Source organism: Mesorhizobium sp. Root695 (genome assembly GCF_001428185.1).
Taxonomy (GTDB): Bacteria; Pseudomonadota; Alphaproteobacteria; order Rhizobiales; family Rhizobiaceae; genus Mesorhizobium.
In genome coordinates this window covers 1-56,964 of record NZ_LMHO01000043.1, presented here as the reverse complement: position 1 = coordinate 56,964, position 56,964 = coordinate 1, and the positions used below count along the sequence as shown (strand labels likewise).

At 63.2% G+C, this 56,964-nt stretch carries 53 protein-coding genes (1 of these 53 only partly in view); 28 read left to right on the top strand and 25 right to left on the bottom strand.

The annotated features are described in order from the left end of the window. Positions 1-566 carry the 5' portion of a hypothetical protein gene (locus tag ASD99_RS26950; protein WP_057145437.1) on the bottom strand. The gene continues 472 nt to the left of window position 1, outside the view, so the window shows 566 of its 1,038 coding nt (coding positions 1-566); its start codon is at positions 564-566; its stop codon lies beyond the left edge, outside the window. A 188-nt stretch (positions 567-754) separates the two neighbouring features. Between ASD99_RS26950 and ASD99_RS26945 the strand changes: the two genes are divergently transcribed. After that, positions 755-943, top strand: a complete 189-nt coding sequence (locus ASD99_RS26945) for a hypothetical protein (protein ID WP_082525175.1) — start codon at positions 755-757, stop codon at positions 941-943. Here ASD99_RS26945 and ASD99_RS26940 read toward each other — a convergent pair. From ASD99_RS26940 to ASD99_RS26875, 14 genes are all read right to left on the bottom strand, one after another. Then, a complete protein-coding gene (locus ASD99_RS26940) occupies positions 940-1,509 on the bottom strand; it encodes a DUF1254 domain-containing protein (RefSeq protein ID WP_056580667.1) in 570 nt (189 codons plus the stop codon). The genes ASD99_RS26945 and ASD99_RS26940 overlap by 4 nt on opposite strands. Further along, entirely contained in the window at positions 1,502-2,086 is a 585-nt protein-coding gene (locus tag ASD99_RS26935; RefSeq protein ID WP_056580664.1) for a DUF1214 domain-containing protein, read from the bottom strand. Before ASD99_RS26935 ends, ASD99_RS26940 begins: the two co-directional genes overlap by 8 nt. A gap of 120 nt (positions 2,087-2,206) precedes the next feature. Further along, positions 2,207-4,360, bottom strand: coding sequence for a transglycosylase domain-containing protein (locus ASD99_RS26930; protein ID WP_057145436.1), 2,154 nt, complete (start codon positions 4,358-4,360; stop codon positions 2,207-2,209). A 251-nt stretch (positions 4,361-4,611) separates the two neighbouring features. Then, positions 4,612-5,856, bottom strand: a complete 1,245-nt coding sequence (locus ASD99_RS26925) for a Zn-dependent hydrolase (protein WP_082525174.1) — start codon at positions 5,854-5,856, stop codon at positions 4,612-4,614. Continuing rightward, positions 5,853-6,701, bottom strand: coding sequence for a BtpA/SgcQ family protein (locus tag ASD99_RS26920; RefSeq protein ID WP_057145435.1), 849 nt, complete (start codon positions 6,699-6,701; stop codon positions 5,853-5,855). The genes ASD99_RS26925 and ASD99_RS26920 overlap by 4 nt, the downstream gene beginning before the upstream one ends. Next, entirely contained in the window at positions 6,698-7,609 is a 912-nt protein-coding gene (locus tag ASD99_RS26915) for a ribokinase (RefSeq protein ID WP_057145434.1), read from the bottom strand. Before ASD99_RS26915 ends, ASD99_RS26920 begins: the two co-directional genes overlap by 4 nt. 2 nt (positions 7,610-7,611) lie before the next feature. Further along, positions 7,612-8,382 carry a glutamine amidotransferase gene (locus ASD99_RS26910; RefSeq protein WP_056580650.1) on the bottom strand — a complete coding sequence of 257 codons (771 nt, stop codon included), beginning with the start codon at positions 8,380-8,382 and terminating at the stop codon, positions 7,612-7,614. A gap of 30 nt (positions 8,383-8,412) precedes the next feature. After that, the gene (locus ASD99_RS26905) at positions 8,413-9,501 is read right to left on the bottom strand and encodes a phosphotriesterase (protein WP_056580647.1); all 1,089 of its coding nucleotides are present in this window, start codon (positions 9,499-9,501) and stop codon (positions 8,413-8,415) included. Between the two features lies 1 nt (position 9,502). Next, positions 9,503-10,516, bottom strand: a complete 1,014-nt coding sequence (locus ASD99_RS26900) for an ABC transporter permease (protein WP_056580644.1) — start codon at positions 10,514-10,516, stop codon at positions 9,503-9,505. After that, entirely contained in the window at positions 10,513-11,313 is an 801-nt protein-coding gene (locus tag ASD99_RS26895; RefSeq protein ID WP_413813955.1) for an ATP-binding cassette domain-containing protein, read from the bottom strand. The genes ASD99_RS26900 and ASD99_RS26895 overlap by 4 nt, the downstream gene beginning before the upstream one ends. A 95-nt stretch (positions 11,314-11,408) precedes the next feature. Continuing rightward, entirely contained in the window at positions 11,409-12,350 is a 942-nt protein-coding gene (locus tag ASD99_RS26890) for a substrate-binding domain-containing protein (protein WP_056580642.1), read from the bottom strand. A 141-nt stretch (positions 12,351-12,491) separates the two neighbouring features. After that, positions 12,492-13,109 carry a cupin domain-containing protein gene (locus ASD99_RS26885; protein ID WP_056580640.1) on the bottom strand — a complete coding sequence of 206 codons (618 nt, stop codon included), beginning with the start codon at positions 13,107-13,109 and terminating at the stop codon, positions 12,492-12,494. Between the two features lie 162 nt (positions 13,110-13,271). Further along, positions 13,272-14,204 (bottom strand): dimethylarginine dimethylaminohydrolase family protein, encoded by a 933-nt coding sequence (locus tag ASD99_RS26880; protein ID WP_056580637.1) that lies wholly within the window; start codon positions 14,202-14,204, stop codon positions 13,272-13,274. Further along, entirely contained in the window at positions 14,191-15,819 is a 1,629-nt protein-coding gene (locus ASD99_RS26875) for a hypothetical protein (protein ID WP_057145433.1), read from the bottom strand. The genes ASD99_RS26880 and ASD99_RS26875 overlap by 14 nt, the downstream gene beginning before the upstream one ends. A gap of 84 nt (positions 15,820-15,903) precedes the next feature. Here ASD99_RS26875 and ASD99_RS26870 point away from each other — a divergent pair, with 84 nt between their 5' ends. The 6 genes from ASD99_RS26870 (at position 15,904) to ASD99_RS26845 (ending at position 21,556) form a co-directional block, all read left to right on the top strand. Beyond that, the gene (locus tag ASD99_RS26870; RefSeq protein ID WP_056580632.1) at positions 15,904-16,800 is read left to right on the top strand and encodes a LysR substrate-binding domain-containing protein; all 897 of its coding nucleotides are present in this window, start codon (positions 15,904-15,906) and stop codon (positions 16,798-16,800) included. A gap of 119 nt (positions 16,801-16,919) precedes the next feature. Beyond that, the gene (locus ASD99_RS26865; RefSeq protein WP_056580629.1) at positions 16,920-18,014 is read left to right on the top strand and encodes an ABC transporter ATP-binding protein; all 1,095 of its coding nucleotides are present in this window, start codon (positions 16,920-16,922) and stop codon (positions 18,012-18,014) included. Between the two features lie 69 nt (positions 18,015-18,083). Beyond that, positions 18,084-19,199: an ABC transporter substrate-binding protein gene (locus tag ASD99_RS26860; RefSeq protein ID WP_056580626.1), complete on the top strand. Its 1,116-nt coding sequence runs from the start codon at positions 18,084-18,086 to the stop codon at positions 19,197-19,199. A gap of 24 nt (positions 19,200-19,223) precedes the next feature. Next, positions 19,224-20,057, top strand: a complete 834-nt coding sequence (locus tag ASD99_RS26855) for an ABC transporter permease (RefSeq protein WP_013532644.1) — start codon at positions 19,224-19,226, stop codon at positions 20,055-20,057. Beyond that, positions 20,057-20,866 (top strand): ABC transporter permease, encoded by an 810-nt coding sequence (locus ASD99_RS26850; RefSeq protein ID WP_056580620.1) that lies wholly within the window; start codon positions 20,057-20,059, stop codon positions 20,864-20,866. Before ASD99_RS26855 ends, ASD99_RS26850 begins: the two co-directional genes overlap by 1 nt. 90 nt (positions 20,867-20,956) lie before the next feature. Then, positions 20,957-21,556, top strand: coding sequence for a LysE family translocator (locus tag ASD99_RS26845; RefSeq protein WP_057145432.1), 600 nt, complete (start codon positions 20,957-20,959; stop codon positions 21,554-21,556). Positions 21,557-21,572: 16 nt separating this feature from the next. Here the strand turns inward: ASD99_RS26845 and ASD99_RS26840 are convergent, their stop codons facing one another. Next, positions 21,573-22,361: a 2-keto-4-pentenoate hydratase gene (locus tag ASD99_RS26840; RefSeq protein WP_056580614.1), complete on the bottom strand. Its 789-nt coding sequence runs from the start codon at positions 22,359-22,361 to the stop codon at positions 21,573-21,575. A 404-nt stretch (positions 22,362-22,765) separates the two neighbouring features. On the opposite strand from ASD99_RS26840, the gene ASD99_RS26835 reads away from it, so the two are divergent. The 14 genes from ASD99_RS26835 (at position 22,766) to ASD99_RS26770 (ending at position 38,424) form a co-directional block, all read left to right on the top strand. Next, on the top strand, positions 22,766-23,173 hold the full coding sequence (locus tag ASD99_RS26835) for a DUF3168 domain-containing protein (RefSeq protein ID WP_056580611.1): 408 nt from the start codon (positions 22,766-22,768) through the stop codon (positions 23,171-23,173). A gap of 173 nt (positions 23,174-23,346) precedes the next feature. Further along, on the top strand, positions 23,347-23,646 hold the full coding sequence (locus ASD99_RS26830) for a hypothetical protein (RefSeq protein WP_056580608.1): 300 nt from the start codon (positions 23,347-23,349) through the stop codon (positions 23,644-23,646). A gap of 91 nt (positions 23,647-23,737) precedes the next feature. Next, positions 23,738-24,403 carry a response regulator transcription factor gene (locus tag ASD99_RS26825; RefSeq protein WP_023812809.1) on the top strand — a complete coding sequence of 222 codons (666 nt, stop codon included), beginning with the start codon at positions 23,738-23,740 and terminating at the stop codon, positions 24,401-24,403. Further along, positions 24,387-25,820: an ATP-binding protein gene (locus tag ASD99_RS26820; protein WP_056580605.1), complete on the top strand. Its 1,434-nt coding sequence runs from the start codon at positions 24,387-24,389 to the stop codon at positions 25,818-25,820. The genes ASD99_RS26825 and ASD99_RS26820 overlap by 17 nt, the downstream gene beginning before the upstream one ends. Before the next feature lie 188 nt (positions 25,821-26,008). Beyond that, entirely contained in the window at positions 26,009-26,446 is a 438-nt protein-coding gene (locus tag ASD99_RS26815) for a hypothetical protein (protein ID WP_057145539.1), read from the top strand. A gap of 127 nt (positions 26,447-26,573) precedes the next feature. Beyond that, positions 26,574-27,713 (top strand): c-type cytochrome biogenesis protein CcmI, encoded by a 1,140-nt coding sequence (ccmI, locus tag ASD99_RS26810; protein ID WP_056580603.1) that lies wholly within the window; start codon positions 26,574-26,576, stop codon positions 27,711-27,713. Positions 27,714-27,721: 8 nt separating this feature from the next. After that, positions 27,722-28,165 carry a cytochrome c maturation protein CcmE gene (gene ccmE / locus ASD99_RS26805; protein ID WP_056580601.1) on the top strand — a complete coding sequence of 148 codons (444 nt, stop codon included), beginning with the start codon at positions 27,722-27,724 and terminating at the stop codon, positions 28,163-28,165. Between the two features lie 23 nt (positions 28,166-28,188). Beyond that, the gene (locus ASD99_RS26800) at positions 28,189-30,180 is read left to right on the top strand and encodes a heme lyase CcmF/NrfE family subunit (RefSeq protein ID WP_056580598.1); all 1,992 of its coding nucleotides are present in this window, start codon (positions 28,189-28,191) and stop codon (positions 30,178-30,180) included. Next, complete coding sequence (locus ASD99_RS26795; protein WP_056580595.1) at positions 30,177-30,644, top strand: cytochrome c-type biogenesis protein; 468 nt, start codon at positions 30,177-30,179, stop codon at positions 30,642-30,644. The genes ASD99_RS26800 and ASD99_RS26795 overlap by 4 nt, the downstream gene beginning before the upstream one ends. A 131-nt stretch (positions 30,645-30,775) precedes the next feature. Continuing rightward, on the top strand, positions 30,776-32,317 hold the full coding sequence (locus ASD99_RS26790) for a Do family serine endopeptidase (protein ID WP_057145431.1): 1,542 nt from the start codon (positions 30,776-30,778) through the stop codon (positions 32,315-32,317). A 416-nt stretch (positions 32,318-32,733) separates the two neighbouring features. After that, on the top strand, positions 32,734-33,408 hold the full coding sequence (locus ASD99_RS26785; RefSeq protein ID WP_027046649.1) for a response regulator transcription factor: 675 nt from the start codon (positions 32,734-32,736) through the stop codon (positions 33,406-33,408). A 7-nt stretch (positions 33,409-33,415) separates the two neighbouring features. Beyond that, complete coding sequence (locus ASD99_RS26780) at positions 33,416-34,891, top strand: sensor histidine kinase (RefSeq protein WP_056580588.1); 1,476 nt, start codon at positions 33,416-33,418, stop codon at positions 34,889-34,891. Further along, a complete protein-coding gene (locus ASD99_RS26775; RefSeq protein ID WP_057145430.1) occupies positions 34,891-37,893 on the top strand; it encodes a bifunctional [glutamine synthetase] adenylyltransferase/[glutamine synthetase]-adenylyl-L-tyrosine phosphorylase in 3,003 nt (1,000 codons plus the stop codon). The genes ASD99_RS26780 and ASD99_RS26775 overlap by 1 nt, the downstream gene beginning before the upstream one ends. Positions 37,894-37,944: 51 nt before the next feature. Next, complete coding sequence (locus tag ASD99_RS26770; RefSeq protein ID WP_056580581.1) at positions 37,945-38,424, top strand: hypothetical protein; 480 nt, start codon at positions 37,945-37,947, stop codon at positions 38,422-38,424. Between the two features lie 45 nt (positions 38,425-38,469). Here the strand turns inward: ASD99_RS26770 and ASD99_RS26765 are convergent, their stop codons facing one another. Beyond that, complete coding sequence (locus ASD99_RS26765) at positions 38,470-40,791, bottom strand: PAS domain-containing sensor histidine kinase (protein ID WP_056580578.1); 2,322 nt, start codon at positions 40,789-40,791, stop codon at positions 38,470-38,472. A gap of 237 nt (positions 40,792-41,028) precedes the next feature. Between ASD99_RS26765 and ASD99_RS26760 the strand changes: the two genes are divergently transcribed. Then, positions 41,029-41,334 (top strand): addiction module antidote protein, encoded by a 306-nt coding sequence (locus ASD99_RS26760; protein WP_057145537.1) that lies wholly within the window; start codon positions 41,029-41,031, stop codon positions 41,332-41,334. A 45-nt stretch (positions 41,335-41,379) separates the two neighbouring features. After that, positions 41,380-42,333 carry a hypothetical protein gene (locus ASD99_RS26755; protein WP_057145429.1) on the top strand — a complete coding sequence of 318 codons (954 nt, stop codon included), beginning with the start codon at positions 41,380-41,382 and terminating at the stop codon, positions 42,331-42,333. Between the two features lie 50 nt (positions 42,334-42,383). Here the strand turns inward: ASD99_RS26755 and pepN are convergent, their stop codons facing one another. After that, on the bottom strand, positions 42,384-45,029 hold the full coding sequence (pepN, locus tag ASD99_RS26750; protein WP_057145428.1) for an aminopeptidase N: 2,646 nt from the start codon (positions 45,027-45,029) through the stop codon (positions 42,384-42,386). Positions 45,030-45,185: 156 nt separating this feature from the next. Between pepN and ASD99_RS26745 the strand changes: the two genes are divergently transcribed. After that, positions 45,186-47,492, top strand: a complete 2,307-nt coding sequence (locus ASD99_RS26745) for a xanthine dehydrogenase family protein molybdopterin-binding subunit (protein WP_057145427.1) — start codon at positions 45,186-45,188, stop codon at positions 47,490-47,492. A gap of 65 nt (positions 47,493-47,557) precedes the next feature. Then, on the top strand, positions 47,558-48,460 hold the full coding sequence (locus tag ASD99_RS26740) for a DMT family transporter (protein ID WP_244482724.1): 903 nt from the start codon (positions 47,558-47,560) through the stop codon (positions 48,458-48,460). Here ASD99_RS26740 and ASD99_RS26735 read toward each other — a convergent pair whose 3' ends face one another. The 3 genes from ASD99_RS26735 to ASD99_RS26725 form a co-directional block, all read right to left on the bottom strand. Continuing rightward, positions 48,461-49,273, bottom strand: a complete 813-nt coding sequence (locus ASD99_RS26735) for a helix-turn-helix domain-containing protein (RefSeq protein WP_057145425.1) — start codon at positions 49,271-49,273, stop codon at positions 48,461-48,463. It lies immediately after the preceding gene. Between the two features lie 93 nt (positions 49,274-49,366). Beyond that, the gene (locus ASD99_RS26730; RefSeq protein WP_056580563.1) at positions 49,367-50,248 is read right to left on the bottom strand and encodes a uracil-DNA glycosylase; all 882 of its coding nucleotides are present in this window, start codon (positions 50,246-50,248) and stop codon (positions 49,367-49,369) included. A gap of 49 nt (positions 50,249-50,297) precedes the next feature. Beyond that, positions 50,298-50,942 carry a hypothetical protein gene (locus ASD99_RS26725; protein WP_082525171.1) on the bottom strand — a complete coding sequence of 215 codons (645 nt, stop codon included), beginning with the start codon at positions 50,940-50,942 and terminating at the stop codon, positions 50,298-50,300. 10 nt (positions 50,943-50,952) lie between these two features. On the opposite strand from ASD99_RS26725, the gene ASD99_RS33690 reads away from it, so the two are divergent. The 3 genes from ASD99_RS33690 to ASD99_RS26715 all read left to right on the top strand — a co-directional run bounded on the left by ASD99_RS33690 (position 50,953) and on the right by ASD99_RS26715 (position 53,584). Then, complete coding sequence (locus ASD99_RS33690; RefSeq protein ID WP_156389089.1) at positions 50,953-51,099, top strand: hypothetical protein; 147 nt, start codon at positions 50,953-50,955, stop codon at positions 51,097-51,099. Positions 51,100-51,162: 63 nt separating this feature from the next. After that, the gene (locus tag ASD99_RS26720; RefSeq protein ID WP_056580560.1) at positions 51,163-52,842 is read left to right on the top strand and encodes an electron transfer flavoprotein-ubiquinone oxidoreductase; all 1,680 of its coding nucleotides are present in this window, start codon (positions 51,163-51,165) and stop codon (positions 52,840-52,842) included. A gap of 142 nt (positions 52,843-52,984) precedes the next feature. Then, on the top strand, positions 52,985-53,584 hold the full coding sequence (locus ASD99_RS26715; RefSeq protein WP_057145424.1) for a DUF922 domain-containing Zn-dependent protease: 600 nt from the start codon (positions 52,985-52,987) through the stop codon (positions 53,582-53,584). Positions 53,585-53,588: 4 nt separating this feature from the next. Here the strand turns inward: ASD99_RS26715 and ASD99_RS26710 are convergent, their stop codons facing one another. The 4 genes from ASD99_RS26710 to ASD99_RS34185 all read right to left on the bottom strand — a co-directional run bounded on the left by ASD99_RS26710 (position 53,589) and on the right by ASD99_RS34185 (position 56,674). Further along, on the bottom strand, positions 53,589-54,599 hold the full coding sequence (locus tag ASD99_RS26710) for an endonuclease/exonuclease/phosphatase family protein (RefSeq protein ID WP_244482700.1): 1,011 nt from the start codon (positions 54,597-54,599) through the stop codon (positions 53,589-53,591). 101 nt (positions 54,600-54,700) lie between these two features. Continuing rightward, a complete protein-coding gene (locus ASD99_RS26705; protein ID WP_244497920.1) occupies positions 54,701-56,164 on the bottom strand; it encodes an AMP nucleosidase in 1,464 nt (487 codons plus the stop codon). A 116-nt stretch (positions 56,165-56,280) separates the two neighbouring features. After that, positions 56,281-56,475: a hypothetical protein gene (locus ASD99_RS26700; RefSeq protein WP_056580548.1), complete on the bottom strand. Its 195-nt coding sequence runs from the start codon at positions 56,473-56,475 to the stop codon at positions 56,281-56,283. A gap of 40 nt (positions 56,476-56,515) precedes the next feature. After that, positions 56,516-56,674, bottom strand: a complete 159-nt coding sequence (locus ASD99_RS34185) for a hypothetical protein (protein WP_164482324.1) — start codon at positions 56,672-56,674, stop codon at positions 56,516-56,518. Positions 56,675-56,964 lie beyond the last annotated feature (290 nt).

Genomic DNA, 56,964 nt, shown 5'->3' with positions numbered 1-56,964 from the left:
ATCATCGAGCGCAGCCTGCGCCGTGCATTCTCGGCTGCGATGCCGAGCGCCTGTTCTCGGGCGGGCTCGTCGGAGGCCGTTTCCGTGCTCACCGACACCATCTCGTCTGCTGCGATGGCTTTCGCCTCCGGCTCCCGCACGCGCACCAGAGTTGGCCTTTCCAGCGCCCGGATCAGATCGGCGATGGTCGGGTTCAGGCCCTTGCGGCGCCCAATGGCGCGGGCATGCGGCAGGCCATGTCGCCCGATAAGCGCGATGAGATCGATGTCGTTGACGGCGCGTGAGCGGATGAGCAACGGCGCGGCAATGTCGACCGGTTCCTCGCAGAGACGGCGCACCAGTGCCGCAGGGGCATATTCGCATTCGGAAAGGGCGGCCGCCACGTAACGGCGGGATTCGACGGACACATTGTCGAACAGCGGCAGCGTCAGGTCTTCGAGTTGGCCGATCTCACGGCGTGAAGGGCGGGTGAGCGAGCAGAACGCCGACACTGCGGCGCGGAACAGCCTTTCGGCCTTTCCCGAGTCTTTTCGTACCGCGATTTGCCTGAAGTCCGAAGATGACACGAAGGATACGCCCGTACTCGACACAAGCTTGGGCACGCTCGACCGGGACTGTGTCGGTTTCGCGAGCGCCAAGAACAAAGATCAAGTTAGCGACGATCCGTTAGCGCTCCGTTAACCCTCTGCCGGCCTTAATGATATTTGGAGGCGTTGCGTTGTGCTCCGGGGAAACCGAGAGGAATGCGCGAACCATGGGCATGGTACTGTCTTTCGTGCCGCGTACGGCACCAAACAATCGAGCAAAGCAAGCCGCCGAAATTCCGGCGGCGGTGATCATCTTTCCCGGCATCCGCTACGAGCGGTCTCATGCCGGCGAAGTGCGGCCGGTCGATCCTGACAAGCCGGGGTCGCCAGGGACGAAGCCGGTCCCGCATCACTAGAAGTCCTGCAGCTCGCAGGAACTCTGCTCGAAGAAGCGTGATACGATCGGCTTCCAGCTGTCATCGGGCACGAAGGCGCGGATGACGAAGATGCCTTCCTCGATCGGTGCTTCGACAAAGATCGCTCCCTGAAGGTCCTCGGGAAGGTCCTTGCGCACGTCGATCATCTGCGCCGGCGTCAGCACGACGGCATCCAGCACGCCGCCGGTCGCGGTGTGGTCGTTGAAGGAATAGATGTTGTGGCCGCTGCGGTCATAGACCGACACTGACCAGAACGGGACATGTCCTGGCGCCTTGATGCGGACCATGCCTTCGCCCAGGTCGAACCGGCACGCTGTCGCGTAAAACAGCGGGTCGACGGATTTCACCACGGGCGCGCCACCGGCCTCGGCATCGAGCCGCGTCATCCTGTAGAGATCCGACGCCATGGACAGCCGCGACCAGGCATCGCGTTCGGAAAATTCAGGCACCAGAAGCAGCACGGCGATGTGCACGATGCCGGCGCCGAGCAGGCCGAGCAGGACGGCATGCAGAAGCCTGCGCATCGCCGCATAGAAACTACGCATCGCAGCCGACCTTTACGATCCGCGGCAGCGAGACGTCGGACAGGCCGGTGCTGCTGGCGATCGGCGTGTCGTAGAAGGTCAGCACGAAATACATCCTGCCGAAGCCGTCCGTCAGCAGCCAGTTGCCCGGCATCGGGTGATGGCCGGCGGAAATGACGACCGAGTTATCGGGTTGTCGTACAACACCATAGGATTGCAGTGCCGCCAGCCGGGGTTTGCCGGTTTCGACCACGCCGAGCGACTGGTCGGCGGCATAGAGCGTCCAGAACCGCGCCGTCGGAAATCCACCCTCGATGGTGTAGGTGCATTCGCGCTTGAGCTCGGCGCCGCCCGTGTCGCGCTCGGCGACAAAGGACAGGCCTTCGGCGCGGCCGAGCGCAAGCACGCCCTCGCGTGCCACGCGGGCCTTGGAATAGGGATCGGCGGACGGCGTGCCGATATCGGGAAAGGCTGTCCATTGGCCGATCCGGATCGCGCCGACACCACCCTGGAATTTCAGCGCATACCAGACGCTGCCGCCACCGCCGACGATGGCTATGGCAAGCGAAAGCAGCGTCAGGAAAGCATTTTTGAGCATGAAGGGCCGGGGACACCGAAGAGTTGCCGCTCGGGGATATCGCGGCGCAGGGCCTTGTGGCAAGCGGGCCGATGGATTTGCCCGCCCAGACCAGTCGGAAAGACTCACCCAATCAGAAAATCACAGCGCCGACAGCGTCTCCGGCGGTTGAGGCGTACTGAGGGCGGGCGCCGACTGGAACAGCCTTGTCATGTCCCGCAGCGTCTGCGTGGTCCGGCTGGACAGCACCGGCGGCCGTTCGGCGGCTGCATCGGCCGCCGCCTGCGCGTCGCTCTTCTTCTGCGCTTCCTCTGCCTTGGCCGCGATCTCCTCGTCGACGAAGGGCTTGTCGATACCCGGAATCGGCTTGAGGTCGATGTTCTGGTGCGCGTAGACCATCAGTCGCTGCCACACCATCGCCGGTAGCGAGCCGCCCGTCATGTTCTTGGTCGGCGTGAAGTCGTCGTTGCCCATCCACACCGCCGCCGTGTAGTTCCCGGTGAAGCCGACAAACCAGGCGTCGCGGTAGGATTGCGTCGTGCCGGTCTTGCCGGCGACGACGATGTTGGGAAGTTGAGCCCGCCGCGCCGTGCCCATCACCGGCACCGCGGCCAGCATGGTGTTCATCGATTTGAGCGCCTGCTCCGACAGCACACGGTGTGGCGGCGGCGCGTCCTTGGCGAAATCATAAACCACCTCGCCGGTGCGGGTCACCAGTTGGGTGATGCCGTGCCGGGAGCCGACGAAGCCGTTGTCGGCGAACACGCTGTAGCCCGTCGCTTGGTCCATCACCGTCATGCCCGAGGTGCCGAGCACCATGGTCTTGTGCGCTTCGAGCGGCGATTCCACGCCCATCGCCTCGGCCATGGCCTTGATCGGCGGAATACCGAGATAGTCCTTGGCCAGCCGCACCGGCACGGTGTTGATCGATTTGGCCATTGCCATGATCAGCGTGACGTTGCCCGCCGATCCACCGCTGTAATTGTGCGGCGACCAGCTGCCCCAGCTGATCGGGCCGCCGGAAATGATGGAGTTGGGGGTGAAGCCGTGTTCCATCGCCGTTGCGTAGACATAGGGTTTGAATGACGAGCCGGTCTGGCGCAGCGCCTTGGTGGCACGGTTGAACTGGCTGGCGCCATAGTCGCGGCCACCGACGATGGCGCGCACGGCGCCGTTGGTCTCGATGACGACGACCGCGCCTTCGGTGACATTATATTCCTTGCCGAACTGGCGCAGGTGGAACTCCACCGATTCTTCCGCTGCCTTCTGGATGTTGGCGTCGAAGGTGGTGTGGGCAACAAGCGAGTGCTGGCCCGGCTTGGCGATCTTCTTGACCTCGTCGAACGCCCAGTCGAGGTAATAGTCCGGGCTTTTCTGTTCGCCGCGATCGACGACATCGGCCGGATGCAACCTTGCCTGCAGGACTTGGCCCTCGGTCATGAAACCGGCGTCGACAAGATTGGACAGCACCACATTGGCACGCGCACGCGCCGCCGGCAGGTTGATGTGGGGAGCATATTTGGTCGGCGCCTTGAACAGCCCGGCCAGCATCGCCGCCTCGGCGAGGTTCAGGTCCTTGACGCTCTTGCCGAAATAGAAGTCGGCGGCCGCCTCGATGCCGAACGTACCGCCGCCCATATAGGCGCGATCGAGATAGAGCTGCAGGATTTCCTTCTTCGACAGATTGGCCTCGAGCCACAGCGACAGGAAGGCTTCCTTGATCTTGCGCTCCAGCGTGCGCTCATTGGTGAGGAACAGGTTCTTGGCCAGCTGCTGGGTGATGCTCGAGCCACCCTGGACGACGGAGTTTGCCCGCACATTCTCGAAGATGGCGCGCGAAAGGCCCAGTACATCGATGCCGTAGTGATCGAAGAAGCGGCGATCCTCGGTGGCGAGCACCGCCTTGATGACGTGATCGGGCATCTCGTCGACCGGCACGGAATCGCGCTGGATGATGCCGCGCTGGCCGATCTCGTTACCATAGCGGTCAAGGAAGGTGACGGCGAAGTCGCCCTGGGCGCGCCAGTCCCCGGTTGTATCCTGGAAAGCCGGGATGGCCAGCGCCAGCATCACCACGATGCCGCCGGCGCCGAGCGTAAAGCCTTCGCTCAACAGTTCGATGATGCCACGGCGCCAGCCGTTGACGCGGAAGCGCCGCGAGAAGATCGTCGCGCCTTCCCAGAACTGGCGCGCCTTGAAACCGATCTCGTAGAGCGAGGAATCGATCCACGCGTCGAGCGCCAGCAGCCTTGTGGCGATCGGACCTCTTCTCTTGCGCGGTTCAGGACTGGCCATTCGGAAATCCGGCGATTGTGGCGCGATCTGAAAACCGCAAGCCGGCAATTTCAGGGCGGACACCGTCCCGACTATTCATCCATTTTGCGGACACTCACAAGGGCAGGGAGGACACAGCTGCACGGTTTGTTGGTGCAAAGGGCAGGGGGCAGGCATGAATGGCGACCGGCGCCACCTCGAAACCGCGCTCGTTAAGCTGGCCGGCTCGAGGTCGGCGCGATCAGCCTGTCAGAGACAATGTTCTTAAATGGTCATCGCGGCGAGGCTGCCGCTATGGTCGCATGCAGCAGAACCCGTGCGCCGGTGACTGCGTAGGCAGGTTCCACATATTCCGCCTCGTTGTGGCTAAGCCCGTCGCGGCACGGCACGAAGATCATCGCGGCAGGCGCCACTCGGGCGAGGAACAGCGCGTCATGGAATGCGCCCGATATCATCTGCTTGTGCGGGAGCCGCAGGGAACTGACAGCCGCCTCGACGATTTTGACCATATCGGGAGAGAATGCCGCCCCGGGCATGTCGAACGATCGTTTGATCGTTGCCGCGCAATGCTGGGCCTCTGCCTCCGCCGCGCAGACCTGGCGCAACTCGGCATCGATGGCATCGAGCCGCTCTACCCGTGGATGCCTGATGTCGACGGTGAAGGCCACGGATTGCGGTATGGCGTTGATCGATCCTGGCTTGGCGGCGATCCGGCCCACAGTCAGCCGCGCGCTGCTGTCGGGCGGCATGATCGTCGTCTGCAGCCTGTGCATTGCAGCAACGGCGGCGACCATCGGATCCCTGCGGTAGGCAAGGCCGGTGGTACCGGCGTGACCGGCAGTGCCCTCAATGGAGACTTCCAGCCAGCGCGTGCCCTGCACGGCGGTGACGACACCGATCGGCAACCGCTCCTTTTCCAGCGACGGTCCCTGTTCGATATGCAGCTCGATATAGCCTGATATCGGCTTGCCGATCGGACGAAGGGCTGCCTCCGGCAAGGCGGCGATCGTCGCCTCGATCTCCGTTGCGAGGGACGCGCCGTCGGCGCCGACAATTGATTTCCATGCGGCGGGATCCGCACCGGTGAAGGCCATGGAACCCATCACGCCCGGCGCGAAGCGGCTGCCTTCTTCATTGGCCCAGGCGACGACCTCGATCGGCATTCCGGTTTCAGTCTTCGCGTCCTCCAGCGCTTCTAGCACCTCGAAAGCGGCAAGCGTGCCGAGCGCGCCGTCGAAGCGCCCGCCGGTCGGCTGGCTGTCGAGGTGGCTGCCGATCAGCAGCGGCGGCAGCGTGGCATCCGTGCCCTCGCGGCGGACGAAGAGGTTCGCGATGCCGTCCTGAAACACCGCGAAGCCGCGCTCCATCGCCAGCTTCGCCAGCAGGCGCCGGGCGTTGCGATCCTCGACGCTGAACGCCTGCCGGTTGACGCCGCCTGCCGGTGTCGCGCCGATCCGGGCGAAAGCATCGAGCCGTCCGAGCAGTCGCTCGCCATCGATTTCGGGCACCAAAGTCACCGCTTGAGGTCGCGGATGAAGGCCTTCACCCGCTGCGGGTCGACCTGGTTCCACCAGACGCCGTCATATTTCAGCGAGCTGGCGACAATGACGCCGTCGACGATGTCGAGGATGTCGTTGGCATTGTCGGGCGTCACCCCGCTGCCGACAAGCGTCGGCAGTCCAGCGGCCTCCTTGATCATCCTGATATAGTCGAGGTCGGCGGCGTGGCCGGTGCGCTGGCCGGTCGCGATCACCGCATCGGCATCGAAGAAGACCAGGTCCTTGACTTGTTCCTCGACCGGCCGGTCCCCAACGATCGCATGGGCGCCATGTTTGACATGGGCATCGGCAAAGATCCGGATGCCGTTGGCCCGAAGCCTGGCACGGAAGCGCATGGCGCGTGCTGCCTCTCCCTCGATAAGGCCCTCATTGGCGACATAGGCGTTGGCCCATTGATTGACGCGGACGAAGGAAGCACCGGAGGCGCTGGCGATCGACAGTGCCGGGATGGAGGCATTGGCAAGCACGTTGATGCCGATCGGCCGGCCGAGTTCTCGGCGGATGCGGTCGGAGACGACGGACATATAGGCGGAGGTTTCAGGCCCGATATCATCTGGCTTGGCGAACGGCACGTCGCCATGGTTCTCGACGATCACGCCGTCGCAGCCGCCGTTGAGATAGGCTTTGGCGTCGTCAATGCCACGCTGATAGATGGCCTCGACCGCCTCGCCATCGTAGCGCGGCGCGCCCGGCAGCGGTGCCAGATGAACGACGCCGATCACCACCTTGCTTTTGCCGAAGATCGACTGCAGCGCGTCATTGGCGACCTGTTTGGAGCCGATGGATTTGGGGGATTTTGTCATGCGGTTTCCGCTTCCGTCGTTTCCATGAGTATTTTCATCTCCCGCCTGTCGGGGCAGGAGCCGAGCGTGCCGGCGCGGCCGACGGAAATAGCCGCGGCGCGCACCGCGATACGCGCTGCCATGGCGAGGTCGATACCGGCCGCAAGGCAGCCGGCGAGGCATCCGCAAAAGACATCGCCCGCGCCGCTGGTGTCTACCACAGTCACCTTGGGCGCCGCGATCCGGTCGATCCGTCCTTCGCCATCGGCCACCAGGCAGCCCTGCGCGCCAAGCGTCACGATGGCGGCTCCGGCGCCTTGCCGGATCAACTCGCGGGCTGCCGCGGCAGGTTCGGCGGCTCCGGTGAGAAGCGCCGCCTCGCCTGCATTGGCGATAGCGAGGCTGACGTCGCTCAAAATCGGTGCGTAGCCAGCCGTGAGCGGGCTCGGATTGAAGATCGTAACGGCTCCCGCGTCGCGCGTCGCGCTGAGGCAGGCCGTCGTTGTCTCGGGAGAAAGATTACCCTGCATCACCACGATGTCACCGTGCTCGATCGACGGCGCGAAACCACTGTCCGCCAGCGGATTGAAGGCGGCGGCGCAACTGGCACCGGTGACGATGAGGTTTTCGCCTCGCGCATCGACCATGATCGTTGACCGGTCGCTCTGCAGCGGCAGCATCGTCAGATGACTGGCATCGAGATCGCGGCTCAGATGTTCCCTTATCCAGGTTCCGGCGGCATCGTTGCCGATCGCGGTGTGGAGGCGGACATCGGCTCCGGTGCGGGCGGCGGCCACCGCCTGGTTCGCACCCTTGCCGCCAAGCCCGTCGGCATGTTCCGATGCGTTCAGCGTCTCGCCCGCTGCCGGAAACCGGTCCAGCCGAAACGTCGTATCGACGCAGACATTGCCGACGACATGGACGCGCATCGCTAATCCCTGGCCGTTGCCCAGCCCAGCATCTGTTCGAACAGTGTCTTGTAGCCATTCCAGGCGATGAAGCCTGGCGGCAGCCAATGCGGGCCGACATCTGAGGTCCAGGCGACGGTGCGGCCCTGGCCATATTTGCCGGTCACCAGCAGCGGCAGCGAACGGTAATCGGAAGACACGGTGGCGAGAACTTCCGCACCGTCCTTGACCACGACCTCGTTGAAGCCGAGCAGGATCGGCCAATCCTTGCCGAGGCCCTTGAGGATCGGATGGCTCTGCGGGCCGACAACGACCGGCGCATAGCCTTCCGGAACCTCGACGCGGTCGTCCACCGGCAGGCAGGAGACGGGCAGAACCTCCTCGACCGGTGTCTTGTGATAGCGCGCGCCGCCATTGATGCCCTGGAAGCTGTAGTAGCCGCCGAACATCAGCAGGCCGCCGCCGTTGCCGACATAGTCGCGCAGCAAGCGCAGCCGGTTCGGCGTTGGTTTGGAATGAATCCAGGTGTCGGGGTGAAGCAGCAGCGTGTTGGCGCCGAGATCGGAAAGCACGACAGCGTCATAGGCTGAAAGCGCTTCCATGGTCTGCGGGAAATTCCGCTGTGCCTCGTGCGCCGGCATGAAGGTGACGTCGAACTGACTGTCCTTCAGCGCGGCCAGCAGTTCGTCGGCTCCGGTGTGATAGGTCACGGTCGGAAACTGGTCGAAGCCCTTGATGTGGGTCGCGGTCGAGACCCAGGACTCGCCTGCGAGAAGAACCTTCTTCCTGGACATGTATACTCCCTTACTGCTTGGAGCCGCGACTCAAAGGCCCTCGGCGAACACGGTCGTTGGATTGTCGACGAGCATGCGGTCGATCGCCGACTGCTCGACCCCATGGCGTCTCAGCCGCGGCACGAAATGCTTGAGGATGAAGCCGTAGCCGAAGCCGCCGAAGCGCGTCAGCATGATCTTCAGAAAGACGTCCTGCGAAAGCAGGATCCGGTCGACCAGCCCCATCTCGATCAGCGAGCGGATCGCCTGGGCATTCTGCTCGTCGGACGGCGATTGCGCATCCTGGTCGGCGTAATAGAAATCCATGCCGATCATATCGTATTCCAGGAAGGCGCCGCGCGCGGCAAGGCTTCTCTGGTAGGCAAGATCGTTGTGGCTCGGGTTCATGTGGCAAAGCACCGTGTGCCTGAGATCGGCGCCTTCCGCCTCGACCACGTCGAGCACGTCATGCGCCAGCCGTTCCCAGCCGGGCAGATGGATGGTCAGCGGCACGCCGGTGATTTTCGCGGCGCGGGCCGAAGCCCGCAGCGACTTGCGCTCCTCGTCGGTGAAATCCTTGCTGACGCCGACCTCGCCGATGATGCCGGCCATGATTTCGGGCTGCGTCGCCCCGCCGCCGACATCATTGACCAGGAATTCAGTGACGTCGTCGACGTCCATAGCCTTCAACCAGTCGGGATGGGTGTGCTGCAGGTAGAAGCCTGTGCCCATGACGATCCGCAGTCCGGAGGCGCGGGCAATGCGCGCCAGCTTCTCCGGATCGCGGCCGATGCCGATATTGGTCGCATCGACCACGGTATGGCCGCCGAGCTCCCGGTACTTCGCCAGTTCCGAAAGCGCCAGGTCGCTGTCGTCGAGCGAGACGTTGTCGCGGTTCATGTAGGGGTTCATCCGCAGTTCGCCGATGATCTCCATGCTGACCGGCTGTTCGGCGATCTTCTTCTCATCGGGATGACAGGGGCATTTCCACGATGTCGCGCCATCGAGCAGGATATGCTCGTGCATCAGCGTCACGCCCATGTCGGCGATCGCGACCGGGCCGGCAACGGTCATCACGGTGCCGGAGCGAACACCTATCGGCATCCTTTGCCTTGGCGTGTTGTCGAACAGATGATCCATGTCAGCGGCTCCGCGTTGCGCCCTTGAACAGGCGGAAATTCAGCCAGATGGCAACGAGGATGATTGTGCCGGTAACGATCGGCGTCAGGAAGGGCGACATGTGCGCGAGGATCAGGCCGTTGCCGATGACCGCGACGGTCAACGCGCCGAGCACGGTGCCGATGATCGTGCCGCGCCCGCCGAACAGGCTGGTGCCGCCAAGCACCACGGCGGCGATGACATCGAGCTCGAAACCCTGGCCGGAATTCGACGAGCCGGAACCGAGCCGGGCGGCAAGAACAATGCCAGCCACTGCCGCCGCCATGCCCGACAGGACATAGACAAAGAGCGTCATGAAGCGTGTATCGACGCCGGCGCGGCGCACGGCCTCAGTGTTGGCCCCGATGCCGGTCACATAGCGGCCGAACGGCGTCTGGTTAAAGGCGAGATAGGCGACGATCAGGACGACAAGGGCGAGCAGTGCGGGTACCGGCACACCGAGAAACCAGGCCCTGCCGATGTTGACGAAGAAGCTGGTAGGCTCGACCGGGATCGAATAGCCGCCGGTGATCAGCAGCGCCACGCCGCGGATGACGGAGAGACCGGCAAGCGTAACGATGAAGGCCGGTATCCGTTCATAGGCGATGAAGAAGCCCTGCAGGGCTCCGATCACCGCGCCGAGCGCCAGCATGGCGAGGACGACGAGCGGCCACGGCAGCCCGGCTTGGAGCAAGACGGCCGATAGCGTCGCCGTCAGCGCCAGCACGGAACCGACCGAGAGATCGATGCCGCCGGTGGTGATGACGAAGGTCATCGCAGCCGCAACGATCAGCAGCGGCGCCGACTGGCGCACGATGTTGAGCAGATTGGGTGTCGTCAGGAAGGAACCGGTGACCAGAGAGAAGACCACGCAAACGACGATGAAGAACAGCGCGATGGAGACGGCGCTGCCATTGGCTATCGCCACATCCTTCCATGTGCTGTTGTGGGCGCGTTTAGGCGGCGAGGCGCCCAATCCGGCGGAGGTGACGTTCATGGCTGGACCCCCTCGTCGCGGCTGGCGCGCGCCGAACGCGCGGTGAATTTCCGGCCGACGATCAGGTTGACGACCTCCTCGATACTGGTGTCGCCGATGTTGCGCTCGGCGACATTGCGGCCCTCATACATGACCTGGATGCGGTCGCAGACCAGGAACAGATCCTGCAACCGGTGGGTGATGAGGATGACGCTGACACCACGGGCGCTGACTGCGCGGATGAGCTCCAGGACCGCCTCGACTTCCGCCACCGCAAGGGCGGCCGTCGGCTCGTCCATGATCAGCACTGACGGATCGAAGGAGGCGGCGCGGCCGATGGCAATCGACTGGCGCTGCCCCCCGGAGAGGTTTTCGACCTTGAGCCTGGTGTCGGCAATGACGATGCCGAGCCGGTCGAGCATCTCACGCGTCTGGTCATGCATGCGTCTGTTGTCGAGAAAGGGGACACCGAGCACGTGGCGTCGCGGCTCGCGACCGAGGAAGAGATTGCCCGCCACATCCACCGTGTCGCAGAGCGAAAGGTCCTGGTAGACCATCTCCACCCGTGCGGCACGGGCATCGGCCGGTGAGGAAAACGAAACGGCTTTGCCGTCGATCTCGATGGTGCCGGAATCCGGAATGACGGCACCGGACAGAACCTTGCTCAGGGTGGATTTGCCGGCACCATTGTCGCCGACCAGACCGAGCACCTCCCCGGGCTTCAGGTTCAACGAAACATCGTCCAGCGTCTGGATAGGGCCGTACCGTTTGGAAATACCGGTCATCCTGACGCGGTAGGTCTCGCCATCGCTCATCATGGTTCCAATTCTCTGGGCGCGACATGTTCACTCGGTCGCCGGGCCGCGCAGGCGACCATCAGGTCATTGCGCAGCCCGGCGGCCTGGGGAGGATACTACTTGAACATGTCCTTGAACTGGCCGACATTTTCCTTGGTCACGATGGTGATCGGAACATTGATGATCGGATCGATCTTCTCGCCCTTCTTGAGCTTGCCGAAGGCTTCGATAGCGGCCTTGCCTTCACCAGCCGGATCCTGCTGGACGACGGCGATCACCCAACCCTCTTCGAGACCTTGCACAGCCGACTTGGTCAGGTCCCAGCCGAACACCTTGACGTCGCCGGTGCGACCCTGGCTGGTCACGGCGGAAACCGCGCCGAGCAGAGCCGGCTCCCCGGTCGCATAAAGCGTCGTCATGTCGGCATTGGCGGTCATCAGGTTTTCGGAGGCGGACAGGGCTACGTCCTGGACGTTTTGACCATCGACCGTGTCGAGGAAGGTGACCTTCTGGCCGCTGTCGATGACGGCCTTCTTGAAGCCGTCGAGGCGCTGGTTCTGGATGAACGAATTGAGCGCGCCGACGACGCCGATCTTGGCGGTGCCGTTCAATTTGGTCTTGACGTATTCGGCGTAGAACTTGCCGATATCCTCGCCGGCCTTGGTGTTGTCGACGCCGACGAAGGCGACGTTGTCGCCATTCGGGATCTGCGCGTCGATCGCAATGACCGGAATGCCCGCTGCTTTGGCGGCGGTGATCGCCGGCTTCACACCGTTAACATCGATGGCGACGAGAATGATGCCGTCGACCTTCTGGGTGATGTAGTTCTCGATCGCGTCGTTCTGCGCGCTCGGCACGTTGTTGGCGTTGAAGATGACGAGGTCGACGCCGGCAGCCTTTGCAGCGGCGGTGGCACCGTCATTGATCTGGTTGAAGAACAGCGCCTGCTGGTTGATGGTGACGAGTGCATAGGTCTCGGCCATGGCGGAGGCGGAGCCAAGCGCGAGAGTCATGGCGATGGCTGCGGCGCAGCCTGAAAGGATCTTGGTAAGACGCATTCCGGTTCCCCTTGGTTTTGCGGAAAGGCCCTTGATCGGGCTCACCTGGCGCCTGAGCGCACAAGCATAATTCAAGATACTTGATTTCTTGTCAAGTGACTTGAATTGGCGTCGACGAAGAGAATCCAGGGGCTCGCAAGATCAAAATGTCGCCGGCGTGTTCACCCAGAAAATGCTGGCGCGTTCGTCGCCGACATTGCGGTACCAGTGCGGCAGTTCGGAGTTGAACACGAAGGAATCGCCCACGGACAGGCGAAACGTCTTTTCACCGACCATCAGTTCAATGGCGCCTTCCAGGAGATAGCCGACTTCCTCGCCGGCATGCCGGATCGGGCCAGCGCTTTCGCCGCCTGCCTCGATATGATGGATGTTGCACTGCAGGAGATGGCCTGGCGAATAGGGAATGACGCGCTCCAGCGAAATGCCTTCGCCGCGCCGAAGCGGATCGAGCGCGATCAACGGCCGCGCTCCCGCCCGAAAGACGATGCCTTCCTCGCCATCGGACTCCTCGAACATCCAGCCGATGTTGGTGCCGAGCACCTCGACAAGCCGGTGAAGCATGGGAAGCGAGGGCGAGACCTTGCCGTTCTCGACCTTGGACAGCAGGCTTTCAGAGCAGTTGGCGGCGGCGGCCAGCGCCTTCAAGGTCAGGCCACGCGTCTGCCGGGAGAGCTTCAACCTTGTGCCGAGCCGCAAGATGCTGGTGGCGGTCGAGCGCTCGTCGCCACCCTTGCTGTTGTGGGTATCGATCTTGTTCATTGGGGGACGTGAACATCTCCGCTGGTTGGGCTGACTCGTAAAACCGATCCCGGGCGTTGTCCATCCTCATGAAAATCGGACAACGCGCTGGATCGGAACCACGGACCCGTCCAGGGCAGGCGCCGCGCCCGCCGTTTCGATACCGGCGAGAGTCGCAGTCCCTTACGCCGGCTCGCGCTTCAGCGCCTGCGCCATGCAGTGGATGCCGCCGCCGGTCTTGGAAATCTCGCTCATGTCGACGGCCGCGACTTCGAAACCGCGGGCCTTGAGCTGGCCGATCAGCGTCTGGCTGGAGGTTGGTGCGATCACCCGGTCCTTGCCCAGCGACATGAAGTTGCAGCCGAGCGCCATCGTGTCCTGGAACGGCACGTCGATGATCTCGTGGCCCTTGCCCTTCAACCAGTCGACAATGCCGGGTTCGGTGCAGGCGAGGCAGACCGCGGTGAGTTTTTCGGCGATCGGCACCACCATCAGGTCGATATGGACATAGTACTCGTCGATGAAGGCGATGCGGGTTTCCCAGCCTTCCTTGTCGAACCAGGCCTGGACCTGGCGCGCACCTTCTTCCTGCGTGCGCGCGCCGCCGCAGCCGATCAGCACCACGCCATCCTCGATGACGTTGAAGTCGCCGCCCTCGAACGTACCTGCCGTGACCATGTCGTAGATCGGGATGCCGAGCTTTTCGTAGGTGCGGATGGCGGCGTAGTTCTCGCCGCGCCGCCACCAGTTGGCCATCGCGGTGATGACAGCGCCGTAGGGCGTCATGACGCTGGAATCACGGGAATAGACCTGCATCGGCAACTCAGGCGTCGGCTCGTGCCAGTGGATGTTGACGCCGAAATGTTCGTAAGCGGCGACCAGGTCCTTGTGCTGTGCCTGCGCGATCTGGACGTTGCAGGGCGCCTCGCGCAGATGCTTTCGCGACAGCGAACTGGTCGACAGATGGCGCAGGAAATTGGGTGAGCCGAGCAGGACGTCGGTCAGGATGTCGGTCTCGTTGGCGAAGCCCCAGACGGTCAGCGGCTTGGTGCCGCCGGCCGGGTTGCGGCGCTGCAGCGAAAACGGCTCGGCGACAATGCGGTCATGAACGGTCATGGGATGCTCCTCGTGAGGTGGCTTGGGGTGTTTGACTGCTCGGTATCCACCAGTCGCGCCCGCGCGGGGTGGTGACATATTCGGGCCAGCGAAATCCAATCGGCGGATCGTAGTCGCAGAGCGGCGCGATCCAGGTCGAACCGCCGACGCCGCCGCCGGTGCGGGTGACGAACTCGTCCATCGCCGCATCGCGGGCGCCTTTGTCCTCCAGCAGGCGAAGGGCTGCCAGCGCAACCGTCTTCGCCGCGCAGATGACCATCGGGTCGATCGTCGCCGAAATGCCGCCCAGCGCATTCATCACCCAGGCCGGATAGACGTGGCCATTTGCGGAGCGTAGTGCCGGACGGGCGACGTAGAAACGCGCCGTCGGCGCATGCCAGCTCATGTCGGTGTAGTCGTCGGAGGTCGAATTGAGCTGCGACGGCGGCAGGTCGCGGCGCAGCAGCGCTTCGGCGTCCTGTGGCGCAATCAGTTGCTCCATCTCGGCAATGAACGGTTCGTCGGTCGCCACCCCGCCGGCATTGACCTGGATTTCGCGGGCGATTGCCTTCGCCGTCTCGTCCCAGCGCGGCGGCCCGACGCTTGACAATGCGTCATAGGCGATTTCGGCCATGGCGTGGTTGGCCAGCCCCGGCCGTGACTTCGACACCCAGTGCCGCTCGGTGCGGCAACCGCTCATCGCTGCCGCAGCCTGCGCGTTGCGGTCGAGCATGGCGGTGACCTGCTCGGCCATGGCAAGCGTCGGCACGCGGATCATGTACTGAATCTCGGCGAGCCCCGCCGGTAGATTGTCGGCGGTCGCCTGGCCGGCGGTCAGGATCGCCTCGCTGATCGACCAGCCGCCCTGATGCGGCAGCATGGAATCGCGCAGCGCCTTGGAGGCCATGTACATCATGACAAGCGCGTCATTGGCCCCGGGCGCGCGCACCGCCGAATGCGACTGCGGAATCGGTGCGCCATCGCCTGCGCGAATCCAATTTTCGGGTTCGTCGCACACAAAGCGGTAGATCATCGCATAGGCCGCGCCGCAATGTGTGTCCCAGCGTGCCGTGTTGCAGAGCGGCAGCATGTAGAAGGGATGGAAGGAGATCATGCCGGCAAGCCCGTCATAGTAGCCCTTGGCGGCATGGATCGGCTTTGATCCGCGCACCTTTTCGGCCGGCTCGCCGGTGAATCGCAGCGTGCCCGGGATGCCGTGCCGCTGCATCGCCGCCTTGGTCGCCAGCAACCCGCCAAGGCTTGAGATGCCGAGCCCGGAATGCGGATCGGTGTGGCCGCCGGCCTGGTCGCCAAGGCCCGGGCGAGGGCGCTTGACGGTCGCCGCATCCTGGCAATTGCCGGGCACGGCGTCATATTCGGCATACAGGCCGATGGTCGGCCCGGCGCCGTTCGTCCAATGCGCACAGAAGGCAGTCGGCATGCCGCCGGACCCTTCCTCGACGGAAAAGCCCTCGCGCTTCAGTCGCTCGACATACCAGGCGGCGGATTGATACTCGCGCCACGCGGTCTCGCCGAAATCGAAGATGGTGCGTGTCCACGCGGACAGCAACGGCAGGATGCCGTCGAGACAGGCAAGGGCGGTTGTTTGCGCCGAGGTGGCCACCGGGTTCTCCATGGCATGAGAAGAAAGCAGTGAAACGGTTCGCTAAAAAGTGATATGTTTTCCCGGCTCATGCAAATTCGGTTCACCTGAGGCTCCTTGCGCATACCATCGACACAAGCGCTGCGCGCGCTCGACAGCTTCGCCCGCCACGGCAGCGTCTGGCGCGCCGCCGACGAGTTGCACCTGACCCGCAGCGCCGTCAGCCACCAGCTTCGCCTGCTGGAGCGCGACCTCGGCTTCGACCTGCTCGAACGCATCGGCAAGGGCGTGGCGCTGACGCCGCGCGGCCAGCGCTACGCCGGCGATGTGCGCAAGGCGCTGACCGTGCTGGGCGACGCGGTGACGCGCCATGCCGGCACCGGCGTTGGCGGCTCGTTCAGCGTCAGCTGCACGCCGGGCTTCGCCTCGTTGTTCCTGTGCACCCATATCGGCGAGTTCCGGCAGATGTACCCCGATGTCGCGCTGCGTATCCTGACGCCGCGGCGGCTGGATGATGTCAGCAATGCCGAGGCCGATGCCTTCATCGCCTTTGGTGTCGGCAATTGGCCGAACCGGGCGGTCGAGCTTCTGTGCGAGATTTCCTTCACGCCGTTGTGCAGCCCGACGCTGCTCAACAAGGTCGGTGGATTCTCGAAGCCAGCCGATGTCTTGCGCGCCAATCTCCTCCATCTCGGCGATACCGAGGACTGGGCACGCTGGCTGGCCCTGTCCAAGGTGGAAAACCCCGACACAGAGGGCGGCATCTTCTTTTCCGACATGAACCTGGTCTTTTCGGCGGCGATTGCCGGCCAGGGCATCGCCATGGGCGACGAGCTGACCAGTCGCCGGGCGCTGAGCGAAGGCCGGCTGGTACGCCCCTTCGACATCGCGATCAAATCGCCACGCTCCTATTTCCTGGTGTCCGAGCATGCAAAGACGGCGCACCCCGTGCTCGACGCCTTCGCGGGATGGCTGAGGTCGAAACTTTCGGAGAACCCGGTCAGGCCGTATTGAGGGCATGGCGGGCCAGCCCGCCATAGATGAATCAAATTTGCCGATCACGCGCAAACTATTCGGTTGCGGTGAGCCGGCACCCTGCCTACGATTTCGACAAGCGTTAGGGAAAGGGCAGTATGCAGCAACCCGGCCGTGCCGCAGAGATCAAGGCAATCGGGATCGGCAAGAGCTTCGGCTCGTTCCGAGCGCTGGACAATCTGTCGCTCGATATCGGCCGTGGCGAGTTCCTGACCCTGCTCGGGCCGTCCGGTTCGGGCAAGACCACTTTCCTGATGATCCTTGCCGGCTTCGTGCAGCCGACCGAGGGTCGGCTGTTCAGCGATGGCGTCGACATCACCGACCGGCCGGCCGAGCAACGCGCCGCCGGCATGGTGTTCCAGGGTTATGCGCTGTTCCCGCATATGAGCGTCGAAGCCAACATCGCCTTCCCTCTCAAGGTGCGCAAGAAATCGGCGGCCGACATCAAGCGCCGGGTCGGTGAGATGATCGAACGCGTCGGCCTCAAGGGCCACGAGAAAAAACTGCCGGCGCAGCTTTCCGGCGGTCAGCAGCAGCGCGTGGCGCTGGCGCGCGCTCTGGTGTTCGAGCCGGGCGTTCTGTTGCTCGATGAGCCGTTTTCCGCGCTTGACAAGGGCTTGCGCGGCCAGATGCAGGCCGAGATGAAGCGGCTGCACCAGGAGACCGGCACCACCTTCGTCTTCGTCACTCATGACCAGAGCGAGGCGCTGGCGCTGTCGTCGCGCGTTGCCATCTTCAACCATGGCAAACTGCTGCAGGTCGGAGCGCCCGACGAGGTGTACGACCGGCCGGACAACCGCTTCGTCGCCGAATTCCTCGGCGAGATCAACATGCTGCCGCTGAAGGGCGTGCGTCCGTCCGACTATGGCTCGACCGGCCTCTGCGAAGACCGCGCGGTCAGCATGCGCTGCAAGGCCGAGGCGGTGCGCGGCGATGCAATCCTGGCGATCCGGCCCGAATACATGTCGATATCGGGTGAGGCGGCAGCCGGCGAGAACGGCATCGCCGCGACAGCCACCAACTCGACCTATCTCGGCGCTGCGACGCGGCTCGACCTGACGACGCGGCAAGGCGCCAAGGTCACGGTCTCGGTGCCCAACGAGGTCGCGGCCGCCGCACTCAGCAAGGGCAACTCAGTCTGGCTCACCTGGCCGGCGGAAAAGGGTTTCCTCCTCCCGCATGGAGGACAATGACGAACGGTGTGGCGAGATATCGGCACCACTGCTTTCCGGTATTATCAACGACAAAAAAGGGGAACTGATATGACACATGACACCAAAAAACAAGCCATTGAGGGCCTGTCCGCCAGGGCAGGTCGCGGCGAGATCTCGCGCCGGCAGTTCACGCAGCTGGCGGCACTCGTGCTGGCCGGCACGCCAATGCTGCTGCGCTCGACCGGTGCCTTTGCGCAGGCCAAGGAACTGGTGCTGGTCAACTGGGGCGGCGACGCCATCACCGCCTATGACGCGGCCTACGGCCAGGCCTTCACCAAGGACACCGGCATCACCGTCAAGATGGACGGTTCGGGTCCGACCGAAGGCGCCATCGCCGCGCAGTTCAAGAGCGGCGCGCCGACCTGGGACCTCGTCGACGTCGACCCGTTCTCGGCCATCACGCTCGGTGCCCAGGGCGCGCTCGAGCCGATCGACTATGCAATCGTCGACAAGAAGAAGATGCGGCCGGGCTTTGGCTGGGAATACGCCGCCTCGACCTACTTCTTCTCCTATGTCATCGCCTATGATTCCGAGAAATACGGCAAGGACGCGCCGACCGGCATGGCCGATTTCTTCGACGTGAAGAAATTCCCCGGCAAGCGCTCGCTCTACAAATGGGGCGTGTCGAGCTGGGAAGCGGCGCTGCTCGCCGACGGCGTCGCGCCGGCGTCGCTCTATCCGCTCGATCTCAAGCGCGCGCATGACAAGATCGCCGCCTTCAAGGAAAACGTCGTCGCTTATTGGGGTGGCGGCGCCGAGAGCCAGAGCGTGCTGCTCAATGGCGAGGCCTCGATGGCGATCGTCTGGTCGACGCGTGCTTCGCTGATCGAGCAGGACTCGGGCGGCAAAATCAAGTTCATCTGGGATCAGGGGCTGATCTCGCCCGGCGCACTCGCTGTGCTCAAGAACAACCCCGGCGGCAAGGACGCTGCGATGAAGTTCATCGCCAGCGCCCAGGACCCGCAAAAGCAGTTGGTCATGTTCGACAAGCTCGGCCAGGGTCCCGCCAATCCGGCAGCCGACGCGCTGATCCCCGCCGACAAGAAGCGCATCAACCCGGTCGACCCCGAGAACATGAAGAAGCAGATCGCTCTCGACATGGATTGGTACGCCAAGAACTACGGGCCGGCGCTCGACGAATACACCAAGATCATCTCGGCCTGACCAGGGCCGGATGACCGGGTCGAAATGAGATCCTATCTCTCCGACAGGATGGGCGCGGCGCTGTTGATGGCGCCGCTGCTCCTGTTTCTAGTCCTGGCCTATGCCTGGCCGTTCCTCGGCGTCGTCAAATGGAGCTTTACGCTGCCGACGCCCGGGCTCGGCCAGTATGAGGCGCTGCTCACCGACGATCTGGTGCAGTCGGTGTTCATCCGCACGCTGCGCATCGCGGCGGTCGTCACCGTGGTTTCGGTGGCCGCCGCCTACGCCATCACCGTCGTCTGGGTGCGCGGCACCCCGGCACAGCGCCTGATCGCCGAGTTCTGCATTCTCGTTCCCTTCTGGATTTCCGTGTTGACCCGTGCCTTCGGCTGGGTGGCGCTGTTGTCCAATCGCGGCCTGATCAACACCTGGCTGCAGGCGATCGGCTTCATTTCCGAACCGCTGGCGCTGGTGCGCAACGAATTCGGCGTCATCGTCGGCATGACGCATTTCCTCATTCCTTTCGCCGTTTTCCCGCTGGCATCGGCCATGCGCAGCCTTGACGACCGCGTGCTCTTGGCGGCGCGCGGGCTCGGCTCCAGCCGCATGCGCACCTTCTGGACGGTGTTCGTGCCTATGACGCGGTCCGGCATCATCGGTGCGGCGATGATCGTCTTCGTTTTTTCTCTCGGCTTCTTCGTCACGCCGGCGATCCTCGGCGGCGGCCGCAGCGTCATGATCGCCGAGCTGATCTATCTCAGGATATTCCAGAGCCCGGACTGGGGCCTGGGTGCTGCGATCAGCGTCGTGCTGGTGCTGTTCGTCGGTGCGCTGATGGCGCTTTTGTTTCGTTATGTCAGACCGAAGCAGTTGATCTGATGCCGACCTATCGCCCAGGTCCCGTCTCGCTGATCATCGCCGCCTTCGTGGCGCTGTTCCTGCTGATGCCGCTGCTTGCCGTCATCCCGGTGTCGCTGACGCCGAGCCGCATGCTGGCGATGCCGTCGGGCGAACTGTCTCTGCGCCACTACCGGGCGCTGATCGAGGACCCACGCTGGCTCCAATCGATCCTGCTCAGCATCCGCATCGGTATCGTCAGCAGCGCTTTTTCAACCGTGCTGGCGCTGTGCTTCAGTCTCGGTGTCTGGATGTTCCAGCCGCGCTTCACCGCGGCACTCGTCGGCTTCGTGCTGCTGCCGATGGTGGTGCCGCCGGTGGTCTCGGCGATCACGCTTTACTTCCTTTTGACCTCGATCTCGGGTTTCAGTTCATTTTTCGGTTACGACACCTGGCTTGGCGTTGCCATGGCCCATTCGATGATGACTGTCCCTTTCGCCACCGTGCTGATGCTGGTCTCGCTCAGCCAGCTCGACCGGCGCATCGACCTCGCCGCGCGCGGCCTCGGCGCAACTGTCTGGGAGCGCGCCACCCGCATCATCATACCCAACATCAAGTTCGGCATCGTCACCGCAGCGCTTTTGTCCTTCGTGCTGTCCTGGGAAGAAATCGGCGTTACCCTGTTCATCACCTCGGTGAACGCCATCACGCTGCCCAGGCTGATGTGGATGGGCCTGCGCGATAACATCGACCCGGCGATCGCGGCCCTGTCGGTGATCCTGATCATCATCACGGTGCTGGTGTTGGCGGTGCGCAGTTTCGTGGCCAGGCAGCGCGGCGGCCAACCGTAACGGGTCCATTCATACGGAAATCTGCGACAGTCCCGACCGCCATGTGAAGGACGTCACGGAAGGTCTGCGTCCGGCACACTATCCAGCGCCATGGAAAACCTGCCGCTGGTGACGTTTGCCTTCATATCGATGCTCGGGATGGCGGTTCCGGGGCCGGATGTCGTGCTCGCCATCACTAACGGATCACGCTACGGGGTCAGGCACGCCTTCTTTGGCATGGCCGGCGTCGTGCTCTCGGACGTCGTCCTAATCTGCACGGTGGCGCTTGGCTTGGGAGCGCTTCTGGTGGCTTCGGAATTCTACCTTTCAGCTGTCAGGATGGTCGGCGCCTTCTATCTGCTTTTCATCGCTGTCGGCGCGCTACGCAGCTCCACCGGATCCCGCCATGCGTTCGATCCAAGCTTTCCCGACAAGGCTCGCTCGACCAAGGCACTCATGGTTCGCTGTTTCGTGGTGGCGGTTACAAACCCGGAGGCATGGCTGTTCTTTCCCGCCGTCCTGCCGTCCTTTGTCGACAGCAACGAGCCGGTCGCGACGCAATACGCGATCCTGGCAACCATCATCGCAGGGGCGGATGTTTTCGTCCTGACGCTTTATGCCACGCTTGGATCACGGGCAGCGAGGCTTCTGGCCGGCCCGAACGCAGTGTGGATCGCCCGGCTCTACGGCATCGCGCTGCTCGGTCGGTGAGGCAGCACCGAGCCCACTAGACAAAACGCACCGAGACGCGACCAAACCTGCCTAGATCGCCGGTGACTTCGTCACCTGCCTCGACACTTATCGGCGTCACGCAGGTGCCGGTAATCACCACCTGTCCCGGCTGCAGTGCTATGCCCAGCCCCGACAGTTCATTGACGATCCAGGTAAGTGCAATACGAGGGTCGCCCAACACGGCTGCTCCCGATCCGTTGTGCTGCGACTTTCCGGAAACGAAAGCGACCACCGGGTGCTTTGCGAGATCCACGTCGCGCCAATCGTCTTCCACAGCCTCGCCGATCACAAACAGATTGGCACAGGCGTTGTCCGCTATGAGCTGTGGCGCCCCGACGGCGCAGAAATCCTCATACCGTGAGTCCGGAATTTCGATCGCCGGGTGCAAGGTCGCCACGGCATCCATCACCTCGGCGATTTCATAGGGTGCCGGACGAGGCGCCAACTGGCGGCCGAAACGGAAAGCGAATTCGATCTCGGCCACGCGCATCTTGCTGGTCGCCAGCGAAACGGTCCCGCCAACCTCGACCGCTTTTTCGGCAAGGAGACGCCCTGCCATCGGGCCGTCGACGTTGATATGCCTTTGTCCGGCCAGACTGGTTGCGGCAATCTTCCAGCCGAAAAGCGGAGCCACCGAGCGATCCAGCACATGCGACTGGATGGCGTAACCTTCGCTCCGCGTTTGTGGCCGCAACTCCTGGGGTATGGCGTCAAGACGGGTGCCGTTGTCCCAATGGCCTACCAACAACCGAGACGCAGCCCTGGCCTTTTCTGGATCAAGCATCGTCAGCCCCGAAAATCAAAGAAGGCGCCCGCTGCCCACCGCTTCGTGGATCAAAAGCCGGCAAGAAACATTCCGTCATGTGGACCCGCCCCATATGCGGCAAGGTTAGGCGACCAGGATCCGAGTGTCCACATTCGTGCCGCGCTTGCCAAACATAGCTGGCTGCCCTCTGTCAGATCGCAGTGCCGTCATCATCACGGTGCTGGTGGTTGCGCTTCGTAGCTTCATCGTTAGGCTGCGTGGTTGGCAAAGTCGTATTTTCGAGATCATCAGCATCCATCATTCCGATGACGAATCGCCATCGTCTCCACGCGTCGATTGGCTATTTCTGACAAAGTATGCAGAACACTGACAGGCTTCCGAAAAGCAATGGTCGGTAGCGCAACGACTAGGGAAAAAGGACGATGACCGCGCCCGGCGATTTGCAGCAGGCACTGTTTCTGAGGCTCAAAAGCGATGCATCGCTGTCGGCGTTGCTGGGCGGCGCCGGACTGCTCGAACGGGCAACTGATAAGGCCGCTTTTCCGTACGTGACCTGCGGCCAGACCAGCGCCTTCGACTGGGATACTGGCGCCGAAAACACCGATGACCAATTGATTACGCTGCATGTCTGGTCGAAAGCCCATGGCGAAGCCGAAACGCTTGCCATCATGGCGGCCATCAAGGCGCGCCTTGCCGACGCAGCGCTGGTGATTGGCCCTCGTGGCCAGACTCGGTTGACGTTGGAATTCGCCGAGGCTCGCCATGACGAGGATCTGATCGTCCATCACGGATTGCTGCGCTTTCGCGCGATAACGCAGGAAAATGCCTGATGCGCTTTCAATATGGTCGAAACGGGGTCTAGACTGTCGGTTCCTGGATTTCGCCGGATTGGGCGGCGAAATCCCCGATCGGTTGTCTCGCATTGCAGGGGTGTGGCGAGGATGGTGTCAGCGGCGTTCACTGTTCATTTCACGTTCAGCACCGATGCGTTACAACGCGGACCATGAAAACGCTTCGCTCCCACTCCCGAACCGTGACACTGGCGCTCTGTGCTGCCGGGCTGTTTGCGTCGCAGGCGATGGCGATGCCGGTCATCGCGCCCGACCAGGCCAGCCCAATCCTGCTGGCGGCGTCCGATTGCTACGCGATCGGCCAGCAGGTGGCCGAACAGAATGGCGGAACGCTGGCCAAGGCCTCGCAATCGACACGCGGCGGCCAGCCTGTCTGCGTCATTGTCGTGCTGGTGCCTGGCAAGGACGGGCAGCGTCCGCGCCGTTCCGAAATCGTCGTTCCGCTGAACTGACCCGATCTTGCATCTTACGGACCTCGGTTTCCCAGGCCACCGGAATCGGCCTATATCTGACCCTAGCTCTTCAACAGGTATCGAACTCCGCATGCGCGTACTCGTCGTCGAAGATGACAAGGATCTCAATCGGCAGATATCGGATGCGCTGGTCGATGCCGGCTATGTCGTCGACCGCGCCTTCGACGGCGAGGAAGGCCATTTCCTCGGCGACACCGAGCCCTACGACGCCGTCGTGCTCGACATCGGCCTGCCGCAAATGGACGGCATCAGCGTGGTCGAGCGCTGGCGGCGCGGCGGCCGCAAGATGCCGGTGTTGATTCTCACGGCGCGCGACCGCTGGAGCGACAAAGTCTCCGGCATCGATGCCGGCGCCGACGACTATGTCACCAAGCCGTTCCACATCGAAGAGGTGCTGGCGAGGCTGCGGGCCTTGATCCGGCGCGCCGCCGGCCATGCGTCGTCCGAACTGACCTGCGGGCCGCTGCGTCTCGACACCAAGGCCTCGAAGGCCGATGTCGACGGCGTGCCGCTGAAACTGACGTCGCACGAATTCCGCCTGCTTGCCTATCTGATGCACCATATGGGCGAGGTCGTCTCGCGGACCGAACTGGTCGAGCACCTCTATGATCAGGATTTCGACCGCGATTCCAACACCATCGAGGTCTTTGTCGGGCGGCTGCGCAAGAAGATGGGCATCGACATGATCGAAACCGTGCGCGGCATGGGCTACCGCATGCGTGAGCCGGAGGCGTAACTCGGAACCGCTCAAACCAACCGCAAGGACGCCGCTTTCGCTGCGTTTGTGGCCGCGTTCGCTGACGTTCCGTGTCATCGCCTTTTCCACGGTCTGGGCGATCGTGACCCTCGTTGTCATCTTCACCCTGATCACCACGCTCTACCGCCAGGCCAGCGAGCGCGGCTTCGACAGCCTGCTTTCGGCGCATCTGTTCAACCTGATCGGCTCCATCGGTATTTCCGACAGCGGTGCGCTCACCGGCGCACCCGACCTCGGCGACCTCCGGTTCTCGGAGCCGAATTCGGGCTGGTACTGGTCGGTTGAGCCCGCTTCGGAAGGCGTGCATGGCGATCTTCACTCGTCGTCGATGACCACGACGATCCCATCGCCGAGCGTCGCCGACGTGCCGTTCAACGCCAGCTTCCAGCGCAGCTATGCGACCGAGGGCATCGACGGCGAACAACTCGAAGTGTTCGAGAGCGAATTCGTTCTCGATTCCAAGAACCGCGCCGCGCGTTTCCGCGTCATGGGCAACCAGAGTGAACTTGAACAGGAAATCTCCACCTTCCAGCGCCGCCTGCTGACCTATCTCAGCCTGTTCGGCGTCGGCATGATCGCCATCAACGCGATCGCCATCCTGCTCGGCCTGCAGCCGCTGCGCCGGGTCAGGAACGCGCTTGCCATGGTGCGCGAGGGCACCGCGCAGAGGCTCGACGGCCGTTTCCCGGCCGAGATCGAACCGCTTGCCAACGAAACCAATGCGTTGATCGAAAACAACAGGCGTATAGTCGAGCGATCGCGAACCCAGGTCGGCAATCTCGCCCATTCGTTGAAGACGCCGCTCGCGGTGCTGCTCAACGAGGGCCGGGCACTTGGCGGTGCCAAGGGACAACTGATCGCCGAACAGGCCGCTTCCATGCAGAAGCAGGTCGAGCATTATCTCCAGCGTGCCCGCGTCGCGGCGCAACGCGACAGCGTCGTCTACCGCACGCCGGTGACGCCGCTGGTGCAGCGCATGGTGCGGGTTCTGCAGAAGCTCAACCCGCGGACAAACCTGTCGCTTTCGCTGCCGGCGACCGAGATCGTCTTCGCCGGCGAGCGCGAGGACCTTGAGGAATTGCTAGGCAATCTCCTCGAAAACGCGATGAAATGGGCAAGGAGTTCGGTGCTGGTCTCAGTCGTGCCTTTGACCGGCAAGGACGATCCGGCCGGCCTGTTCGAGATCAGCATCGAGGATGACGGCCCGGGCATTCCCGAGGACAAGGCGCGCGAAGCGCTGAAGCGCGGACGGCGCCTGGACGAGACAAAGCCCGGAACAGGTCTGGGGCTGGCCATTGTCGCCGACCTCGTCAACGAGTATGGAGGCGTCCTGGCGCTCGAACGGTCCGGCATGGGCGGATTGAAGGCGGTGGTGCGATTGCGGAGCCTTCAGTGATGTTAACCAGGGCCAATCGACATCGAGGGACGGGAGATATTATTGGCGGCATGTCGATTGGTCCGGTAATGGCCGGTAGCGGCCAAATTTCCGACAAATATCAACACTATGGCCACGCTGACTTCTCCGATGACGCGGCCCCCGGCGCATCCATGACAGGCTCCAACTCAAGAAAACCGGTTGTTGGCATGAAGATTCGCGTCGCCCTTGTTTCCGCATTGCTGGCCTTTTCCGGCTGCACCACCTTGAGCGGCAAGGGTCCCACCGTGGCGCCGACACCGGCCTCGACGCCTCCTTCCAGCGGCAAGGTGACCACGACGATCATTTCGGCGATGGGCGGCGGCCTCATCAGTGGATCGATCGGCGCCGGCCTGAGCGAGGCGGAGAAGCGCAGTGCGCTCGAGGCTGAATACAAGGCGCTCGAATATACAACCAGCGGCCAGAAAGTGACGTGGAAGGGGGCCCAGGCTTCGCGCTACGGCGAGGTGGTTCCGGCACAGCCCTATCGCGTCGGTTCGCAGGACTGCCGCCAGTACACGCAGACGGTGTTCACCGGCGGGGCCGGGGTCACGGCGCGTGGAACCGCTTGCCGCAACGCCGACGGCAGCTGGACGCCGCTGACCTGACAGTCAATCGGAGCTGGTTGGTATCCGGCCGCTTGATGTTGATCAAGGACATGCGCCGTGCCTGCCGTCAAAGCGTCGCAGGAAACCTGTGTTGGCACGGCAGAGCTCTGCCGTTATTGGAAGAACCATGCTGTTCTGGGTCATAGCCGCAATTCTCACGCTGAGTGCGAGCCTGGCGGTGCTGGTGCCTCTGGCCGCCAGCTCGAAGGGCGCGTCGTCAAGCGGCGATCACGATCTCGAAGTCTATCGCGACCAGTTGTCCGAGCTTGACCGCGACGCCGCGCGTGGCTTGATCCAGCCGGCGGAAGCCGCCGAGGCGCGTGCCGAGATCGCTCGCCGCATCCTTCGCCTAGACAATGCGGGTACAGCCGCTGGCGGATCTATCGGGCGAGCGTCGGTCGCGGCAAGGTTGGTGGCAACCGTAGCCGTGCTGGCGGTCCCGCTGGTCAGCTGGGGCCTCTATGTCAAGCTCGGCTCTCCCGACCTGCCGTCGCAACCGCTCAGCGAGCGGTTGGCCAAGAATCCGGCCGACAGTTCGGTAGACGAACTGGTGGCGCGGGCCGAAGCCCATCTGGCCGCCAATCCTGCCGATGGCAGGGGCTGGGATGTGCTCGCACCGGTCTATCTGCGCATGCAGCGCTTTTCCGATGCGGCGGCAGCCTATCGCAACGCCATTCGCCTCGATGGCGACAGCGCTGTTCGCCAGGCTGGTCTCGGCGAGGCGATCGCCAGTGCGGCAGGCGGCATTGTCTCGGCCGATGCACAGGATGCCTTCGAGGCGGCCTTGAAGCTCGACCCAGCCAATGCGAAGGCCAGTTTCTACCTGGCCATGGCGCTGGCGCAGGAGGGCCGAACCAAGGAAGCGGTCACGGCCTGGCAGGCGATGCTGGGCAAGCTGCCTCCGGAGTCGCCATGGCGCGGTGCGGTCGAGCAGGCGCTGGCCAAGTCCGGCAGCCCCGAAGTCGCTTCCGGCGGCGCCGCCAACGGGCCCGATGCCGGCGATATCGACGCCGCATCCTCGATGTCGCCGCAGGATCGGGAAGCCATGATCAACACCATGGTCGCCGGCCTCGACGACAAATTGCGACAAAATCCGCGTGACGCGGAAGGTTGGATGCGGCTTATTCGTTCTTACGCCGTGCTGGGCAAGGCCGATCAGGCGCGCGAGGCACTCGGTCGTGCCATTGCCGTGTTTGGAGCCGACAGTGACGAGGCGAAGAAATTCACCGCCTTTGCCGCCTCGCTTGGCCTGACGGCGACGGAGTAGAGGCAGACATGACGCGCAAGCAGAAACGATTGTCGGTGATCGCCGGCGGGCTGGCTTTCCTGGGCGTCGCTACCGGGCTGACCTTCTATGCGCTTGGCCAGAAGGCGTCCTATTTCTACATGCCGGCCGACCTGACCACGGCAAGCGTCCAGCCTGGCCAGCGCATCAGGCTGGGCGGGCTGGTCGAAAAAGGCACGATCCAGCGCGGGCAGGGGGCGACGGTCGCCTTTTCAGTGACCGACACGCACAAATCGGTCAAGGTCACCTATACCGGCATCCTGCCCGACCTTTTCCACGAAGAGCGGGGCGTCATCACCGAGGGCACTTTCGGCCCGGACGGCGTCTTTGTTGCCGACAGCGTGCTCGCCAAGCATGATGAGCGCTACATGCCCAAGGAAGTGGCGGATGGCCTCAAGGCCAAGGGCGTCTGGCAGGAGAGCAAGAGTGAATAGCTCTGGCAGGAGAGCAACAGCCCATGGTTGAAACCGGACATTTCGCCCTGGTGCTGGCGTTTGCTCTTTCGCTGGTGCAGACACTTGTGCCGCTGTTTGGTGCGCGCCTTAACAACCAGCGCCTTATGGCTGTCGGCGGGCCGGTCGCGGTGACGGGCTTTGCCTTGACGGCGCTGTCCTTCGTGGCGCTGGCAAGTGCTTATGCAAGCTCCGACTTCTCGGTGGCGAGCGTGTGGGAAAATTCGCATTCGCTGCAGCCATTGATCTACAAGATCACGGGAACCTGGGGCAATCACGAAGGCTCGATGCTGCTCTGGGTGCTGATTCTGACCTTCTTCGGTGCCCTCGTCGCCGCTTTCGGCTCCAACCTGCCGGCGACGCTGCGCGCCAATGTGCTTGCCGTGCAGGGCGCCATCGGCGCCGCCTTCTTCCTCTTCATCCTGGCGACATCCAATCCGTTCATCCGGCTCAATCCGGCGCCCATCGAAGGCCGCGATCTCAACCCGGTTCTGCAGGATCTCGGTCTCGCCATCCACCCGCCGTTCCTCTATCTCGGTTATGTCGGCTTCTCGATCTGCTTTTCCTTCTCGGTCGCCGCCCTCATCGAAGGCCGCATCGACGCGTCCTGGGCGCGCTGGGTGCGGCCGTGGACGCTGGTCGCCTGGATGTTCCTGACCGGTGGCATCGCCATGGGATCGTACTGGGCTTACTACGAACTCGGCTGGGGCGGTTTCTGGTTCTGGGATCCGGTCGAGAACGCCTCCTTCATGCCGTGGCTGGCGGGCACTGCGCTGCTCCATTCGGCCATCGTCATGGAAAAGCGCTCGGCGCTGAAAATCTGGACGCTGCTGCTCGCCATCCTGACCTTTTCGTTGTCGCTGCTCGGTACCTTCCTGGTGCGCTCGGGCGTGTTGACCTCGGTGCATGCCTTTGCCACCGATCCGACGCGCGGCGTCTTCATCTTATGCATCCTGACGCTGTTTATCGGCGGCTCTCTGGCGCTGTTTGCGCTGCGCGCCTCCCGGCTGACGGCCGGCGGCCTGTTCCATCCGATTTCGCGCGAAGGCGCGCTCGTCCTCAACAATCTGTTCCTGACCACCGCCACCGCGACCGTGCTCGTCGGCACGCTCTATCCGCTAGCCGTCGAAGCCTTTTCAGCCGACAAGATCTCGGTCGGCGCGCCGTTCTTCAACCTGACGTTCGGACCGCTGATGGTGCCGCTGCTGCTGGTGGTCCCGTTCGGGCCGCTGCTGGCCTGGAAGCGCGGTGATGTCTTCGCCGTCGCTCAGCGCCTGATGGTGGCGTTCGCTGCGGCCCTGCTGGCGACGCTGGTCACCGCTTTGTTCATCGATGGCGCCTCGGTGTTCGCAGCCCTGGGCGTCGGCCTTGCCGTCTGGCTGATCCTTGGCGCGCTCACCGACCTCGCCGTCAAATCGGGGGTCGGCAATGTCGCAGCGGGGATCATGGTCCGGCGCTTGCTCGGCCTGCCGCGCTCGGTCTTCGGCACCGCCTTCGCTCACCTTGGCCTTGGCCTGACCACGCTCGGCATCGTCGGCACGCTTTGCTTCGGCACCGAAAAGATCCTGTCGATGCGTGCCGGCGAGACCGTCGAACTGTCCGGCCACACGCTGCGGTTCGTTGGGCTCTATCCGGCCCAGGGACCGAACTACGCCGAGGATCGCGGCCGCTTCGAACTGATCGGCGTGGGCGGCAGTCCTGTTGGTGAGATCAGCTCCGCCAAGCGGTTTTTTCCGGTGCGGCAGATGACGACGACGGAATCCGGCATCAGGACGATCGGCTTCTCGCAGCTCTACATCTCGCTCGGCGACGAGGGCAAAGACGGTTCCGTCGTGGTGCGTCTGTGGTGGAAGCCGCTGGTGACATTGATCTGGGGTGGCGGCCTGATGATGATGGCGGGCGCCGCCATGTCGCTGATGGACCGGCGCCTGCGCGTCGGCGCGCCATCGCGGCGGCGCAAGCAGGCAGGCGCCGTGACGTCCTCGGGTCTGCCATGAGCGTACGGTTTTCGCTGACCTCGATTGTCCTGCTGCTGGCGCTATTCTTTGCCGGCACGGCCCTGGCGGTGAAGCCTGACGAGATGCTGCCTGATCCGGCGCTGGAGGCGCGGGCGCGGGCGCTGTCGGAAGGCCTGCGCTGCATGGTCTGCCAGAACCAGTCGATCGACGAATCCGACGCCGACCTCGCCCGTGATCTGCGCGTCCTTGTGCGCCAGCGCCTCGTCGCCGGCGATACCGACCAGCAGGTGATGGATTACGTCGTGTCGCGCTACGGCGAGTTCGTGTTGCTGAAGCCGCGTTTCGACCTGCGCAATGCATTGCTGTGGGGCACACCTGTCCTGCTGTTGCTGGTGGGAGGCGTTTTCATCGTACTGACCGCGCGGTCGCGCCGCACGCTGGCGACAAAATCCCTGTCCGCCGAAGAGCAGGCCTCGTTGGACGCCATATTGCGCCGCGACTGACGCCGCGGTCGCTGCCAAACATTACCAAAGTTTCATGTGTCGGAAATGGCGCTGTAATGTGCGCCACTCTAATTGTCTTGTCCCGAGGATGCCGATCAAGCAGCATCCCTTTGAAAGAGGATACGAGATCCATGAATACTGCCCCCCATTCATATTCCGCCACCCGCAAGCGTCTCATGGCTGCCGCCGCGTCCATCGCCGTGGCCGGTGCGATCGGCGTCGGCGCACTGACCAGTGGAACCAGCCCTGTTCTGGCCGACGCTGTGCGCGTCGAGGCACCGCAGGTGCCGGGCTTCGCCGATGTCGTCGAGCGCGTTTCTCCTGCCGTCGTCAGCGTCAAGGTCAAGGCCAAGATCCAACCCGCGGCCGATGACGGCTTCGACCAGGGCTCCGACGGAATGGACAACCTTCCCGACAATCCGCAGTTGCGCCGCTTCTTCAAGGAATTCCGTGGCTTTGGCGACCAGAATGATGGCGGACATCGCCGGTTCGGCAACCGCGACCACCACAACGACCAGCCCCGCCCGGTGGCGCAAGGGTCCGGCTTCTTCATTTCCGAGGACGGCTATCTCGTCACCAACAACCACGTCGTTTCGGAAGGCTCGGCCTTCACCGTGGTGACCAACGATGGTAAGGAACTCGACGCCAAACTGATCGGCACCGATCCGCGCACCGATCTCGCCGTGTTGAAGGTCGAGGGTGGCGGCAAGTTCACCTATGTCGACTTTGCCGACGATTCCAAGGTTCGTGTCGGCGACTGGGTGGTGGCCGTCGGCAATCCATTCGGTCTCGGTGGTACCGTCACCGCCGGCATCGTCTCGGCCCGTGGCCGCGACATCGGCGCCGGCCCCTATGACGACTTCATCCAGATCGATGCCTCGGTCAATCGCGGCAATTCGGGCGGTCCGACCTTCAACCTCAACGGCCAGGTCGTCGGCATCAACACCGCGATCTTCTCGCCCTCCGGCGGCAGCGTCGGTATCGCCTTCGACATTCCTGCCTCGACCGCCAAGCAGGTCGTTGAGGACCTGATGAAGAACGGTGCGGTGCAGCGCGGCTGGCTCGGCGTCGAAATCCAGCCGGTGACGTCCGACATCGCCGAGTCGCTCGGTCTGAAGTCCAACAACGGCGCGTTGGTGTCGAGCGCTCAGGACGCTGGTCCCGGCAAGAAGGCCGGCATCACTGCTGGTGACGTGATCACCCAGGTCGACGGCAAGGACGTTGCTTCGCCGAAGGAACTGGCCCGGTTGATCGGCGCCTACTCGCCCGGCAAGTCGGTCGACGTCACCGTGTGGCGCGACGGCAAGAGCGAGACGCTCAAGGTCGATCTCGGCAAACTGCCTTCGAGCGATAAGCAGGCTTCGAACGACCAGCAGCAGCCCGCCGCTCCGGCCAAGCCCGACACGCTGGCCGACCTCGGCCTGACCGTCACAAAGTCCGAAAACGGCAAGGGGCTGGTGGTAACCGACGTCGATCCCGACAGCGATGCCGCCGATCGAGGCATTCAGCCGGGCGACGTCATCACCGCTGTCAATTCGACCGAGGTGAACGGCACCGACGACGTCACCAAGGCGATGACCGATGCAGTCAAATCCGGCCGCAAGGCAGTGCTGATGCAGATCACCCGCGACGACACCAATCGTTTCGTCGCGCTGCCCGTCGCCAAGGGCTGATGAGAGTTCCGGAACCCGAGTTCGGTTTCGGAAGCCGTTCGACTTTTCCAGTGCGGCAGTTTCAAACACCCCCGAGCCGCNGCCCGTCGCCAAGGGCTGATGAGAGTTCCGGAACCCGAGTTCGGTTTCGGAAGCCGTTCGACTTTTCCAGTGCGGCAGTTTCAAACACCCCCGAGCCGCCGCACGGGAAAGCATGGAGGAGCGCGCGTTAGTCAGTCATCGCGCTCTCCCCCGGCGGCAGCGGGCCTCCCATCGTCCCGCTGCCGCACAATTCAAAAGCGCTGATGCAACAACATCGGGAGCGAGGATTTATCGCGCACGGCTTCGGATGAACTTGACCTCGATGCGCTTTGGCAAAGGCCATAATGCAGATGTCTGCCACTCAACCTTCCGGTGAAATCGCGTATAACAGTCCTATGAAGATTCTCGTCATAGAAGACGATCGCGAGGCCGCGGATTACCTGCAGAAAGCCTTTACCGAGGCCGGTCACACCGCGCATGTCGCCGGTGACGGCGAAACCGGTTTCGCGCTCGCCGATGCCGGCGACTACGACGTGATGGTCATCGACCGGATGATGCCGCGTCGCGACGGCCTGTCGGTCATTGCCGGTCTGAGATCCAGGGGCAACACGACGCCGGTGCTGATCCTGTCGGCGCTGGGCGAGGTCGATGACCGGGTCACCGGCCTGCGCGCCGGCGGTGACGACTATCTGACCAAGCCCTATGCCTTTTCCGAGCTTCTGGCCCGCGTCGAGGTTCTGAACCGCCGCGCCAGCGCCAAGGAAGCCGAAACCGTCTACCGCGTCGGCGATCTCGAACTCGACAGGCTGTCGCATTCGGTCCGCCGAGCGGCGCGTGAGATTACGCTGCAGCCGCGTGAATTTCGTTTGCTCGAATATCTGATGCGGCATGCCGGCCAGGTGGTGACGCGCACCATGCTGCTCGAAAATGTCTGGGACTATCATTTCGATCCGCAGACCAATGTCATCGACGTCCACGTCTCGCGGCTGCGAGGCAAGATCGAGAAGGGCTTCGATAAGCCCATCCTGCATACGGTTCGCGGCGCCGGCTATATGCTGAAGGGCGGCTAGCGGCGGCATGGCTCTTTCCGTGCCAGCCATCATGAAGACGACGGCAGCGCGGCTTTCGGCGCTCTACCTCCTGCTCTTCGCGCTCTGCGCGGTGGCGCTTGTCTTCTACATGACCTCCCTGTCGGCGCGCATGCTGACGGCGCAGACCCAGGACACCATCAATGACGAGGTGCTCGGTCTGGCTCGCGCCTATCAACGCGGCGGACTGCCGGTGTTGGTCCGTGTGGTCGAGGCGCGCTCGCGCCAGCCCGGCGCCAATCTCTATCTGATCGCCGACGCCAACGGCCAGATTCTGACCGGCAATGTGCAGAGCCTCGAACCTGGCGTTCTCGAAACCGAAGGTTGGACCAGCAGTCCTTTCTCCTACCAGCGCTTTGGCGAAGGAGAACTCGAGCGTCTGCGCAATCTGCCCGCCGAACAGGGAAGCACCCAACCCGAGCAGAGCGACGCGCAGGCTCAGGGCGAAAAGGGCCATAACGCCATTGCGCTGGTGCTGCGGCTACCGAACCAGATGATCATGCTGGTCGGCCGCGACCTCGGCGAACCCGAGCGGTTTCGCGCTGTCATACGCCGCGCACTGATGCTGGCGCTCGGCATGATGGGGCTTGGCGGATTGCTGATCTGGTTCTTTGTCGGCCGCGCAGCGCTGAAGCGCATCGACAGCGTGTCGGAAGCCAGCCGTCGCATCATGGGCGGCGATCTGTCGGGCCGGCTGCCGGTGACCGGCGTCGGTGACGAGTTCGACCGGCTTTCCGAAAATCTCAATGCCATGCTGGCCAGGATCGCTACGCTCAATGAAGGTTTGAAGCAGGTTTCCGACAACATCGCGCATGATCTGAAGACGCCGCTGACCCGGTTGCGCAACCGGGCCGAAGCGACGCTTTCCGGCAAGCACAAGACATCAGACTACCGGCAGGCGCTGGAAGGCACCATTGCCGAGTCCGACCAACTGATAAAGACCTTCAACGCCATCTTGATGATCTCTCGGCTGGAGGCTGGCTACTCCTCGGAGAACACCAACCGCGTCGATCTTGCGGAAGCCGTGCGCGATGTCGTCGAACTCTATGAGCCGGTGGCGGAGGAGGCGGGTGTCTCGCTCGAGGCGGATGTTCGAGAGGCGACCTTCGTCAACGGCAACCGCGAACTGATCGGCCAGGCGCTGTCGAACATCGTCGACAACGCCATCAAATATTCGACCGGCGCCAGTGCCCAGCCGGCCGTGCGCGTGGCGCTCGAGCGGGTCGGTGCGGGTGTCCGCCTGTCGGTTGCCGACAATGGCCACGGCATTCCTGACGACGGCGACCGCGCCCGCGCGACGGAACGTTTCGTGCGGCTGGAGAAGAGCCGTTCGCAGCCGGGTTCCGGCCTTGGCCTCAGCCTCGCCAAGGCCGTCATGACGTTTCACAATGGCCGGCTTGATCTCTTGCCTGGCAATCCCGGATTATTCGTGGTCATGAGTTTCCCGGCACGGGAGGACCACTGATGAGCACGGCTGCGAGGGCGACGGATTGGCTGCTGAAGCCGGCGGCCAGGCTTGCTCCGCTGGACGAAGGCCGCGCGTGGCAAGAACTGGCCGAGATCGCTTCCGCCGCACGCGAAGAAGGACTGGCGCGGCTGGCCAAGTTCCTGGCCGGTAAAGGGGAGGGCCAGGATTTCCTCGCGGCCGTCTTCGATCTGTCGCCGTTCCTGCGCGATACGGCACGTCGCCGGCCGAGGATTCTGGATTGCCTCTTCGACCAGACGGTCGAAGCTCGGCTGAAAGCGATCGGCGCCGCCATCGACCAGGCGTATTTGACCGAGGCGGTCTCGGAATCCGGCCTGATGATGGACCTGCGTCAGTGGAAGGCCGAGGCGCATTTCCTGATCGCGCTCGCGGATCTTGCCGGCGAAGCCGAAACCGCGCTGACGGTGCGGCGGTTAAGCGACCTCGCCGATGCCTGCACCCGCGCCGCTGTCGACTTCCTGCTGCGCGACGCGCATGGCCAGGGCAAGCTCAAACTGCCGGATCTTGACAGCCCGTCGACGCAATCGGGCTGGATCCTGCTCGGCATGGGCAAGCTCGGCGCGCATGAGCTGAATTTCTCATCCGACATCGATCTTGTGGTTTTCTTCGATCCGGAAGCGCCCGCTGTCGTTGATCCGCTCGATGCCACCGAACTGTTTTCGCGGCTGACGCGCCGCCTGGTGCGCATCCTGCAGGACCGCACCGAGCATGGTTATGTCTTCCGCACCGATCTGAGGTTGCGCCCCGATCCCGGTTCGACACCGCTGGCCATCCCCATCGAAGCAGCATTGCGCTACTACGAGGCGCGCGGCCAGAACTGGGAGCGCGCCGCCATGATCAAGGCGCGTCCGGTGGCTGGCGATCTGGCCGCGGGCGCTGCCTTCCTCAAGGAGCTGCAGCCCTATATCTGGCGCAAATACATGGACTACGCGGCGATTGCCGACGTCCATTCGATCAAGCGCCAGATCCACGCCCACAAGGGCCATGGCGAGATCGCCGTGAAGGGCCACAACGTCAAGCTCGGTCGAGGCGGCATTCGCGAGATCGAGTTCTTCGTCCAGACCCAACAGCTCATCGCTGGCGGACGCTTCCCGGAGCTGCGCGGCCGCGAAACCGTGCCGATGCTGGGCCAGCTCGCCGCACGCAGCTGGATCACCACTGAGGCGCGTGACGCGCTGGCCCGCCAATACTGGTTCCTGCGCCGCGTCGAACATGCCGTGCAGATGGTTGCCGACGAGCAGACGCACACGCTGCCGGAAGACGATGAAGGGCTGGAGCGCATCGCCCGCATGCTCGGCTTTGCCGATGCGACCGCCTTTGCCATGGCGATCCGCGCCTCGCTGCAGCAGGTCGAACGGCACTACGCGGCACTTTTCGAAACCGCGCCGGAACTGTCGACGGGCATCGGCAATCTGGTCTTCACCGGCGATGTCGACGACCCCGACACGTTGCAGACCTTGCACGGCCTCGGCTTTCAGCGGCCAAGCGACATCTGCCGGGTCATTCGCGGCTGGCATTTCGGCCGCTATCGCGTCACCCAGTCGGCGGAGGCGCGAGAGCGGCTGACGGAACTGACGCCGGCGTTGCTGCGCTCTTTCGGCCAGACGCGCCGGGCCGACGAAGCCCTGATGCGCTTCGACGAATTTCTCGCCGGCCTGCCGGCCGGAATCCAGCTGTTTTCCCTGCTGCAGTCCAATCCGGCCCTGCTGAAGCTTCTGGCGACGATCATGGGGGCTGCACCCCGGCTGGCGGCCATCATCACCCGCCGGCCGCATGTCTTCGATGGTCTGCTTGATCCGGCCTTGCTGGCAGAGCTACCGGACCGCGCCTATCTGTCGGCGCGGCTTTCCGCCTTTGTCGAGGGCGACCGGCTCTATGAGGATGTGCTCGACCGGCTGCGCATCTTTGCCTCCGAGCAAAAATTCCTGATCGGCGTCCGGCTGCTCGCCGGCTCGATCGATCCGGCGCGGGCCGGCCGTGCCTTTTCCGATCTGGCGGATCTCACCATCGAGGCGGCGTTGCAGGCGGTGACGGCCGAATTCGCGGCCCGCCACGGCACGATTGCCGGCGGCGTGGTTTCGCTGCTCGGCATGGGCAAGCTCGGCAGCCGCGAACTGACCGCCGGATCAGATGTCGACCTGATCCTGCTCTACGACCACGCGCCGGATGCCGAAGAGTCCGATGGCGACAAGCCGCTGGCGCCTTCGCATTACTACACCCGCATGACGCAGCGGCTGATCGCGGCCGTGTCCGCGCCGACAGCGGAGGGCGTGCTCTACGAACTCGACCTGCGCCTGCGGCCATCCGGCAACAAGGGTCCTGTGGCCACCCATATCGATGCCTTCAAGAAATACCAGCGCCAGGAGGCCTGGACCTGGGAGCACATGGCGCTGGCCCGCGCGCGTGCCATAGCCGGTGATGCCGGCCTGTGCGGCGAGGTTGAAGCGGAAGTGGCGGCAGTTCTTGGACAGCCGCGCGACGCGGCCAAGGTGATGGCCGAGGCCTCGGACATGCGCGCCATGATCGAAAAAGAAAAGCCGCCGCGCGATCTCTGGGACATCAAGCTGATCCCCGGCGGCCTCATCGATCTCGAATTCATCGCCCAGGTGGCCGTCATCACCGGGCAGGTCGAGACTGAATTGCGTGCCCCGGCCGTGCCAATTGCACGTGCCCCGGCCGTGCCAATTGCACGTGCCACCGGCACGGCCGAGATCCTCTCGCGCCTCGCACCGGGCTTTGCTGATGCCGGGATCAGGCAAGACCTTGGCGACGCCTATGCGCTCTATCTGGCGCTGACCCAGATGTCGCGGCTGTGCCTCACCGGAGCCTTTGAGCGTGACGATGTTCCGCCGGGGCTTTCGGATCTGCTTCTGGCGGTGACCGACCTGCCGGATTTCGGTGTGCTGGAAGCACACCTCAAGGAGACGTCGCAAAAGGTCAGGAAGGATTTTGACCTTTTGCTTCGTGCCGGACGACCGTGATGAACGGCCTGCCGGATCGCATCGGGGGTGACGATGCAACAGGAGAAGACCATGAGAAAGTCAACCAAACTTGCCCTTGCCTTCGTAGCCTTGGCCGGCGCCGTCGGCACCACGGCCTATGCCGAAAACAATGCAAGTGAAAAAATGCGCGAGGGCACGATGATGCGCCTCAACAAGGCGATGAGCGATTCCGGCGGCACCATCACCTTCGACCAGTTTTCGGACGCCATGAACGCGCGGCTGAAGACGCTCGTCGCCGACAATGGCGGCAAGCTGACCGTCGCCCAGCTTGCGGATGCGCTTGAGAAGGCGCGTTTCGAGCAGATGGCCAAACGCATTATCGCCCGCTACGACACCAAGGGCGACGGCACGCTGACCACAGACGATCTCACCAGTCGTGAGAAGAAGGTCTTCGCAATGCTCGACAGGAACAATGACGGCAAGATCGAAAAGAGCGAATTGCCGAAGGGCGGCCGCTTCGGCCGTCACGGTCAATGGAGTGACGACGGCGACAACAGCGATATGCAGTGAGGCCGTCTGGAGCAGGCTCCGGCGGTGTCAGCCGGAGCCTGCCGCTCAGGCCGCGACCCTGATGGCAGGCGCGGCCTTCTTCACCGGAATGCGCACCGATACGATCGTGCCGACACCTTCGGTCGAACGGATCTTCAGCGCGCCGCCCTGGAGTTCAGCCAGCGAGCGCGAGATGGCGAGGCCAAGGCCGGACCCGGCATGGCTCTTGGAGAACTGGTTCTGCACCTGTTCGAAGGGCCGTCCGAGCTTGCCGAGCGCATCCTTGGGGATGCCGCAGCCATTGTCCTCGATCGTCAGCACCAGCGCGCCGGATGTGTTGCGGGCCCTGACCGATATGTGGCCGCCCTGGCCGGTGAATTTCACCGCGTTGGACAAAAGGTTGATGACGATCTGCTTGATCGCCCGGCGATCGGCGACCAGCGTCAGCGCGTCGGCGATGCGGGTTTCCACGGTGATGGCCTTTTGCGCCGCTTGCAGCGAAACGACGCGAACCGTTTCGCTGATCAGCGGGCCAAGGTCGATCTCCTCCCGGTCCAGCGAGAACTGGCCGGCCTCGATCTTGGACATGTCGAGAATGTCGTTGATGACGCCCAGCAGATATTTGCCGCTGCTGTTGATGTCGGTGGCATATTCCTCGTAGCGCTCCGATCCGAGCGGGCCGAACAGCCCCTGTTCCATCAGTTCGGAGAAACCGATGATGGCGTTCAGCGGCGTGCGCAACTCATGCGACATGTTGGCCAGGAATTCGGATTTGGCCCGGTTCGCCGCTTCGGCCCGTTCGGTTTCCTTCATGTATTTGCGGTTGAGGTCGACCAGTTCGCGCGAACGCTCCTCTTCCGCCCGCCGGGCGAGGCTGAGATCATGGATCGTCGCCATAAGCCGGCGCTCGCTGTCGACCAGCTTCTCCTGGTGCAGCTTGATCTGGGTGATGTCGGAACCGACCGAGACGATGCCGCCGTCCCTGGTCTTCAGTTCGTTGACCTGCAGCCAGCGGCCATCCGCCAACTGGCGCTCGAAAGTGGCGCCGCCTTGCAATCCGCTGGTGTTGGCGAGCCGCCGTTCGGAAGCAAAGGCCAGCATGCGTTCTTCCAATGCCGCGCGCGTGACGCCCGGCATCACGTCGCGGTCCGAAAGCCCGTTGTCCTGCTGGTATTTGGAATTGCACATGATCAGGCGCTGCGCCGAATCCCACAGCACGAAGGATTCATTGATGTTCTCGATCGCCGTTCTGAGGCGAAGGTCGGCCGCCTCGGAACGCAGCGCCAGATGACGCTGTTCGGTGACATCGACGGCGATGCCGATCAGCTGGATCTCCGGGGCTTCCGGATCGATGACTTGTGCCCGGGCGCGCATCCATACCCATTGGCCGTCGGAATGCCGCATCCGGAAAACTTGGTCGATATGGTCGATCTCGCGTGCGACAATTCTGTTGGCGAGTTCGAACAGGTCCCCGTCCTCGGGATGGATGATCTGATCGACCTCGCCGAAGGACAGCATCGTGTCGCAGGGCTTGTAGCCGAGCATGTCGTACATAGAGCGCGACCAGTACATCTTGCCGCGCACCATGTCCCAGTCCCACAGACCGCAGCGGCCGCGAACCAGTGCCATGTCGATGCGCTGATGCGCCTCGAGGTAGATGCGGTCAGCCGCCTGTGCGCGCGCCGCCTGGCCGAAATAGGCATAGAGGATGACGATCAGCACGCCGGCCGTCAGCACGAACAGGGTGACGTTCAGCGAAACAGTCTTGCGCCAGGCATCGAAGACCGCGTCCTGCGGCACCAGGGCCGCCGACGCACCCTTCTGGCCATTCGCCAGGCTGACCGCCGCATACCAGTCACGTCCGTCGATGTTGACATCCATGACACCGGCGCGATCGCCGAACATGAACAATGGCTGGCCGCCCTCGACGAGGCCGTCGAGCGAATGGCCCTGCCATGGCACCGAGCGCGGTGTCACCGCGACGATCTTGAAAGCACTGTCGGTGATGACGAGCACATGGCTGCGGCCCATCGCGCCCTGACGGCTGGTGGTCTCCAGCAGATCCTGGATAGCGCCCGGCACCGTGTCCGAGGTGGTGGCGAGCGAACTGGCCAGTTGCCCCGCCGCCAGCGTCAGGATCGCCTTGGCATTGCGCTCGACATCATCGCGCTCGTTCATCAGCGACAGCACGCGCAGTGCCGCGATGACGATCAGGAATGTGATGATGAGGACGGGTATCGATCGGCGTAGCAGCGGCTCGGCGGCCAGAAGCCGCCGGTAGGCCGGTTCGGCGATGAGCCGCGTATTCCCGGCAAGGCCGTCGCTGCGCGTCTCACGATGCGCAAATGCCGTCCCTCCGGGCGCGCCCCACGCGTCCGCCTTCGCCATAAATGGCACTCCCCGAATTTGCCTATGCTGCTTGTTGATCCGGCAAACGCCGCACATCCGAATCGTCAGTAAAGAATCAAAGGTGATTCGCCTTGTCCAGTGCTCCGGCGAAAAAAGATTAAAAATCGACTAAAATAACGCCGAAACGGCTCAATGCCCCTTGTGGGGTGCGCGACCGCCTCTTTCGTTTGACAGAATGTAGTTTATAAACTACATTTCCTTATGATCGATCCAAACATGGCTGAAGAACTGACAACCTTTGATCCGGCGGAAGGCCTGACCTCCGATGAGGCCATTGCGGCCTTCATGGCGGAAGCATTTGCTTCCGAAGATTCCGGTTATATCGCGCATGCGCTGGGGGTCGTGGCCCGTGCCAAAGGCATGGCCCAGATAGCGAGCCAGACGGGACTTTCGCGTGAACAGCTCTATCGCTCGTTCAGTGAGAACGGCAATCCGACCCTGAAAACGACGATTGCTGTGATGAAGGCGCTTGGTATCGAGTTGACCGCTAAGCCCCAGTCCCATCAGCCGGGACTGGTTTGAAGGCCACGGTTGCATCAGCGCAATGGCAGTTTTAACAGGTCTAAAATGAGCAAGGGGAATTCCAGAGAACATCATTGGTGGCCCGTTGGTCTCCAGACATACTGGGCTGATAAAAATGAGGAGGTTTCATGGATTGACCCCGAAGGAAACATCGAAAAGAAGAAGGCAAAGAACCGGAAAATAGCGCGCAAATCCCATGGGCATACGATTTTTAGGGGTAATGTCTGGGAAACGAATTTCGAGCACGAATTTTCAAGCGCTGACGATCGTGTTCACGACACCATCGAGGCAATCGCCAAATTGCGACCTCCTGGGATATTCGACCTTTTCCGAATGATAAAAATGGCCCTGAAGCGCGGGCGTCATCTGCTCAACGTCTGTAAGTTTTATCGCATGGACGAGAGCATACACCGATCACTGCTGCTTATCCTGTATTCGCTACTGATAAGGAGCCCAGGGAACCGATTTCGCTATGAAAGCTATTCGAGATTTATGGGTCGCCCGCCTGACGAGGAAGTCGGAAAGGCTAACATGCGTCAGAACTATCTCGCTGCTAAGAAGCTTTGCGAAACCGGGCGTCTCTCAAATCAGTTTTTTGTGATTATCCATTCTCGCTTCAAGAAATTCGTTTTTGGAGATGGAAGTCTCGATTGGCTTACTGGGAGTTTGATAACAGAAAGAGTGGATGGAAGGGCTCTTATTCCGCTAACGCCCAATATCTGCATTTATTTCTGCACTCCGCGCTCGATGCGACCTGCTGCGAATTGCGCTTCATTTAGTGCCGCGCCTTGGATGGTGGATCGGATTAATGACATCGTCCAGATATACGCTGGAGAGAAAATTTTCTTCCTGGGAGAACCCCCTGAAATTAACGACAGTTTTCGCCAGAGACGCTTTCTTGAGCACAAAGAGAAGACCGACTACCTCATAGACATGCTTGATGAGGTCGCGGGGATACGAAAGCAAGGCAACGTTTTTGCGTTCACCGCATCCGTCTAAAGGGTAGGTATTCGTGTACCGCAGCATCAGTCCACGGGAGATCGCTCTCCCTAAGCCAGCGTGCGCTCGACAATATCCCGAAGGTCCGCCGACAGGTTTTCGGCGCCGGCGATTGAGAGCAGCGCTTCCCGGGCCTTGGCTTGGCGGCCAGGTTCGAGCGAACGCCAGGATCTGAGCGCCGTCGCCAGCCTTGCCGCCACCTGCGGGTTGCGTCTTTCGACCTCGAGCACAGTCTGAGCAAAGAACCAGTAGCCTTCGCCGTCGGCACGATGGAAGCCGGTCTGGTTGGCACTGGAGAACGTGCCGATCAGCGAGCGCACCCGGTTCGGATTGCCCATCGAGAAGGCCGGGTGGCCGGTCAGGGCCTTCACTGTGTCGACGGTTTGCGGCCCCGGAACGCTGGCCTGGATCTGGAACCATTTGTCCATGACCAGCGGGTCGGACCCATAGACCGTCTCGAAAGCCGCCAGCGCCTTGATCGCCTCTGGCGAACCGTGGTGACGATGCGCGAGCACGGCAAGTGCTGCCGCGCGGTCGGTCATGTTGGTCGCCGACTGGAAATGCCCGGCGGCGAGTGCCGCTCCGCCCGGCTGCAGCGACAGATAATCCAGCAAGGTGTTGCGCAGGGCGCGCCGTCCGGCGCTCGCCGCGTCAGGGCTGAACGCTGCCTTGTCGGCAAGGCCCTCGTAGAGGCTCGAAAAAGCATCCCGGTTCGCGGTGCCGATCACCAGCGTCAGCGCCTCGCGAGCCGCATAGATGGCATCGGGGTCGATGTTCCTGCCGATGTCGCGGGCGATGTCGGCTTCGCCGGGCAGTGCCAGCGCCAGCGCGCGGTAGGCCGGCTCCAGCGTCTCGTCGCCGGCGATACTGCCGGCGAGTTCGGTCAGACGCGCCGCGAAGACCGGCTGCTTGCCGCCGAGGATTTCTCGGAAGGCGGCAATCAGTGCGTCGGTCAGCAATGTGTTGAAGGCTTGCCAGCGCGAGAAGGCGTCGCTGTCATGGCGGGCGAGGAAGAACTGGTCGTCGGCTTTCTGCTCGACGGACAGTGTCACTGGGGCCGAAAAACCGCGGTTGAGCGACACGGCGGGGCGCTCAGTGACGCCTGAAAACCGCACCATGTGGCGGCGCTTGCGCACATGGATGACGCCGTCCTCGACGCTAGCGCCCTCGACGCCGGCATAGTCGACCGGCTTGCCGCCGGCGCCGATTAGGCCGAAGGCGAGCGGGATGTGCATGAGCCGCTTTCGGCTTTCGGAGGGTGTCGGCGGCACCGACTGCTCGATTTCGAGCGTGAACTCCCGCGCAGCCGGATTGTGCGTCGAGCTGATCGTCAGGTTGGGCGTTCCCGCCTGATGATACCAGAGCGCGAACTGCGACAGGTCGCGGCCGGACGCATCCTCGAACACCTTGATGAAATCCTCGATCGTCGCCGCGTCACCGTCGTGCCGCTCGAAATAGAGATCCATGCCGGCGCGAAAGGCGTCGACTCCGAGAATTGTGCGGATCATGCGCACCACTTCGGAGCCTTTCTCGTAGACCGTCGCCGTGTAGAAATTGTTGATCTCGCGGTAGCGGCGCGGCCGCACTGGATGCGCCAGCGGGCCCTGGTCCTCGGGAAACTGGTGGGCGCGCAAGGTGCGCACTTCGGCGATGCGCTTGACTGCTCGCGAGCGCTGGTCGGCGGAGAATTCGTGGTCGCGGAAAACGGTCAGGCCTTCCTTCAGGCAGAGCTGGAACCAGTCGCGGCAAGTGATTCTGTTGCCTGTCCAATTGTGGAAATACTCATGCGCGATGATCGCCTCGATATTGGCGAAATCGGCATCCGTCGCGGTCTCCTGGTCGGCCAGAACATATTTGTCGTTGAAGATGTTGAGGCCCTTGTTCTCCATCGCGCCCATGTTGAAGTCGGACACGGCGACGATGTTGAAGACGTCAAGATCGTATTCCCGGCCGAACGCTTCCTCGTCCCATTTCATCGACCGCTTCAGGGCGTCCATCGCGTAGCCGGCCAGCTTCTCCTTGCCGGGCTCGACATAGATGCCGAGCTCGACCGTGCGGCCGGACAGGGTGACGAAACTGTCGGCGAGCCGGCCGAGATTGCCGGCCACCAATGCGAACAGATAGGACGGCTTGGGGAAGGGGTCGTGCCACACTGCATAGTGCCAGCCGTCGCCGAGGTCGCCTTTGTCGACGGGGTTGCCGTTGGACAGGAGCAGCGGCGCCTCGTCGCGCATTGCTTCTATGCGCACCGTGTAGACAGACAGGATGTCGGGTCGATCGAGGAAATAGGTGATGCGGCGGAAGCCCTCGGCCTCGCATTGTGTGCAGTAGACATGGCTCGAGCGGTAGAGGCCCATCAGGGCTTCGTTGCCTACCGGCGCCAGTTCGGTCTCGATGAGCAGTTGGAAGCGGCGCGCGACCGGCGGCTTGAGGATCGTCAGCTGGTCTGGGCTCGCCAGAAAATCCGCCGGCATCACCGTCTTGCCGTCGATCTCGATGCGTTTGAGCGTCAGCCCGTCACCGTCGAGCACCAATGGTGCCGACGCGGATACGCCGTCACGGCGCTCGACCGCGAGCAAGGCCGTGACGTGCGTTGCGTCTGGCGACAGGCGGAAAGTGAGGTTGGTTTGCGGAATGAGGTAGTCGTTGGGGCGATAGTCTTCGAGCTTGAAGACCTGGCCGGTGTCCGTGCGCATTCCGTGTTTTTTCCTGTCGATGGCCTTGGCGGCGGATGTTTCCGCTGGTCCAAGAAATTTGAAGTCCGCGCTCTTTACACGAAACGGCCCCTCGACAAAACTGAGGCAATGCCTATTTCAGGCCTTCCTTCTCCCGTCACCACCGCGAGGCACCCATTGACCGTCGTCACACCGAAATTCGGCATGGGCGCATCCGTGCTGCGGCGCGAGGATGCCGCCTTCATCCAGGGGCAGGGCCGCTATACCGACGACATCCAGCCGGCTGGCGTCCTGCATGGCTATGTCCTGCGCTCGCCGGTCGCCAAGGCCAGCTTCACCATCGGTTCGACCGAGGCGGCGAAGGCGGCACCCGGCGTGCATCTGGTGCTGACCGGCAAGGACCTTGCCCACCTCGGCGATCTCAAGTCCGGCGTCATGCAGGAACAGCCGGACGGCACCAAGGCGCCGACGCGCGACATCCCGATCCTGTGCCGCGACCGGGTCAACTATGTCGGCGACGCCGTTGCCTTCGTCGTCGCCGACAGCCGTGCCTTGGCACAGGATGCCGCTGAACTGATCGACGTCGACTATGACAGCGAAGATGCGGCCTCCGGGACGGCAACGGCACTTGCCGAAGGCACGCCGCTGGTCTGGCCGGAGCTTGGTTCCAATCGCGCCTTCACCTACCACATGGGCGACAAGGCGAAGACCAAGGCGGCTTTCGCCAAGGCCGCCCATGTCACCCGCATCGAATTCGTCAATAACCGGCTGGTCTGCAACTACATGGAGCCGCGCTCGGCGATCGGCGAGTGGAATGTTGAGGAGAACCGCTTCGTGCTGACCACAGGGTCGCAGGGCGTGCATTCGATGCAGTACATCCTGGCCGGCCTGTTCAAGATCAAGAAGGATCGGCTGCGCGTCATCACGCCTGACGTCGGCGGCGGTTTCGGGCCCAAGAGCTTCGTCTACCGCGAATATCCGCTGGTGCTCGAGGCGGCAAAGCGGCTTGGCCGTCCGGTGAAGTGGGCCGGCGACCGCACCGAGCACTTCCTGACCGACGCGCAAGGGCGCGACAATTCCGTGACGGCCGAGATGGCGCTGGACAAGGATGGCCGCTTCCTCGGCATGAGGGTGGACCTGCTCGCCAACATCGGCGCCTATATCTCGCAATACGGTCCGTTCATTCCCTATATCGGCGTCACCATGTCGACCGGTGTCTATGATATCCAGGCGCTCGACGTCTCGGTCACTGGCCTCTACACCAACACCTGCCCAGTCGACGCCTATCGCGGTGCAGGCCGGCCGGAAGCAGCGTTCCTGCTGGAAAAGCTTGTCGACGCCTGCGCCCATGATCTCAACCTGCCTGTCGAGGAGATCCGGCGCCGCAACTTCATCCGGCCGGAGCAGTTTCCCTACCGAACGCAGACCGGCCGCCTCTACGACAATGGTGAATTCGAAGGCCATATGGAGCGTGCCATTGAACGGTCCGAATGGAAAGCGTTCCCGGCGCGGCTGGCGCAGTCGAAGGCCGGCGGAAAGATCCGCGGCCTCGGCATGGCGACCTATATCGAGGCCTGCGCCTTTCCGGGCTCGGAGCCGGCCTTTGTCGAACTCAATGGCGACGGCACGGTGACGCTGAAGATCGGCACCCAGAGCAACGGGCAGGGGCACGCCACCGCCTATGCGCAGTTCCTGTCGGAAAAGCTCCATCTCGACATCGACAAGATCCATGTCCGCCAGGGCGACACCGACGAGCTGAAGGCCGGCGGCGGCACCGGCGGCTCGCGCTCCATTCCGCTGGGGGGTGTATCAGCTTCCCGCGCGGGCGAGGATCTGGCCAACAAGATCAAGCGCATCGCCGCCGATGAGCTGGAGGCCTCGGCCGGCGACATCGAGCTGTCTGATGGTGTTGCACGCATCGTCGGCACCGATCGCACGATCGATTTCTCCACCATCGCCAAGGCCGCCAAGACGCCGGACGATCTCAAAGGGTTCGGAGAATTCGTGCAGGACGAGTGCACCTATCCCAACGGCACCCATATCTGCGAGGTCGAGATCGATCCCGACACCGGCGCCACCGAGATCGTCCGCTACACCATCGTTGACGATTTCGGCGTCACCGTGAATCCGATCCTGCTTGCCGGCCAGGTGCATGGCGGCGTCGTGCAAGGCATCGGCCAGGCGCTGACCGAGGACACCATCTATGGCGAAGACGGACAGCTGCTGACGGCGAGCTTCATGGACTACGCCATGCCGCGCGCCGACAATTTCCCATTCTTCCATTTCGAGACCCGCAACGTCCCGTCGACCACCAATGCGCTCGGCATCAAGGGGGCAGGCGAGGCCGGCACCATCGGCTCGACCCCTGCCGCGCTCAATGCGGTGACCGACGCGCTCTGGCGCGCCTATGGCGTCAAACACATCGACATGCCGGCGACGCCGGCGCGCATCTGGGCAACGATCCGGGAAGCTGTGGGAGCGTGACAGGCAGCCCGGGCAGCCCCATAGCCAGTGAGCACGCCGCCGGGCACAACACGCTCACCGGCATCATGCTCAAGATCATCTCGGTGGCGGTCTTCGTCGGCATGCAGACCTGCATCAAGGCCGCAGGCACCGTTCCGGCGGGCGAGATCGTCTTCTTCCGCTCCTTCTTCGCCATCTTCCCGATCATCGCGTTTCTGGCTTTCAAGGGAAAACTCGGCACTGCCTTTTCGACCAAGCGTCCGTTCAACCACATCGCGCGCGGCGTCGTCGGCGTCTGCGCCATGGGACTTGGCTTTTTCGCGCTGACCCGGCTGCCGCTGCCGGAAGCGATCACGCTGAACTATGCGCAGCCTCTGCTGGTGGTGGTGTTCAGTTCGGTCTTTCTTGGCGAGGCTATCCGCGTCTATCGCTGGAGCGCGGTCGCGGTCGGCCTTGTCGGCGTGCTGATCATCTCCTGGCCGGAGTTGACGCTGCTGAGTTCCGATGAGGCGCTCGACGATCAGGAGGTGCTTGGCGTTGTTGCCGCTCTTGTCGCGGCGGCGATCTCGGCGGTTGCCATGCTTTTGGTGCGCAATCTCGTGCAAAGCGAGCGCACCGCGACCATCGTGCTTTGGTTTTCGGTGACGGCGAGCGTCATGTCGCTGCTGTCGCTGCCGTTCGGCTGGCAAGCGCTGACGCCGCTCCAGGCGGCTCTTCTGGTTGTGGCCGGCTTCTGCGGCGGCCTCGGCCAGATTCTGATGACGGCGGCCTATCGCCATGCCGAGGCCTCGGTCGTGGCGCCGTTCGAATACACCTCGATGATCCTCGGCGTCGTCGTCGGTTATCTCGTCTTTGGCGACGTCGCCACGCTGAACATGCTCGTCGGCGGCCTGATCGTCGTTGCCGCCGGGATTTTCATCATTTGGCGCGAACGCCAGCTTGGCCTGGAGCGCACCCGCACGCGCAAGGCATCTTTGCCCCAGGGGTGACTACGACTGTTCGGCGCGTTCCTTCGCCAATCGCACCAGCATCGTCCTGGTCGGCTCATCGGCCGGGAAAAACGATTCGATCGCCAGTTCCGACAGCGTCACGTCGAGCGGCGTGCCGAACACGGTGATGGTGCTGATGAATGACAGCACTTGATCGCCATGCGCCAGCCTGAGCGGGTGCACGATGGCATTCGGCTCGACCGGCGCCGGCCGGATGCCTTTCAAGCCGGACGGATAAGTCCGCAGCTCACGTTCCAGTTCGACCAGCTCCGGGTCGCCGCCCTCGTCGTTCTGGCGTTTCAGGCGCTCAAGCAGATGCGTCCGCCATTCCTGGAGATTGACGATGCGCGGTGCGATGCCGCCGGGATGCAGGCTGAGGCGGAGCACGTTGACCGGCGGCGTCAGCAGCGCAGCCTCGCTGACATCGGCAAGGAAGGGAGCGATGGCGGCGTTGGCCGAAACCAGGTTCCAGTGGTGGTCGACAGCGAGTGCCGGGAAAGGCTCGTGCCCCTTGAGCACGATCTCGACCGCCGCCATCGCCGGCGCCAACGTCGCGTCGCCAAGCGAGCGCTCGCCGAAGCTGGGGGCAAAGCCGGCGGCGAGCAGCAGCTGGTTGCGTTGCCTGAGCGGGATCGACAATTGCTCGGCCAGATGCAGCACCATGTCCCGCGAAGGCGCGGCGCGGCCGCTTTCGACGAAGCTCAGATGCCGCTGCGAGATCTCGGCCTCCATCGCGAGGTCGAGCTGTGACATGCGCCGGCGCGTGCGCCATTCGCGAATGAGGCTGCCGGCGGAGGTTTGGGGTGTTGTCATGAGGGCACGGTTAGGCTGAGAGGAGACGTATTTCAATTACCTCGGAGGTTATCGGTACGGCATCCATGTCGGAGATTGGCTACTCGCCAAGCCTCAGCCAACTTCCCGCAGCTTTGCCTTCACCTCGAGAAAATCCCGCCACGCCAGCTTCTTGTGCGCGGGCGTTCGCAAGAGATAGGCCGGGTGCAGCGTCGGCATGGCCGGAATGGCGATGCCAGACGCCGTCGTGTGGACACGCCAGTTGCCGCGCAGTCGCAAGATGCCTTCCGAGGTGTTGAGCAAGGTCTTGGCCGACGGGCCGCCAAGGTTGATCAGCACCTTCGGATTGACCAGCTCGATCTGCCGCTCGATGAACGGCCGGCAGATCTCGGTCTCATGCGGCGTCGGCGTGCGATTGCCCGGCGGCCGCCAGGGAATGACGTTGGCGATATAGACAGATGTGCGGTCGAGCCCGATCGCTGCCAGCATGCGGTCGAGCAGCCGGCCCGAGCGGCCGACGAAGGGCAGGCCCTCGATGTCCTCGTCGCGGCCGGGCGCCTCGCCGACCAGCATGACGGCTGCTTCCGGGTTGCCGTCGGCGAACACCAGGCTCTTGGCAGTGGCCTTGAGATTGCAGCCGTCGAACGCCGCCATGTGCTGGCGAAGCTCGTCCAGCGTCGTTGCCGTCGTTGCCAACTGGCGGGCAAGTGCTGCTTGCGCTTCGTCGGGAACCGCAGTCGTAGCAGACAGCGGCCGCGCAACGGGTGGAGCATTTGCTCTGTCGCCCGCTTCGGGGCGAGACGTGTTCGTCGAACGCTGCGGTACGCCGGTGGCGCCCGAAGGCGCCGCCACGGGCGCAGGCTCCACCGGCCTTGGCGCAACCTCGGCGAACCGGTTCACCGGCTGGTCTTCGAGCGCCTCGTCGACGCCCACGCTGGCATAAAAGGCCAGCAGGTCGGCAATATCAGGTCTGTTGTTTGGGGAAGCGGCAGTCATGCCGGCACATTCGTCCGCGTGGCGGCAATTTGCAAGGCTGGCCGCTTCTCTACCCTGTCGGTATGCGCGGATCCTGCACCAGATAAAAAGTCCAGCGCGGCGTGTAGTCGGTCATCAGGAATTCGAACCTGGCTGACTTCAGCGGGTCGACCTTGCCATTCCTGAACAGCAGCCGGTCATAGGGTTCGAAATCGCGATCGAAATCGGCAAAATTGCTCGACCAGATGTTGTCGGGCGTCTTGTTGCGCTGATCGAAGGAAAGCCCGTCGCCGAACACGCTCGGCTGGTTCAGGATCTCCTGAAGTTCGAACTGGAATTCGATCCAGGCCTGGCCGCTGTTGTTGAGCACGTCGATGCGCATATACATGATGCCGTTGGCGAATTCGCCGGCCGGGCCGAAGGCTTGGATCGGCTTTGTCGTGCGGATGGTCAGCGTCACCGGCGTTGACGAATTGAACTCTTCGGTGATGACCAGCGGATCATCCTTCGTTCCGATGCCCGAAGCGCCGGTGATGTGGAAGCCGCCAAGCTCGTCGGAGAACGAGTAGGCCCCCGCCGACCAGACTTTCACTTCGTCCGCTGCAGCCTGACCCGGTGCCAGCGCCAGAAGGGCCAAAAGCAGCGCCCGGCAGGCTGGGCCGGGCGGGAAAAGAAAGCGCGTCGATGAAAAGCCGGCTGGCCCAGGAATGCGCATGGCGTGAAGTATGGCCGATAAGCAAGCCGTCGAACAATTAAAAACGCAAGCGCCTCGGGCAATGCCGGCCGAAAAGCACGCGCCCAGCCTCGCGATGCGCGGCTTTTTGGCCAAAACCGTATTGTCACGTATGCGCCGGTTTCCTGTCGCCAATTGATGCGCTATGCAGCGCAGGAGCCAGCAAGATACCCGAATGGGACAAGCCAGTGCGGAGGGGTTGATGAGCGACATCGAACGCGAAAGCATGGAATTCGACGTGGTTATCGTCGGAGCCGGCCCGGCCGGCCTCGCCGCCGCCATCCGCCTCAAGCAGATCAACCCCGAGCTCTCGGTTGTCGTCCTGGAAAAGGGTGGCGAGGTCGGCGCGCATATCCTCTCCGGCGCCGTCGTCGATCCGATCGGCATCGACCGGCTCTTGCCGGGCTGGCGCGATGAGGAAGGCCATCCCTTCAAGACGCCGGTCACAGCGGACCATTTCCTCGTCCTTGGCCCTGCAGGCTCGTTCCGCCTGCCCAACATCCTGATGCCGCCGCTGATGAACAATCACGGCAATTACATCGTCTCGCTCGGAAATGTCTGCCGCTGGCTGGCGACCAAGGCCGAGGCGCTCGGCGTCGAGATCTATCCGGGCTTTGCCGCCGCCGGCCTCATCTACAATGAGGAAGGCGCCGTCACCGGCGTCGTCACCGGCGACATGGGCATCGAGAAGGACGGCACACACGGCCCTGGCTTCGCGCCCGGAATGGCGCTGATGGGCAAGTATGTGCTGATCGGCGAGGGCGCGCGCGGCTCGCTCGCCAAGCAATTGATCGCCAAATACAAGCTTTCCGACGGCCGCGAGCCCGGCAAATACGGCATCGGCCTCAAGGAGCTCTGGCAGGTCAAGCCGGAGAACCATCGTCCGGGCCTAGTCCAGCACTCTTTCGGCTGGCCGCTCGACATGAAGACCGGCGGCGGCTCCTTCCTCTACCATCTCGAGGACAATCAGGTGGCGGTCGGCTTCGTCCTCCACCTCAACTACAAGAACCCGTATCTGTCGCCATTCGAGGAATTCCAGCGCTTCAAGACCCATCCGGCGATCGCAGGCACCTTCGAGGGCGCCAAGCGGCTGGGCTATGGCGCGCGCGCCATCACCGAAGGCGGCTGGCAGTCGGTGCCGAAACTGTCCTTCCCCGGTGGCGCGCTGATGGGTTGCGCGGCGGGCTTCGTCAACGTGCCGCGCATCAAGGGTTCGCACAATGCCGTGCTGTCCGGCATGCTGGCGGCCGAGCATGTCGCCGAGGCGATCGGTGCCGGTCGTGCCAATGACGAGCTTTCCTCCTATGAGGCGGCCTGGCGGGCGACCGACATCGGCAAGGATCTGAAGAGGGTGCGCAACGTCAAGCCGCTGTGGTCGCGCTTCGGCACCATTGTCGGTGTCGGTCTCGGCGGCCTCGACATGTGGCTGAACACGCTGTTCGGAATCTCGCCCTTCGGCACGCTGAAGCATGGCAAGGCCGACTATGCCACGCTCGAGCCTGCCGCCCAGCACAAGAAGATCGCCTATCCGAAGCCCGATGGCGTGCTGACCTTCGACCGGCTGTCCTCGGTGTTCCTGTCGAACACCAACCATGAGGAAAACGAGCCGGTCCATTTGCTTGTCGGCGACATGGAGCTGCAGAAACGTTCCGAGCACGACGTCTTTGCGGGACCCTCGACGCGCTATTGTCCTGCCGGCGTCTACGAGTGGGTCGACAAGGACGGCAATGCCGCCGCCGATCCTGCAGCGAAGGACGTGCGCTTCGTCATCAACGCGCAGAACTGCGTCCACTGCAAGACATGCGACATCAAGGACCCGAACCAGAACATCAACTGGGTGCCGCCACAAGGCGGCGAAGGCCCGGTCTACCAAGGCATGTAAGCCACGCGCCGACCGGGCCGTCTCGGTCGCCGCAAGCAAAATGCCGGCGAAGGCTCGGGTCCACCGAGGCATATGAAATATTAGGAGTGTTGAAACTGCCGCGGGCTTATGGTTCCATTCCCTGACGATACGGAGATGGCCAATGCGTTTGGAGGTTCTGGCATGTCTTTTGGCGATCGGCGCGCTGTTCGATTCCGCTCCGGCGGCCTCGGCCGGCACCAGGGTGGTCGTCAAGACGCGGACCTATGAAATCGCCGGGACCACCGGCCTGGCGCTGATGGAGGCTATGGACCGCAAGGGGCCGAAGCACGGCTTCATGACGCACGCCATCGCCCAGACCGGCTACACCGTGGATTGGGACCTTGACGCCGGCCAGGACAATGGCGTCTGTCGCCTGCGGCGCGCCAATGGCACGCTGAATCTCTTCTATACGTTTCCGCGTGTCGCTTCGGCCACCCCGCCGGCGCTCCAGAAGCGCTGGACGCGGTTCTTCGTCGGCGTCCGCGCTCATGAAGAAACCCATGGCCGCCTCGCCAGGGAGATGATGCGCGCCACTGAAAGATCGATCTCCGGCCTCAAGATTGCCGACGACCGGTCCTGCTCAAAGACACGCCGCGAGGCGCAGCGGCGTATCAGGGCCACCTATGCCGCATATGAGGCGAAGCAGATCGCTTTCGACGCCCGCGAGCATCGCGACGGTGGCCATGTCGAGCATCTCGTCACCGCTTTGATCAAGCCTTGATCTTTTAGCCTGGCATTTTTCCGGCCAGTATCAGCGACACGGTCGCGGTCTCATGCTCGTCCGCCGGCTTTTGCTGGTTCAGTCTGAGCGAGAATTCCACCATGACCGGCAGGTGGTCCGAGCCAGTGTCCTCCAGCCGTGTCGCGGAATGAATGGTCACGCCGCCCTTGCTGAAAACCTGGTCGATCGGCAGGCCGGCGAAGCGCCGCAAGAAATCCGGCAGCTTGATGTGGATCCAGGTCGGGCCGGCGGATGGCATGACAGTCAGCCCGCCGAGCGAGGCGACCCGCCGCACGGCAGCACTCCACGGCACGGCGTTGCAGTCTCCCGCCATGATGGCCGTCTCGCCGAGCGCGGAAACCGATTGTGTCAGTTCGCCGATCTGCCAGTACTGCTCGCGTGGCCACGGCCAGCTGAGATGGATGGCCGCGACATCGACATCGATGCCGCCGAAGTCGATGGTCGCTGTCGCCATGGCGCCGCGCCGTTCGCAACGCGCCTCGGCCCCGGCGGCAAAGGGCCGCCGCGAGAGCAGCGCGACGCCGAATATGCCGTTCGGATAAGGACAGAGGATCCGGTATGGATATGCGCTGCTGATATAGCCCAGCTCGGTCGCCCACATCGCCGATACCTCGTCGAGGGTGATCACGTCGGGATTGGTCCGGCCGATCAGCGACAGCACCTTCTTCGGCGTCGGATTGTCGTAGCGCAGGTTCATCTGCAGCAGCTTGTAGGTCGCACGATTTTCGTCTTTGGCTTCATAGGCAGCCTGAACCGGCCATGGACCGGGCAGAGTGTTCAAGGTCGTGGCAAAGGCCGCCACGGCAAAAAGCAGCGCCACGGCCGCTTGCAGGCGAAATGTCGTGGCCAGCAGCGGCAGCGCGCAAAGCGCCATCAGCACGGCAAGGTGGACGCGGAAATGCGAGAAGGAATCGAAGGCCGGATGCAGCGTTCCGAAAAACCCGGCCACCAGCGCGATCGAACAGGCGAGCATTGCCAGGAATGCCACCGACATCAGCAATGTCCCGAAGCTCGCTCTCTTCATGCCGCCCGTTTATCGGCAGAAATGCGGCCCAATCAAGATGACGAAATGCCCATGCGATGCGTGGAACCGGCCTACTGGAACGCCGTCTCCGAAAAACTTCTGAGCTTGCGCGAATGCAACCGCTCCATCGGCATTTCCGCAAGCTTCTCCATAGCCCTGATGCCGATGGTCAGGTGCTGCGCCACCTGACGCTTGTAGAATTCGGTCGCCATGCCGGGCAGTTTCAACTCGCCATGCAGTGGTTTGTCCGAAACGCACAGCAGCGTGCCATAGGGCACGCGGAAGCGGAAGCCGTTGGCGGCGATCGTCGCCGATTCCATGTCGAGCGCGATCGCCCGCGACTGCGACAGCCGCTGCACCGGTCCGCGCTGGTCGCGCAGCTCCCAGTTGCGATTGTCGATGGTGGCGACGGTGCCGGTGCGCATAATGCGCTTCAAGTCATAGCCGGACAGGCCGGTGACTTCGGCGACGGCTTCCTGCAACGCCACCTGAATCTCGGCCAGCGGCGGGATCGGCACCCAGACTGGAAGATCGTCGTCAAGGACGTGATCCTCGCGCACATAGGCATGTGCCAGAACATAGTCGCCCAACGCCTGGGTGTTGCGTAGTCCGGCGCAGTGACCAAGCATCACCCAGGCATGCGGCCTCAGCACGGCGATGTGGTCGGTGATCGTCTTGGCGTTGGAGGGCCCAACGCCGATATTGACCATGGTGATGCCGCCATGGTTCGGTTTCTTCAGATGATAGGCCGGCATTTGCGGCAGGCGCGGTGGTGCTACCCCTTCGCTGGGCGCGCTTTGCCCGACCCTGGTGGTGACATTGCCGGGCTCGACGAACTCGGTGTATCCGCCGCCGCCATTGGCCATCAGATCGCGGGCGCGGGCGACGAACTCGTCGATGTAGAACTGGTAGTTGGTGAACAGCACGAAGTTCTGGAAATGCTGCGGCGTGGTCGCCGTATAGTGCGACAGGCGATGCAGCGAATAGTCGATGCGCTGCGCCGTGAAGGGCGCCAACGGCCTCGGCTCGCCGAAGGCCACTTCGAAGGTGCCGTTGGCGATCTGGTCGTCGGTGCCGTCGAGATCCGGCACGTCGAACAGATCGCGGATCGGCCGCTTGATGCGCTCGGCCGCCGCGCCGTCGACATGGGTGCCTTCGAGAAAGGCGAAATGCAGCGGGATCGGCGTGGTCGATTCCGACACCGTGACCGCAACCCCATGATTGCGCATGATCAGGCGCAACTGCTCGACGAGGTAGCTTTCGAACAGACCCGGCTGGGTGATGGTGGTGGAAAAATGCCCCGGCGTCGGCATATGGCCATAGGCTTGGCGCGAGTCGATCTGGGTGAACGAGTTGGTGGTGACGCCGATCTCCGGATAAAAGGCCCGGTAGCGCTTGCCATTGTCGCCGCCCGCTGCCGCCAGTTCTGCAAAGGAGTCGCGCAGGAACTTGGTGTTGCGGTCGTAAAGCGCCTGCAGTGCGGCGACTGCCTTTTCAGCGCTATCAAAGCTTTGCCGGCCAAAAGGCTCCGGCATGACGACAGATTCGATGGCTTGTGGGTAGATTCGCTTTTCCATGGCTCAATATAGAGACTTGGATCGGCACTTGGGAGGGGTGTCGCGACCGAAGGCCGCCAAAGCGTCGTTTTTCTTCAACCGCGCTGCAGGCTGACCAGAAGCACGAAGCCGACGCCGGACTTCTTCAGAGCCGGTGCGTCGATCGTCGAGCCGGCGTCGGTGCGCATCATCGGCACGGCCAGAACCGGAGCGGCAAGAACCGTCAGGATAAGCGCCGCCCGCGGCAGAAGCCGAAGGGTCTTGAGAGCGTTGGCGGCGATGCGGTTCATGGTGTTTCAGCTTTTCTTTTTGAGGTCTTGGTTTCTTTGTTCAGTTGCGAATATGGGTGGGGCAGGCGAGGCGGCAGGTTCTGGAACTGGCTTCGTCCCAGGCGCGGGCTGGACGGCCCGCTTCGGCGACGAGGATGGCGAAGAACATTCCAAACAGGCTCACCAGCAGGCAGACGATGGTGAAGCGGCGAGCAAGCATTGGGTCGGGTCTCCTTCAACACGCCGGAGAATGCCCTGATGCAACTGAACCGGCTCTGATGCCCGCGTTCATCTGCGGTTCAAAATGATTGACGGGATTTTGCCGGCGCCGGTGTCGACAAGTTGCCAGCAGGAGGCGACGAGCAGGGGATTATGCCACGACAAATGAAAACGGGGCCCGTCGGGGCCCCGTCAGACTGCTGACAAACCCCTGGCATTTGCCGGGGGTTTTTGATTCACTGGGTCATGTTGAAGCGACCCGCCCCTGAACAGACCGCGCTCGAGATGGTA

Coding starts and splice junctions, on each gene's coding strand:
- ASD99_RS26840 (WP_056580614.1), bottom strand. CDS start 22,361: ATGCTTGATCCAGAAAAGGCCAGGGCTGCGTCTCGGTTGTTGGTAGGC.
- ASD99_RS26720 (WP_056580560.1), top strand. CDS start 51,163: ATGAGCGACATCGAACGCGAAAGCATGGAATTCGACGTGGTTATCGTC.
- ASD99_RS26755 (WP_057145429.1), top strand. CDS start 41,380: ATGAGCAAGGGGAATTCCAGAGAACATCATTGGTGGCCCGTTGGTCTC.
- ASD99_RS26735 (WP_057145425.1), bottom strand. CDS start 49,273: ATGACAACACCCCAAACCTCCGCCGGCAGCCTCATTCGCGAATGGCGC.
- ASD99_RS26815 (WP_057145539.1), top strand. CDS start 26,009: ATGAAGATTCGCGTCGCCCTTGTTTCCGCATTGCTGGCCTTTTCCGGC.
- ASD99_RS26855 (WP_013532644.1), top strand. CDS start 19,224: ATGAGATCCTATCTCTCCGACAGGATGGGCGCGGCGCTGTTGATGGCG.
- ASD99_RS26765 (WP_056580578.1), bottom strand. CDS start 40,791: ATGGCGAAGGCGGACGCGTGGGGCGCGCCCGGAGGGACGGCATTTGCG.
- ASD99_RS26895 (WP_413813955.1), bottom strand. CDS start 11,313: ATGATGAGCGATGGCGAGACCTACCGCGTCAGGATGACCGGTATTTCC.
- ASD99_RS26880 (WP_056580637.1), bottom strand. CDS start 14,204: ATGACCGTTCATGACCGCATTGTCGCCGAGCCGTTTTCGCTGCAGCGC.
- ASD99_RS26910 (WP_056580650.1), bottom strand. CDS start 8,382: ATGTCCAGGAAGAAGGTTCTTCTCGCAGGCGAGTCCTGGGTCTCGACC.
- ASD99_RS26890 (WP_056580642.1), bottom strand. CDS start 12,350: ATGCGTCTTACCAAGATCCTTTCAGGCTGCGCCGCAGCCATCGCCATG.
- ASD99_RS26845 (WP_057145432.1), top strand. CDS start 20,957: ATGGAAAACCTGCCGCTGGTGACGTTTGCCTTCATATCGATGCTCGGG.
- ASD99_RS26875 (WP_057145433.1), bottom strand. CDS start 15,819: ATGGAGAACCCGGTGGCCACCTCGGCGCAAACAACCGCCCTTGCCTGT.
- ASD99_RS26785 (WP_027046649.1), top strand. CDS start 32,734: ATGAAGATTCTCGTCATAGAAGACGATCGCGAGGCCGCGGATTACCTG.
- ASD99_RS26830 (WP_056580608.1), top strand. CDS start 23,347: ATGAAAACGCTTCGCTCCCACTCCCGAACCGTGACACTGGCGCTCTGT.
- ASD99_RS26825 (WP_023812809.1), top strand. CDS start 23,738: ATGCGCGTACTCGTCGTCGAAGATGACAAGGATCTCAATCGGCAGATA.
- ASD99_RS26905 (WP_056580647.1), bottom strand. CDS start 9,501: ATGGATCATCTGTTCGACAACACGCCAAGGCAAAGGATGCCGATAGGT.
- ASD99_RS26700 (WP_056580548.1), bottom strand. CDS start 56,475: ATGAACCGCATCGCCGCCAACGCTCTCAAGACCCTTCGGCTTCTGCCG.
- ASD99_RS26800 (WP_056580598.1), top strand. CDS start 28,189: ATGGTTGAAACCGGACATTTCGCCCTGGTGCTGGCGTTTGCTCTTTCG.
- ASD99_RS26835 (WP_056580611.1), top strand. CDS start 22,766: ATGACCGCGCCCGGCGATTTGCAGCAGGCACTGTTTCTGAGGCTCAAA.
- ASD99_RS26715 (WP_057145424.1), top strand. CDS start 52,985: ATGCGTTTGGAGGTTCTGGCATGTCTTTTGGCGATCGGCGCGCTGTTC.
- ASD99_RS26920 (WP_057145435.1), bottom strand. CDS start 6,701: ATGACAAAATCCCCCAAATCCATCGGCTCCAAACAGGTCGCCAATGAC.
- ASD99_RS26885 (WP_056580640.1), bottom strand. CDS start 13,109: ATGAACAAGATCGATACCCACAACAGCAAGGGTGGCGACGAGCGCTCG.
- ASD99_RS26860 (WP_056580626.1), top strand. CDS start 18,084: ATGACACATGACACCAAAAAACAAGCCATTGAGGGCCTGTCCGCCAGG.
- ASD99_RS26710 (WP_244482700.1), bottom strand. CDS start 54,599: ATGTCGGTGGCATTCCTGGCAATGCTCGCCTGTTCGATCGCGCTGGTG.
- ASD99_RS26775 (WP_057145430.1), top strand. CDS start 34,891: ATGAGCACGGCTGCGAGGGCGACGGATTGGCTGCTGAAGCCGGCGGCC.
- ASD99_RS26865 (WP_056580629.1), top strand. CDS start 16,920: ATGCAGCAACCCGGCCGTGCCGCAGAGATCAAGGCAATCGGGATCGGC.
- ASD99_RS26780 (WP_056580588.1), top strand. CDS start 33,416: ATGGCTCTTTCCGTGCCAGCCATCATGAAGACGACGGCAGCGCGGCTT.
- ASD99_RS34185 (WP_164482324.1), bottom strand. CDS start 56,674: ATGCTTGCTCGCCGCTTCACCATCGTCTGCCTGCTGGTGAGCCTGTTT.
- ASD99_RS26705 (WP_244497920.1), bottom strand. CDS start 56,164: ATGCCGGAGCCTTTTGGCCGGCAAAGCTTTGATAGCGCTGAAAAGGCA.
- ccmI (WP_056580603.1), top strand. CDS start 26,574: ATGCTGTTCTGGGTCATAGCCGCAATTCTCACGCTGAGTGCGAGCCTG.
- ASD99_RS26915 (WP_057145434.1), bottom strand. CDS start 7,609: ATGCGCGTCCATGTCGTCGGCAATGTCTGCGTCGATACGACGTTTCGG.
- ASD99_RS26770 (WP_056580581.1), top strand. CDS start 37,945: ATGAGAAAGTCAACCAAACTTGCCCTTGCCTTCGTAGCCTTGGCCGGC.
- pepN (WP_057145428.1), bottom strand. CDS start 45,029: ATGCGCACGGACACCGGCCAGGTCTTCAAGCTCGAAGACTATCGCCCC.
- ASD99_RS26940 (WP_056580667.1), bottom strand. CDS start 1,509: ATGCGTAGTTTCTATGCGGCGATGCGCAGGCTTCTGCATGCCGTCCTG.
- ASD99_RS26930 (WP_057145436.1), bottom strand. CDS start 4,360: ATGGCCAGTCCTGAACCGCGCAAGAGAAGAGGTCCGATCGCCACAAGG.
- ASD99_RS26730 (WP_056580563.1), bottom strand. CDS start 50,248: ATGACTGCCGCTTCCCCAAACAACAGACCTGATATTGCCGACCTGCTG.
- ASD99_RS26945 (WP_082525175.1), top strand. CDS start 755: ATGGGCATGGTACTGTCTTTCGTGCCGCGTACGGCACCAAACAATCGA.
- ASD99_RS26795 (WP_056580595.1), top strand. CDS start 30,177: ATGAGCGTACGGTTTTCGCTGACCTCGATTGTCCTGCTGCTGGCGCTA.
- ASD99_RS26790 (WP_057145431.1), top strand. CDS start 30,776: ATGAATACTGCCCCCCATTCATATTCCGCCACCCGCAAGCGTCTCATG.
- ASD99_RS26900 (WP_056580644.1), bottom strand. CDS start 10,516: ATGAACGTCACCTCCGCCGGATTGGGCGCCTCGCCGCCTAAACGCGCC.
- ASD99_RS26760 (WP_057145537.1), top strand. CDS start 41,029: ATGGCTGAAGAACTGACAACCTTTGATCCGGCGGAAGGCCTGACCTCC.
- ccmE (WP_056580601.1), top strand. CDS start 27,722: ATGACGCGCAAGCAGAAACGATTGTCGGTGATCGCCGGCGGGCTGGCT.
- ASD99_RS26725 (WP_082525171.1), bottom strand. CDS start 50,942: ATGCGCATTCCTGGGCCAGCCGGCTTTTCATCGACGCGCTTTCTTTTC.
- ASD99_RS26850 (WP_056580620.1), top strand. CDS start 20,057: ATGCCGACCTATCGCCCAGGTCCCGTCTCGCTGATCATCGCCGCCTTC.
- ASD99_RS33690 (WP_156389089.1), top strand. CDS start 50,953: ATGGCCGATAAGCAAGCCGTCGAACAATTAAAAACGCAAGCGCCTCGG.
- ASD99_RS26935 (WP_056580664.1), bottom strand. CDS start 2,086: ATGCTCAAAAATGCTTTCCTGACGCTGCTTTCGCTTGCCATAGCCATC.
- ASD99_RS26740 (WP_244482724.1), top strand. CDS start 47,558: ATGCTCAAGATCATCTCGGTGGCGGTCTTCGTCGGCATGCAGACCTGC.